Origin of the sequence: Stenotrophomonas maltophilia group sp. Smal12 (genome assembly GCF_037079935.1) — a bacterium.
Classification (GTDB): Bacteria; Pseudomonadota; Gammaproteobacteria; order Xanthomonadales; family Xanthomonadaceae; genus Stenotrophomonas; species Stenotrophomonas sepilia.
Genome location: NZ_JBAWUK010000012.1, coordinates 1 through 56196, shown reverse-complemented (window position 1 = coordinate 56196; position 56196 = coordinate 1). Strand labels below are relative to the sequence as shown.

Genomic DNA, 56196 nt, shown 5'->3' with positions numbered 1-56196 from the left:
AGAAGCACGGCGCGCTGGAGCAAGCGCACTACCGGCCCGCAGCGCGCGCGCCGCCGCCGGCCGCGTGACGAGGTGCCGGCCACGCAGCCGGCAGCCAAGCCAGAGTCCGATCCGATGCGGCCACGACCCCGCAGGGCTGCGCTCGGCCCTGTGCCGGGATTCGGTGAGAAATGGCTACGCACTGAGCCGCTGCGTGGCCCCGCGATGTCGAAAACCCACGCATGAACCCCCGATCTGTGCCCGATCTGTGCCCAAAGCGGCGCTTGCGTGGCCGCGTCCTACCCGCCAGACTCGCCAAAAAGGGCGGTTGAACTTCCTATACCCAGGGCGCGTGCGCGAGTGGCGCGCCGACGCCGGCCCCGACGATCCCGCACGGCTGCGCGCCTGGTCCGGCCCCGGCAGCGACGATGCGCCCTTCGATCCGCAGCTGGCCGGGGAGGCGCCACCCGCGCTGGGCTATCGGCCGCTGACCGGTGGGCTGCCGGCGGCCGGGCCGGGCGCGGCCGACATGATGCGCTGGCAGGCACTGGGCCGGGGCCGCATCGGTGTCGTCACCGTGGCCGACAGCTGGCAGCTGCCGCTGGCGGGCCGGGCCGATCTGCACGGCGAGTTGTGGAGTGCCTGGGCCGCCGCACTGGCCCGTCCGCCCGGCGCGGCCGTGGCTGGCTTCCGCGGCGAGGCGCGGGTCGGCGAGCGCGTGGCGCTGTGCGACCTGGCGCCCGGCGCGCGCGTGGTGGCGCCCGATGGCCGCGCGATCCTCCCCGTGCCCGATCCGGCCGCCGACGGCTGCGCCGGCCTGTGGCCGCGCGCGCCCGGCTGGCACCGCGTCGACGGCGGCGACGTGCTGTGGGTGCGTGGCGTCGACGATGCGCCCGGCATGCAGGCGGCCGCGCTGCAGGCCGGGACCCGACGGCTCGCGGGCGCCGGCGCCGGCGCGCAGACGCCGCCGCCCCGTGCGGTGCCTGCCGTCGTCTGGTTCTTCGCCTGCCTGCTGGTCACCGCGCTGCTGTGGGCGCTGCACCGCATGCGGCGCGGGCGCGGCGGCGTCGCTCCCATCGCCTGAGTGCGCCACCCGCGCTGCGGACACGGCCTGTTCACAGATCCGTGACGGGACTTCGGCGACCCTAGGCGTCCTGCCGCACGTCGGCCTGCCCGGGGTGTGTGGCGTTGCGAGTCCGTGTCCTGTTGTTACTGAGCGTGCTGCTGGCGGCCTGCAGCGATGCGCCCGACGCCCCGCCGCCGCCGCGCCCGGTGATCGTCCAGCTGGTCGAAAGCGCGTCCGCCGACCGCACGCTGCGCCTGCCCGGGCGTGTGGAGGCCGCCGAAGGCACCGAACTCGCGTTCCAGGCTGATGGCCGCATCACCCGGTATCGGGTGAGCGACGGCGAACGGGTCGAACGCGGCCAGGTCCTGGCCGAACTCGACGACACCGACTACCGCCTGCAACTGGGCGAGGCCGAGGTCGCCCTGCGGACCGCCGAGGCCGATGTCGCCCGCCGCCGCGGCCTGCGCGACGAAGGCATCCTCGCGCCGGCCGCGGTGGAACAGGCCGAGGCGCAGCTGGCGAGTACGCGCGCGAACCGCGATGCCGCGGCGCGCCAGGTGGGATTCACCCGGCTGCGCGCGCCGTACGCGGGCGTGGTGGTGCGCCGCCTCGCCGCGGCCGGCGTGGTGGTGCCGGCCGGCGAACCGGTGCTGCGGATGCAGGATGCGGACTTGATCGAGGTCGTCGTCGACGTGCCCGAGCGCGACGCCGCGCGCCTGGCGTTCGGTCCCGCACTCGTCGCCCGCGGTCGCGTGCTCGCGTTGCCCGAACTGCCGCCGATGGTCCTGGCCTACCGTGAACATGCGACCGCGCCGGATGCGCAGTCACGCAGCTATCGGCTGGCGTTGCGCGGTACGCCGCCGCCGGGTGCCAACGTGCTGCCCGGCATGGCGGTGCAGGTGGCGATCGAAGACCCGGCGCCCGCCACGCTCGCGGCCGGCCAGCACCGTGTGCCGGCGAGCGCGGTGCTGAGCGCGGCCGACGGGCAGGCGGTGGTGTGGACGGTGGGCGAGGACGGCGCCGCGCAGCCGGTGCCGGTGCGGGTGCACGCGATCGAGGGCACGCAGGCGCGCATCGAAGGCGAACTTGCGCCATCGGCGCAGGTGGTCGTCGCCGGTGCACGCCTGCTGCAGGCCGGGCAGATCGTCGAACCGCGCATCCGGCGCTGACCCGGCATGGAGATCGCGCGTTACGCCATCCGCCACCCGGTCAATGTCTGGCTGCTGATCCTCGCCTGCCTGGTCGGCGGCGTGTTCGCCTATTTCAATCTCGAGCGGCTGGAAGACCCCGAGTTCACGATCAAGGAAGCGGTCGTGACCACGATCTACCCCGGCGCCAGCGCCGAACAGGTGGAGCGCGAAGTCAGCGACGTGCTCGAAAGCGCGGTCCAGCAGCTCACCCAGCTCAAGCAGGTGCGCACGACGTCGCGGCCCGGCTATTCCGAGCTGCGGGTGGAGATCCTCGAGCGCTATTCCAGCGAGGAGATTCCGCAGATCTGGGACGAGCTGCGGCGCAAGATCAACGACACCGCGGCCAGTCTGCCGCCCGGTGCGCAGGCGCCGGTGGTCAACGACGATTTCGGCGATGTCTTCGGCCTGTACTACGCGATGACCGGCGACGGCCTCACCCGCACCGAGCTGCACGAGGCCGCCAAGACCCTGCGCCGCGGCCTGCTGCCGGTGGAGGGCGTGGGCAAGGTCGAGATCGCCGGCGCGATCGAGGAACGGTTCGTCGTCGAGATTCCGCAGGCGCGCCTCGCCGCGCTGCGCATCGCGCCCGAGGAGATCGCCGGCGCACTGGCCGATGCGGAAACCGAACTGCACGCCGGTGGGCTGCGCAGCGAGGACCTGTACCTGCGCGTCGCGCCCGGCGGCGCCTTCGATACGCTGCAGGCCCTGCGCACGTTGCCGGTGGGGCGCGGCGATGCGCGGGTGACCCTCGGCGACATCGCGCAGATCCGCCGCGAGTTCGCCGAGCGGCCGGCCCAGATCATCCGCCACGACGGGCGCGAGGCGCTGACCATCGGCGTCGCCGGCCTGCCGTCGGTGAACATCGTCGACGTGGGCGAGGCCGTCGACGCGGCCCTGGCGCGGCTCGAGCCGACCCTGCCGCTCGGCGTCGAACTGCATCCGATCTACCAGCAGGCCGATGTCGTCGACGCGGCGGTGACCAGCTTCGCGATCAACGTGGCGATGTCACTGGGCATCGTGATCGGCGTGCTGTGTCTGGTGATGGGCTGGCGCGCCGGCGTGATCATCGGCAGCGTGCTGCTGCTGACTGTCGGCGGCACGCTGCTGGCGATGTATCTGCTGGGCCTGCAGCTCGAACGCGTGTCGCTGGCGGCGCTGGTGATCGCGATGGGCATGCTGGTCGACAACGCTGTGGTGATCTGCGACGGCATGCAGGTGCGGCTGCGCCAGGGGCACTCGGCGATGCGCGCGGCGCGCGAGTCGGTCCGGCTGACGCAATGGTCGCTGCTCGGCGCGACCATCATCGGCATCCTCGCGTTCGCCGGCATCGGCCTGTCGCAGGACACCACCGGTGAATTCCTGTTCTCGCTGTTCTCGGTGATCCTGATCTCGCTGCTGCTCAGCTGGGTGCTGGCGATCACCGTGGTGCCGCTGCTGGGCTACTGGTGGCTGGCGTCGAAGGACGCGCGCGAGCGCGACGACGAAGACGGACGCGACGGCGACGGCGATGCGGGCGACAGCCCCTACCGGGGCAGGTTCTACGACCGCTTTCGCGGCGTGCTCGATGCGCGACTCGGTCGTGCCGGCCTGACCGTGACCCTGGCGACACTGCTGACCATCGGCTGCGTCGTCGGATTCGGCTTCCTGCCGCAGTCGTTCTTTCCGCCCGCGTCCACGCCGATGGCCTTCGTCGACATCAACACCCGCCAGGGCAGCGACATCCGCGCCACCGACGCCGCGGTGCGCGAGGTCGAGGACTATCTGGCCCAGGAGTTCCCCGAGGTGCTCAGCCGGGTCGCGTTCGTGGGGCAGGGCGCGTCGCGCTTCATGCTGACCTACGCGCCGGCGATGCCCGACAGCGCGTTCGCGCAGGTCATCCTGCTGGTCGACGACGCCGACGTGCTCGAGGACATGCTCACGCGCCTCAATCGCGAAGCCGCAGAGCGCTTCCCCGAGCTGCGCGTGCACGCGGCGCGGCTGATGTTCGGCGGCGCGTCCGAGGCGCGCGTCGAGGCGCGCTTCAGCGGTCCCTCGGGCGAGACGCTGCGCGAGATCGCGGCGCGTGCCGAGGCCATTTTCCGCGACACGCCGATGCTCGAGAACGTGCACCACGACTGGGGCGAACGCGAGCTCGTGCTGCGGCCGCGGCTGGATCTGCAGCGCATGGCCGAGGCCGGACTCGGTCGACAGGACATCGCCCAGGCGCTGACCATGGCCACCGAAGGCGTGCCGCTGGCGGTGCTGCGCGAGGGCGATGCGCAGCGCCAGGTGCTGCTGCGCGCGCCGGACGACGAGCGCCCTGCGCCGGAGGGGTTGCTCGATCGCCTCGCCTGGAGCGCGGGCGCGACGGCCTACGTCCCGATCGCCCAGGTGGCCGATCGCGTCGACGTGGTGCAGGAGGACGCCGCGATCCAGCGCCGCGATCGCGTGCGCACCATCGCCGTGCAGGCCGAGCCGGTGGTCGGCGTGGAGGCGAGCGACGCCCACGCCGACATCCGCGAGGCGATCGAAGCCATGCCGTTGCCGCCCGGCTACACCCTGACCTGGGGCGGCGAATTCGAGAGTTCCGGCGATGCGCAGACGGCCCTGATGCGCACGCTGCTGCTGCCGTATCTGGGCATGATCCTGGTGACCGTGCTGCTGTTTTCCCGCGTGCGCCAGCCGGTGGTGATCTGGCTGGTGGTGCCGATGTCGATCTGCGGCGTGACCATCGGGCTGGCGATCTCCGGCCAGCCGTTCGGCTTCGTGGCGCTGCTCGGTCTGCTCAGCCTGACCGGCCTGCTGCTCAAGAACGCGATCGTGCTGGTGGAGGAGATCGACCGCCGGATGGCCGAAGGCGGCAATGGCCGCGCCGCGATCGTCGAAGCGACGACGAGCCGCCTGGTGCCGGTGACGATGGCGGCCGGCACCACGGTGCTGGGCATGGTGCCGCTGCTGTTCGACGATCTGTTCGCATCGCTGGCCGTGACGATCATGGGCGGTCTGGCGTTCGCGACCGTGCTCACCCTGGTCGTCGTGCCGTGCCTGTACCTGCTGGTCTTCAAGGTGCCGCGCGACGACGACCGCAGAACCGCGGAGGCACGCGCATGAAGATCTCCAGGCTCGGTGTCCTCGCGGCCGCGCTCGCGCTCGCCGCCTGCAGCACGCCGCCGGTGCGCGAGCGGCCGCCGCTGCCGGCGGCCTACTACGCGCCCGCGGGTGATGCTGCGCGGCCGGCCGATCCGGCGGCGCTCGCATACTGGTGGCGCCAGTTCGACGATCCGCTGCTGGCGGAACTGGTCGAGACCGCGCTGGTCCGCAGTCTCGACCAGCAGGCGGCGCTGGCCCAGCTGCGCATCGCACGCGCGCAACTGCGGCAATCCCGCGCGGCGCTGCTGCCGCGGCTCGATCTCGGCGGTCAGGCCAGCCGCCAGATCATCAATACCGATGCGCTGGCCGACACGCCGCTGGGCGAGGAATTCGATGTCGGCGGCGACGTCAATTTCGACACCTGGCAGCTGGCGCTGCAGGCCGAGTGGGAAGTGGATCTGTTCGGCGCGAACCGGCTGCGCCGCGATGGGGCCGGGCGCCAGGTGCAATCGGCCGAGGCACAGCTGGTGGCGGTGCGCCTGGGCGTCGCATCCAATCTCGCGCAGGGCTACGTGCAGGCGCGCGCGCTGCTCGCCCAGCGTGCACTGCTCGACGAAGGCGTGCGCATCGCGCGTGAGGCCGAGCGTGTCGCCGACGGGCGCTTCCGGCTGGGCGAGGTCACCCGACTGGATGTGGAAGCCGCCGGCGCGCAGCGCGCGGCGCTCGAAGCGCAGCGCGGCGACATCGACGCCGGTCTCGCCGAAACCGCGTTCGCGCTGGATACGCTGATCGACCGGCCGCACGGAACGGTGCTGCAGCGCCTGGGCGACGGCACGCGCGTGCCGATGGCCGATGCCGGGATTCCGCGCGGACAGCCGATGGATCTGTTGCGCCGACGACCCGACGTCATCGCCGCGGTCGCCGGGCTGGAGGCCGCCGAACTGGCGGCGCTGGCCAGCCGCCGCGACCTGTTCCCCAAGCTGGGGGTCAGCGCGGCGCTCGGGCGCAGCGGGGTCGCGATCGGCGATCTGTCCGGTGCTTCGGACCTGCGCTCGCTCGCCGCGCAGCTCGGGTTTCCGTGGCTGGACTTCGGCGCCAGCCGCGCGGCGATCGATCTCGCCGACGCGCAGGCCGACGCCGGCTTCGTCGAGCTGCGCCAGGCGCTGGCCACCGCATTGCAGGAGGTCGAGACCGCGACCGCCCAGCTCGCCGCGCGCGGGGCGCAGCGCGCCGCCCGTGGGGAAGCGCTGTCACGCGCCGAACGCACCCGGGCGATGGCCCGACGCACCTACGAGGTGGGCCTGGCCAATCTCGCCGACCTGCTCGATGCCGAGCGCGCATGGCTCGATGCACGCCAGCAGGCGCTCGACACCGAGCGCGCCGTCGCATTGGCACAGATCGCGCTCTACACCGCGCTGGGCGGTGGCTGGCGTGCGCCGGACGCCGCCGCGCCGCAGGAGGCCGCGGTACGCGACACCATCGAGTCCGTGCCCGATCGCATCCGCGCACCCGCGTCGCCCGCTGGCGATTGAGTCGCCGAGAGGCGGGCGCCCGGATGCGTGCCGCCATCCTCGCCCACTTCGAGAAGCACGGCGCGCTGGAGCAAGCGCACTACCGGCCCGCAGCGCGCGCGCCGCCGCCGGCCGCGTGACGAGGTGCCGGCCACGCAGCCGGCAGCCAAGCCAGAGTCCGATCCGATGCGGCCACGACCCCGCAGGGCTGCGCTCGGCCCTGTGCCGGGATTCGGTGAGAAATGGCTACGCACTGAGCCGCTGCGTGGCCCCGCGATGTCGAAAACCCACGCATGAACCCCCGATCTGTGCCCGATCTGTGCCCAAAGCGGCGCTTGCGTGGCCGCGTCCTACCCGCCAGACTCGCCAAAAAGGGCGGTTGAACTTCCTATACCCCCTGAAGCGCAATGGCGAAAACATGAACCTGCAGATCAGCAATGCCCTCACCCTCCTGCATCATCATCTTGGCGACAACCTGCTGGCGGTGCATCTGTTCGGTTCCGCCGTCAGCGGCGGCCTCAAGCCGGCAAGCGACATCGATCTGCTGGTCACCGTCCGCACGCCCCTGAGCGATAGCACGCGCAAGGTCCTGATGACCGACCTGCTGAGGCTGTCGGCCTGGCCGGCCACCGCGCACCTGCGCCCGCTGGAGGTGACGCTGCTGGTGCACGACGCCGTGCGGCCCTGGCGTTATCGGCCGATGCGCGAACTGCAGTTCGGCGAATGGCTGCGCGACGAGCTGCAGGCGGGTCGCTTCGAGCCGGCCATGGCCGATCATGACCTGGCCATACTGCTCAGCAAGGCACGCCAGCACGCTATCAGCCTGCTAGGCCCGCCGGCTGCCGAACTGTTCGAGCCGGTGCCTGAAGCGGACATGATTCGCGCCCTGCACGACACCGCGGCGCAATGGAACGGACCGGACGACTGGCTGGGCGATGAGTGCAACGTGGTCCTGGCCCTGGCACGCATCTGGCTGACGCTGAGCAGCGGCGAGATCGCTGCCAAGGACGTGGCGGCCGACTGGCTGCTCGAGCGCTTGCCCCCTGAGCACCGGCCGCTGCTGGAAACTGCGCGAGACGTCTATCTGGGCCAGGCCAGGGATGACCTGGCTCAGCGGCCCCAGGCACTGGCCGCTTTCATCGGTTATGCCCGGCACCAGATCGAGCGGCTACGCAGCGAGTCGGTCAACCGATAGACTGCCGTTTCGACCAGCGATGGACATGCCCATGACGCCCGACCAGATCGCCAGCTTCTGCCTCAGCCTGCCGGGCGCCCGCGAAGACCTCAAGTGGGGCAGCAACCGGGTGTTCTCGGTAGCCGGCAACAAGATGTTCGCCATCCTCGATTTTCTGGGCGAGGATCTGGCCTTCAAGGTCGATCACGACCTCTTTCTCGGCTACGTCGACCGCCCCGGCATTCGCCCCGCGCCCTATCTGGCGCGAGCGCACTGGGTCAGCATGAGCGCCCGCCAGCTACCGCTTGGCGACCAAGAGCTGCGCCAGTTGCTGACCCGTTCCCATCAGTTGGTGGTACGCCGACTGCCCAAGCGCCTGCAGCCCGGTCTGCTACTGGACGAATAGCACATCACCACCTGCGCCCACTGCGGCGGCGCGGTACGGATCGTCGCCAGCATCGAGGAACCCAAAACCATCCGCGCCATCCTCGCCCACTTCGAGAAGCACGGCGCGCTGGAGCAAGCGCACTACCGGCCCGCAGCGCGCGCGCCGCCGCCGGCCGCGTGACGAGGTGCCGGCCACGCAGCCGGCAGCCAAGCCAGAGTCCGATCCGATGCGGCCACGACCCCGCAGGGCTGCGCTCGGCCCTGTGCCGGGATTCGGTGAGAAATGGCTACGCACTGAGCCGCTGCGTGGCCCCGCGATGTCGAAAACCCACGCATGAACCCCCGATCTGTGCCCGATCTGTGCCCAAAGCGGCGCTTGCGTGGCCGCGTCCTACCCGCCAGACTCGCCAAAAAGGGCGGTTGAACTTCCTATACCCCGCATCCGGCCTCGACCACGCATCGCCAGCTTTCCCCGGCGGAACTGGCGCAGGCCGGCGTGAGCGAGGATACGGTGCGCCTGTGCATCGGCATCGAACATGTCGACGACCTGATCGCGGATCTGGAGCAGGCGCTGGCACGGGCCTGAGCGGCGAAGCCGGCGGGTCGGGCGGCTGGCCGGGGCTGGCAACGGCCGCTTGCCGCAGTCACGGCGGAAGAGGTCTGGTCGCCGGCATGCGCGATGCGACGGACATCGCGCTGCGTCCGGCGCCGCTCGCGAGCGGCATTCAGATAAAGCGCTCCCGCAGCATCGCGACGCCCGCGCTCGCCGGCAGGCGCAGCTGCTCGCTGGCGTACGCGCTCACCGCACTGTCGACAGGATTGACCTCGATGACCTGCGCACGCCGTTGCCGCGCGCGCAGCGGCAGCGACGCGGCCGGATGCACCAGGCCGGACGTGCCGACCACCACCAGGACATCGCAACCGTCGATCGCGGCGCATGCGCGCGCCCACGCGTCCTCCGGCAGCGCCTCGCCGAACCAGACCACGCCAGGCCGGAACGGGCCGCCGCACAGGGGGCAGGCGGGTGGCGTCTCCCGGGCCCCATGCCGACCCCGCCGTGCTTGAGCGATTGGTGGCGGAATGGGCGCCGCGGGGCGTGCGCTCCATCGACTTGCCTAAAGCCGAACTCCCGGTGTGGCAGGCATATTTCGCCAACGGCGAACGCGCCTACTTCGGGCCGGACGACGGCACCTTGCTGCTGCGACGTGGCCCCGACAACGACGTGCTGATGTGGCTGCACGAATGGCATGTGGCGCTGCTGGCCCACGACACGGGCAAGCAGGTACTCGGCATTATCGGCTGGATCTCGCTGGGGCTGCTCTTGAGCGGTTTGTACCTGTGGTGGCCCAAGCCTGGGCGCTGGCGATCGCACTTGAAGGTACACGCACAGCCCCCGGCGCGAAGGTGGGCGACCTGGCACCGCAGTAGCGGCGCTTTGTTGCTGCCGCTTCTGCTGATGGCCACTGTGACCGGTGTAGGGATGGTCTATGGCAAGGGTTTCCATGCCGTGCTGACGGCGGCGTTCGGTGGTGCCGCGCCGCCCACGCCGGTGCTGGCGGGCACAGTGGAGAAAGTGGCATGGGATCCTGTGCTGAATCAGGCGCTCCACGCACTTCCAAGCGCCCGTCTGAGCCGCGCGTCCAATGATTCCTCTGGCGTGATTCGCAAGCCACTTTGCGTGATCGGCTAGCAAACGAAGGTGGGATGCCAGTGCGGGATTCGGTGAGGGATGTCCGCTCTTGGCCGTAGCGGGACACCCGCGCGGTGTCAGGCTTCGACCCAGCCTAGCCAGCCTCCCTTCTCGCGGTAGAACAGGTAGGGCGGAGCGGTGTTGATCGATACATTAGCAACCCTCATGTACGCAAGGTTATGCCAAGTTGTAGTGAATCTTCGCGTAAAACTGAGGCGCGCCTCTTGGCAACGAGGCGATCAACTCTGCCATAGCATCAGATAGCAAACGCGCGGCGCGGCGCGTCTCCGGTGGAGGGCTGTCATCGAGCTTATCTTCGATGAGCCCTCGATGGAAATACTCGGGAGCATTGCTGAGAAACGATTCGCGTGCTGCGTTCTTGGTGTTGCCAGCGCCGACCATCAGAGTGACGCCTTCGCCCGTTGCGTAATAGTCGCAGTACGCCAAAAAGATTGATTCAGGTTTCCTTTCTGCTTCTTCAGTCGAGTCATGAATCGGCATCGAGATGACTCGGATTGACTCGGGGTCAATGCTGGAGCGGTTAGCCAGAACCTTCAGTAACAGGTCTGAGCGGCCATCTGCCAATGCTGCCGCTGGGCTTGCCCCAAGCTCCTGATCATAATCTAAGAGAAAGCGACCGAGTTTGCGCAGAAATGGCTCAGTGTCTTCCGGGACGCTAAAGATGCGCTGGCTGATCATGTAGTGCTTCGGGAAAGCATCCATGAATGCTTCAGCGACAATGCCTTCAGCTTTTCGAAGCGCGCTTTCAAATTCTGAGTCTGAGCTGTCCATGATCTAATTCCGCTGTATTGGGGTGTGCAGGTTCGCGACTTCTAAAGTGGCTCGCACGGGACTATTCCTCTGGCCAGGATAGTCGTGTAGATCGCCTCAACGGGCCGTAACGAAGGTCTTCAGACCATGCAGGGCATTCACTTGGTGGTGCCAGTCCGATGCCAAGTCCGGACGAGTGTCGGAATATGGCCATCGTCGAGACGTCTTCTATGGTTGGGAAGTGGCGAGCGATGACCACCGCGCTACGCCTAATGTCAACGGACAATCTCTTATCCCTTGCCAACTCAATCAGGAAACCTCCAGCCCATAGCAGGGCCCTTGTTCGTTCGTCTGGCATGGTCATTGCGGACCCTCTTAGATGCTTGCGTTCGAGAAGCATCTTTCAGAGCCGTCGCACAAGGTGCGATCATGCTTCCGCTGCGTATTCGCTGCAACGCGCGGGTTGGCTAAGTTGTGGTTTACTGAGTTGGAATAATGATGGGTGTACGCACAGGATCCTCTGAAATCCGGTGCTGCGCCAGACCCCATCTAGGGAAGATAGAACTTTATTTCCCTGTGGGTTCGCCCCCGACAGCTGTGCCACGATAGAACTTTAGGAGTTGCACCCATTCGGCGGTGACCGCGAATCAATTAGTTACATTCGTTTCAGGATGAGACTTTGTTCTACATCCATAGATGCTGCATGCGAAAGGGGCCTGCGAGGCCCCTTTCGTTTGTGCCGGACGCAGTGCGAAGTGGGACAGCTGCCGGGCGTTCTGTCCGTCGTCGGCAGCAGGCAATCATTCTTTAATGCGCGAAGCCGCCTGTATTCAGCGGCGGTTTCAGCCGCGGTGCCATTCTCTGGATCGTCAGTTGGTTCCCACGACGAACTGTCCTATCGATGCCGGTAGTGACCGAGGGTCGCAGTCGTAGAATCGATCTGGCCGAGGTTAGGGTTGAGCGATTGAACCCGCCTCGTTCGCGTTGCAGCACATCGTCTGCCGAGTGATTCCAAGCGGCAGACGGGTGCGCCAGACGTGCGCTGAAAGGTCTGTTCCCGGGGAGGGGGCGTATCGGAAGAGCACACTTTTTTGACTTCAGTGACCTGCACCAGGAAACAAGAATGAACGTCCGCGAACTCCTGCAATCCAAGAAAGAAGCTGTCATAACCATCGATGCCGAAGACACGATCGGTGCCGCCGCCCACAAGATGAGCGCGAACAGGATCGCTGCGCTGGTGGTGATGAAGGACGATGCCCCGGTCGGCATCATTTCCGAGAAGGACATCGTGCGCACCCTGGCCGACGACGGCCCGCAGGCCGGCCGCCGGGTGATTTCCAGCCTGCCGTCCACCGGTCTGGAGGGCATTGCGCCGGAAGCCACGCTGAAACAGGCCATGTCGTTGATGACGTACTCGCGGCGCCGTCACCTGATGGTCACCGAAGGCACCCGCCTGGTCGGCATCCTCAGCCTGGGCGATATCGTGAAGAACCTGCTGGGCGAGCTGGAACTGGAAAAGGCCGTGCTGCAGGACATCTACATGGCCGCCCACTGAGGGCCGCAGCGCTGGAAGCAGAGAAGCCGGGCATTGCCCGGCTTCTTCATTCACCGCGCCGGTGATATCAGAAAGTGACCTTCACCGAATCGGCGCTGTAGTTCGCCGGCCCGTGATAGACCACTTCGATGTTGTTGCCATCGGGGTCGAGCACGAAGGCGCCGTAGTAGCCCGGGTGGTAGGGGCGTTCGCCTGGCGCGCCATTGTCGGTACCGCCGGCGGCGATCGCGGCAGTGTGGAAGGCATCAACAGTTGCGCTGTCGCGCGCCTGGAAGGCGAGATGGTGGCGGCCGGTCAACTGGCCGGCGGCGGCACGGCTGCTGGCGCTGGAAATGAACAGCTCGTCGGCCCAGAAGAAGTCTGGCCCTTCGCCGCCCAGTGGGATGCCGATCGTATCGAACACTGCCTGGTAGAAGCGGCGGCTGGCGGCCAGGTCACGCACCACCAGCTGGATGTGGTCGATCAGGCGGCCACGGTGCAGTTCCATCGTTTCCATACGAACCTCACAGAAAAAGGGGACGGAGGGGATTAAGTCGCTTCCAGCACAATAGTGCCAGAAACGGCTTAATCCCCTCCGTCCCCTTTTCGGGGTCAGACGTTGGCGATGATCTCGACCCAGTAGCCGTCCGGGTCCTTGATGAAGGCCAGGTTCTTCATGCGGCCGTCGGTCAGGCGCTTCTGGAAGGTTACCCCGAGGTCTTCGAAGCGCTGGCAGGCCGCCTCGATGTCCGGCACCGACACGCAGATGTGGCCGAAGCCGCGCGGGTCGCTGTTGCCGTCGTGGTAGACCGCGCCGTCCTGGCTCTCGGTGCCGTGGTTGTCGGTCAGTTCCAGCACGCCCGGCAGGCCGGCCATCCACAGGCGGCGCTGGCTGTCATCTTCCGGAACCGCCACGCCAGCTGGGACGTAGGCCAGGAAGTACAGGCTGAACTGGGCTTCGGGAAAGTCGCGCTTGTCGATCAGCTGGTAGCCGAGCACGCGGGTGTAGAAGTCCAGCGAGGCGGTGATGTCCTTCACCCGCAGCATGGTGTGGTTGAACACGAAGCCGGTGGTTTCGGCCGGGGCCTGGGCGGCGACGCCGGGGACATCGCGCAGGGCGGGAATGGTCATGGGGGAGGTCCTTCAGACAGGGCCGTTGCCGGCCGGATGGGGGCATTCTACCGGCCAGCACCTGACGGTACCGCGACGTACAATGGCCGGATCGCACCGTTCCGTCCTGACAACGATTGCCCGCCATGTCGCAGCGTGAATGGGTGGCCGCCGCCATCCGCAAGATTGAAGCCGATTTCAACCGCTCCGCCGATACCCACCTGATCCCGCTGGCGCTGCCCGGGTTCGAGGGCATCGATGTGTACCTGAAGGATGAGTCGAGCCATCCCACCGGCAGCCTCAAGCACCGGCTGGCGCGCTCGCTGTTCCTGTATGCGCTGGCCAATGGCTGGCTGCGCGAAGGGCGACCGGTGATCGAGGCGTCCAGCGGCTCGACGGCGGTGTCCGAAGCCTATTTCGCGCGCCTGCTCGGCCTGCCGTTCATTGCAGTGATCCCGGCCACCACCTCGCCTGAAAAGATCGCCGCGATCGAGTTCCAAGGCGGCCGCTGCCATCTTGTCGAACGCGCCTGCGACCTCAACTGTGATTCGGAAAAGCTGGACCGTGAAACCGGTGGCCACTTCATGGACCAGTTCACCTACGCTGAGCGCGCGACCGACTGGCGTGCCAACAACAACATCGCCGAGTCCATCTTCAAGCAGATGGCCGAAGAGCCCAGCCCGGTTCCGGAATGGATCGTGTGCAGCCCCGGCACCGGCGGTACCGCCGCCACCCTGGGCCGCTATGTCAGCTACCGCCGCCACGACACCCGCATCCTGTGCGCGGACCCGGAAGTGTCGGTGTTCTTCGACGGCTACCGGGCCGCCGTGGCCGGTGAACAGGACTGGCGCGACCTGACCTGCAGTGGTGGTTCGCGCGTGGAAGGCATCGGCCGGCCACGGGTGGAACCGAGCTTCATCCCGACCAGCGTCGATGCGATGGTCAAGGTACCCGACGCACTGAGCCTGGCCGCGATGCGCCATGTCAGCCGCCAGCTCGGCCGCCGTGTCGGTGGCTCGACCGGCACCAACTTCATCGGCGTGCTGCAGGCCGCGCAATGGATGCGCGAGGCGGGCCACCAGGGCAGCATCGTCAGCATCCTGTGCGACAGCGGCGAGCGCTATGCGCAGAGCTATTACGACCCGGCGTGGTACGCGCGCCAGGGCATCGATGTCGATGGCGCCGATGCACAGCTGGCCGCTGCGGTGGCCGGGCAGGGCTTGCCCGAGCTGCCATGGTGCAGCCTGGAAGCGCTGTAGCACGGACGAAGCTCGCGCCGGGCCATGCTGGCGTCCGCGACGGTGTCTCAGTACCCCGCTGCGGTGAAGGCGTCTAGCACCGCGTCGCGAAGCGCATCAGGCAACGCCTCGATGTCCATCGCACGGTCATCCAGGTGCAGGGTGGGATCCAGGATGCTGGCGCGGCCCTGGGCCAATGCCTGCAACCACAGCAGCACGCAGATCACGAACTCGCGCTCATGGCCCAGCTGCAGCTGGCTGGCGCCGCGCTCGACCACTTCGAACGGGTACCACTCCTGGCTTTCATTGAACGTGCCGCCCTGCTGCAGCACCGCCTGCAACTGCTGCAGGTGGCGCGGGGCGTCGTCGCCGGCATCGCACAGCGCGGCGATCCAGGCCAGTTCGGCCGCGCTGGCAGACAGTGCCAGCGACCGCGCCGGTGAGGCGGATGCAACTGCAGCCAGACCTTCCATGTTGGGCCTCGTTCGGTACGTGCCGCTGCGGACTCCCCCGCACCCAGAGCTTGGGGGGCATGCGTAAGGCCGATGTGAATGCCGTGCCCCCTTGTCAGCGATGCCTGGCAGCGCCATATCTACCGGGCTGCCCGCCTGCCGGGCCCGTACCCTGGAGACCTGCCGTGACCGTTGCCAACCCCCTGCTCGATTTTTCCGGCCTGCCGCGCTTCGAGGCGATCCGCCCCGAGCACGTGGCGCCGGCGCTGGATGTGCTGCTGGCCGAGGCCGCAGCCGCCGTCAGCGCAGCCGAGCAGGTGCAGCCGGTCACCTGGCAGACCTTCGTGACCCCGCTGGACGATGCCACCGAGCGCCTGTGGCGCGCCTGGGGCCTGGTCGGCCACCTGCAGGGCGTGGTCAATACCCCGGAGCTGCGCGAGGCCTACAACAGCAACCTGCCGCGGGTGACCCGCTTCGCCAGTGCGCTGGGGCAGAACCTGGCGCTTTACCGCCAGTACCAGGCGCTGGCCGCCAGCCCGGAGGCGGCGCATTTCGATGAAGCCCAGCGCAAGGTGCTGGACAACACCCTGCGCGACTTCCGCCTGGGCGGCGCCGAGCTGGCGCCCGAGGCGCAGCAGCGTTTTGCTGCGATCAAGGAAGAACTGTCGGCGCTGTCGGCGAAGTTCTCGCAGAACGTGCTCGACGCTACCGATGCCTGGTCGCTGTTCATCGAAGACGAAGCGCGGCTGAAGGGCCTGCCGGAAGACGTGAAGGCCGCCGCGCATGCCGCAGCACAGAAGGACGGCAAGGCCGGCTGGAAACTGACCCTGCAGATGCCGTGCTACCTGCCGGTGCAGACCTGGGGCGAGGACCGCGACCTGCGCGAGATCCTGTACCGCGCCAGCGCCCAGCGTGCGTCCGAATTCGGCGATGACGCACTGGACAACAGCGGCAACATCGACCGCATCCTTGCCCTGCGCGCCGAACTGGCTGCGTTGCTCGGCTTCGATTCGTACGGCCATTACTCGGTGGCGACCAAGATGGCGCAGGACCCGGCCGAAGTGCTCGGTTTCCTGCGTGACCTGGCCGCGCGTGCCAAGCCGTTCGCTGCCAGGGACCGCGCCGAGCTGGAGCAGTTCGCGCGCGAACAGCTCGGCATCGACAGCCTGCAGGCCTGGGACCTGGCCTTCGCCGCCGACCGCCTGAAGCAGGCGCGTTACAGCTATTCCGAGCAGGAGGTGAAGCAGTATTTCACCGAGCCGAAGGTACTGGGTGGCCTGTTCTCAGTGATCGAGCAGCTGTACGGCCTGCGCGTGCAGGAGGACAGCGCGCCGGTGTGGCACGAGGATGTGCGCTTCTTCCGGTTGGTCGATGCGCAGGGCGCGCTGGTTGGCCAGTTCTACCTGGACCTGTACGCCCGCGAGGGCAAGCGCGGCGGGGCGTGGATGGATGATTGCCGCAACCGTCGCGTGCGCACCGACGGCAGCGTGCAGACGCCGCTGGTCTACCTGGTGTGCAACTTCGGCCGCGGTGCCAACGGCAAGCCGGCCACCTTCAGCCACAACGAAGTGACCACGCTGTTCCATGAGATGGGCCACGGCCTGCACCAGCTGCTGACCCGCATCAGCGAACTGGGCGTGGCTGGCATCAACGGCGTGGAATGGGATGCGGTGGAGCTGCCCAGCCAGTTCATGGAGAACTTCTGCTGGGAATGGGACCACCTGCAGGCGATGACCGCGCATGTGGACAGTGGCGAGCCGCTGCCGCGCGCGCTGTACGAGCGCATGCTGGCCGCGCGCAACTTCCACAGCGGCATGGCCACCGTCCGCCAGCTGGAGTTCGGCCTGTTCGACATGCTGCTGCACAGCCAGTTCGAACCAGCGCAGGACAGCGTGCTGGCGCTGCTCGACCGCGTGCGCGCGGAAGTGGCGGTGAACCACCCGCCGGCCTGGAACCGCTTCCCGCACCAGTTCAGCCACATCTTTGCGGGCGGTTACGCCGCGGGTTACTACAGCTACAAGTGGGCCGAGGTACTCAGCGCCGACGCCTATGCCGCCTTCGAGGAAGCGCCGCAGGCACTGGCTGAAACCGGCGCACGCTTCCGTGATGAGATCCTGTCGCGCGGTGGCAGCCGCCCGGCGGCGGACAACTTCAAGGCCTTCCGCGGCCGTGCGCCGCAGATCGATGCGCTGCTGCGCCACTCGGGCATGGCGTAATCCATGGTGGTGGGTGCCAACCTTGGTTGGCACTTCACCGCCATCCACGCATGGCGTGGATCTACCGGAATGCCGGCCAGCGGCCGGCACTACCGGTGGTGGGTCATTCGGCGTAGATCATCTTCCGGGTCATGCCGCCGTCGACGATGAAATCCTGGCCGGTGCTGAAACCGGACAGTGATGACAGCAGGTACACGGCCAACGCACCGATGTCCTCCGGCTGGCCGACGCGGCCGACCGGGTGTTGCGCATGGTCGGTGGCCGAATACTCCGGTGCGTGTCGGCGTGAGGGTGCCTGCCACTCGCAGGTGCCGATCCAGCCGGGACTGATGCTGTTCACCCGCACCGCCGGGCCGCTGCTGATCGCCAGCGCATGGGTGAACGCGACCAGTCCGCCCTTGGCTGCGGCATAGGCTTCGCTGTGTGCTTCGGATTGCCAGGCGCGGGTCGAGGCGATGTTGATGATCGCACCGGCGGCGCTGGCGGTCAGCGCCGGCAACGCATGCTTGCTGCACAGGAACGCGCCGTGCAGCGAAGACAGCCGGCGCTGCCACTCGTCCCAGTCCATGTCCTGCAGCAGAGTGCCGTGCGGGCTGGCAATCCCCGCGTTGTTGACCAGGCCGTCGATGCAGCCGAAACGCTGCAGGGCCACGGCGATGAGGGCGCGCACGCTGGCTTCGTCGGTGATGTCCAGGCGCTGGAACACGGCATCCTCACCACGCTGCCATTCCGCCAGGCACGCCTCGCCGGCCTCCACGTCGAGGTCGCCGATCAGCACGCGGCCACCGGCGCCGAGCACGGCCTGCGCGATGCCACGGCCGATGCCGTTGGCGCCGCCGGTGACCAGCACCACCTTGCCCGACAGCGGCGCGGCCGGCCAAGCGGCAATCGGCGGCACCGTGCTCACGACAGGTCTTCGCCACGCAGGCGGCGATGCCAGCCGTCCACGCCGATGCGGTCCAGGGTCTGGATGTTGCGCTCGACGATCACGTCCGGATCCGGATAGACGTCCACCGCGCGCGCCACGCTGTCTTCGCGCAGCAGGTGCAGGGTGGGGAAGGGCGCGCGATTGGTGTAGTTGCTGGCGTCGTCCGCGGCCACGCCGTCGAACTGGTAGTCGGGGTGGAAGCTGGCCACCTGCAGGATGCCCTGCAGGTCCAGCGCCTCGATCGCCGCGTCGGCGTTGTCGAGGAAGTCGTTGTAGTCGAGGAAATCGGTCAGCACCTGCGGATGCACGATCAGCGTGGTATCGATCTGCTCGGCCGGCGTATCGCGCAGCAGGACCAGTTCCTCGGCCAGCTGCTCAACCAGGGCTTCCGTCGTGGTCGCATCGCTGAGCACGATGCGGACCTGGTCCTTCACGTAGACCGCCTTGGCGAACGGGCACAGGTTCAGGCCGATGACGATGCGTTCCAGCCACAGGCGGGTGGCGGCGATCGGGTCCTCGGTGGGTAGTTGGGCGTCGGTCATGGCGGGCACGTCGGCTGGCGGGGCGGACATTGTAGGCGCGTCGCTTGCAACGCACCGTCTTACCGCAGGTGCCGGCGCCGGGCCATGCCCGGCGGCCAGATCAATCGCGGAAATTGTTGAACTGCAGCGGCAGCTCGAACTTGCCGGCCTTGAGCACGGCGATGGCGTCCTGCAGGTCATCACGCTTCTTGCCCTGCACGCGCAGCTTGTCGCCATTGATCTGGCTTTCAACCTTCAGCTTGGCCTCCTTCAGCGCAGCAGCGATCTTCTTGGCGATCTTCTGCTCGATGCCCTGCTTGACGGTGATCTTCTGCCGGGCCTGGGCCAGGTTGGTCTCGATGTCGCCGAATTCGAGGCTGAGCACATCGATGCCGCGCGCGGCCAGGCGTGCACGCAGGATGTCGTTCATCTGCTTGAGCTGGAACTCGGTCGGCGCGAACTGGTTGATCACATCGCCATCGCGTTCGAACTTGGCATCCACGCCCTTGAAATCGAAGCGGGTGGCCAGTTCGCGGTTGGCCTGGTCGATGGCGTTGGTCAGTTCGTGGGTGTCGACTTCAGACACGACGTCGAAGGAAGGCATGGGCGATGCTCCGCAGGATTCAGTGGCGGCCATTCTATCGCGAGGGCCCCACGCCCGCCCTTTGTAGAACCGAGCCCACGCTCGGCTGCTTTGTGAAGAGCGGCCGAGCGTGGGTCCGGCTCTACAGAAAGCGACGACCGGGCGATAATGGGCCATGAACGTGCAACGCTCCCCCTCGCGCGCAGTGGCCTGGATGGTCGCTGCGGTCGCCTGCTTCTCGCTGATGGATGCTGGCATGAAGCAGCTGTCGGCCAGCTACCCCACCCTGGAAGTGACCTTCCTGCGCGGCGCGGCCTCGTTGCCATTCGTGCTGGTCTGGGTGCTGGCCAGCGCCGGGCCGCGTTCGCTGGTGCCGCGCCGCTGGGGGCTGCACCTGCTGCGTGGTGCGCTGGGCATGGCGATGATCGGCTGCTTCGTGTTCGCCCTGCGCGACCTGCCGCTGTCCACTGCCTACACGATCTATTTCGTTGCCCCGCTGCTGATCGCCGCATTGTCGGTGCCGCTGCTGGGCGAGCGGGTCGGGCCACGGCGCTGGGTCGCCATCGGGATTGGCCTGGTCGGTGTGCTGGTGGTGCTGCGGCCGGGCGTCGATGGCTTCATCTCGGTGCCGGGGCTGATGGTGCTGGCCGCGGCCACTGCCTATGCCGTAGCCGCGATCACGGTCAGCCTGTTGACCCGCACAGATACTTCGCAGTCGATGGTGGTCTGGTTCCTGGTGATCATGGCCATCGGTGCCGGGCTGCTGGCCCTTCCCGGCTGGGTGCCACTGCAGCTGGCACATGCGCCGCTGATCGGTGGCATGGGCCTGGCCGGGGCGCTGGGCCAGATCGCCCTGACCAGGGCCTTCCAGCTGGGCGAGGCCTCGATGATCGCGCCGTTGGAGTACAGCGGGCTGGTCTGGGTGATCGGTTGGGACCTGGCCTTCTGGGGCCAGCTGCCCGATGGCTATACCTGGGTGGGCGCGGCAATCATCGTGGCTTCGGGGCTTTACCTGCTGCACCGCGAGCGGGTGAACAGGCAGGAGCCGCCGAAGCCGCTGGATCATCCCTGAACCGGTTTGGCCGGGAAGCGGGGTCAGAGCCCCTGCGGGGATCCGACCCCGGAACCCGCGCCGGAGCAGGTACGTTAGAACCAAAAGGAATAACATTCTGGCCCATGGCGCGGGCGCGCGACCGCCTGCGCTGGTAGGCTGCACGCCCCCTTCCGTCACCCAGCCGGTGAGCCACGCCCGTGATCGAGTTCCAGCGCCTGCACAAATCCTATGCCGTTGCCGGCCGCGAGATCAGCGCGCTGCAACCGTTGGACCTGACCATCGAGGCCGGTGAGGTTTTCGGCATCATCGGCCATTCCGGCGCCGGCAAGTCGACCCTGATCCGCATGATCAACCGCCTGGAAGAACCCAGCGGTGGCCGGCTGCTGATTGGTGGTGAGGATGTCACCGCGCTGGACGCCGACGGCCTGCGCGCGCTGCGCCGGCGCATCGGCATGATCTTCCAGCATTTCAATCTGCTGTCGTCGCGCACGGTGGCGGGCAATGTCGCCTTTCCGCTGGAACTGGCCGGCACGCCGAAGGCGGAAATCGACGCGCGTGTGGCCGAGCTGCTGCAGACCGTGGGCCTGGAAGCGCATGCGCAGAAGTATCCGGCGCAGCTGTCCGGTGGCCAGAAGCAGCGCGTCGGCATCGCCCGCGCGCTGGCGACCCGTCCGCAGATCCTGCTGTGCGACGAGGCCACCAGTGCGCTCGACCCGCAGACCACTGCTTCGGTGCTGTCACTGCTGTCGAAGATCAATCGCGAGCTCGGCCTGACCGTCGTGCTGATCACCCACGAGATGGACGTGATCCGCCGTGTCTGCGACCGCGTCGCGGTGCTCGATGCCGGCCAGATGGTCGAAACCGGTCCGGTCACCCGGGTGTTCCTGCACCCGCAGCATCCGACCACGCGCCGGTTCGTCAGCGAGTCGGAGCATGTGGACGAGGGCGCGCTGCACCGTGATTTCGATGCCGTTGGCGGCCGTATCGTGCGCCTGACCTTCCTCGGTGGCGACACCTACGAACCCCTGCTCGGCAGCGTCGCGCGGCAGACCGGGGTCGACTACAACATCCTGTCCGGCCGTATCGACCGGATCAAGGACACCCCGTATGGCCAGCTGGTGGTCGCCCTGGTGGGCGGCGACCAGTCCGCCGCGCAGGCTGCCTTCGTGGCCGCCGGCGTGCACGTCGAGGAGCTGCGTCGATGATCATTGCTGCTGCTGGCGGCTTCTTCCGTCACCTGGATGCGGGCAAGTGGGCCGACATCGGCCAGGCCACCCTCGACACGCTGCTGATGCTGCTCGGTTCGCTGCCGCTGACGCTGGCCATCGGCCTGCCGCTGGGCGTGCTGCTGTACCTGTTCGGCGCGCCACAGATGAAGCGGAGGCCGTTCGCCTATGGCGCGCTGGCACTGGTGGTGAACCTGCTGCGCTCGGTGCCTTTCATCATCCTGATGATCGTGCTGATTCCGGTCACGTTGTTCCTGATGGGAACCTCGCTGGGCGTGCGCGGCGCGATCGTGCCGCTGGTGATCGGCGCAGCGCCGTTCTATGCGCGCCTGGTCGAGACCGCGCTGCGCGAAGTGGATCGAGGCGTCATCGAGGCGACCCAGGCGATGGGCGCCACCACCTGGCAGCTGGTGACCCGCGTGCTGCTGCCGGAAGCGCGCCCCGGCCTGATCGCCGGTGCCACCGTCACCACCGTGGCCCTGATCGGCTTCACTGCGATGGGCGGTGCGATCGGTTCCGGCGGCCTCGGCGACCTGGCGTTCCGCGATGGCTACCAGCGTTCGCACACCGACGTGGCCCTGGTCACCGTGGTCCTGCTGCTGGTCCTGGTGCAGCTGCTGCAGATGCTCGGCGACCGCCTGGTCGCGCATTACAGCCGCAAGTAACCGCTACGCCTGCCGGTAGCCGGCCAGCGGCCGGCTCTACCCCATTGCCTGGAAACGGTAGTGCCGGCCGCTGGCCGGCAATTCCACGTGCGGTCAACGCGCGTTCGGTACTTCGTAGCCCAGCTTGCCGACCTGCTCCGGGTGCTGCGGCACGCGCTTGAGCTTGTCGGTGTTCACCCCGTACTCGTCACGCAGGCGCTCGGCCAGCTCCTTGTACAGGGCTTTGTCCATGTCCGGCGTGCGCGAGAAGATCCACGCCATCTCACGGCCCGGATAACCGATCAGCGCCCACGAGTAATCCGGGGCGACGTCCAGCACCCGGGAGTGGGTCGGCACCACGCGGTAGAACCAGGTGCGCCAGCCGTGGTTGCCGCTGTCCGGGTCGACGCTGGCGCGTGCGCGGATCTCCTGCAGGGGTTCGCCGAAGCCGTCGCGGTAGCGGTAGGTGATGCCGACCTTGTGCTCGTCGCGCAACTCGTACTCGTTGACGCTGGCGACGTGCCCGCGTTCGATGAAGTTCGGCACGCGGCCGATCACGTACCAGGTGCCCATGAAGCGCTTGAGGTCGATCGGGGCATCCGGATCGGCGCGCGGGGCGCTGGCACGGGGTGATGGCGGCTCACCGACCGCCATGGCGGGGCCCGCCAGGGACAGGGCCAGCAACACGGCGCAGAGCGGGCGGATCGAAGTCATGCGGGAGCGGGCTCAGGAGGGCTTTGCCTGAGCATGGTCGACTGAGCGTGCGCGATCCGTCAATGGTGTCGCAATCTGTGAGAAGGGGCTTGCCCAAGCTGTGTTGCATTGTCTACCGGAGAAGGCTCATGAACACACGTTCCGTCCGTCACCCTGCAACTGAACGCATCATCGAACGCGCCGACCCGCGTCTGCTGCGTGGCGTGCGGCAACTGGCGCTGGCCGGACTGGCGCTGGTACTGGTCTGGCCAGCGGCACGTGGCAGCAGCGCGTGGTTGGGCTGGCTGCCGATGTGGCTGATCGGCATGCCGCTCGCGGCCTGGTGGGCGCTGTTGCGCTTCCCGCTGCCGCGCCTGTCGCGGCTGCCGAAGGTGCGGCGTACCGGTGGACAGGCGCGTCGCCGGCGCGGCCCGGCGGCCACGGCCTGACCTTCGACACGGGGGAGGCCGCGGCATTCCGTGCTAGCGTTCCACGGCTTATGACTGCCTGGAGCTGCAATGTCACGACTCGCTTCCGCCTGCCTGTTGGCCGGCATGATGACCGCTGCCTCGGTGGGGACCGCCGTGGCCGCTGAAGATACCGACCGCTACGCCTGGCTGGAGGACGTTACCGGCGACAAGCCGCTGTCCTGGGTCAAGGAACAGAATGCCAAGTCCGAGGCGCGCCTGGCGCAGACCCCGGCCTTCAAGCAGATGGAGACCCGCATCCGCGAGGTGCTCGATTCCGATGCCAAGATTCCGGGCGTGCAGAAGATCGGCGACTACTACTACAACTTCTGGAAGGACCAGCAGCACGAGCGCGGCCTGTGGCGGCGCACCACCCTGGCCGAGTACCGCAAGGCGTCGCCGCAGTGGGAGACCGTGCTCGACCTGGATGCGCTGAACAAGGCCGAGGGTGAGAACTGGGTCTGGCACGGCGCCGATTGCCTGCGCCCGGATTACAGCCGTTGCCTGATCGCGCTGTCGCGCGGCGGCGCCGACGCCGACGTCACCCGCGAGTTCGACCTGGCCAACAAGACCTGGATCAAGGACGGCTTCTTCCGTCCGGAGTCGAAGGGGGGCCTCAACTGGGTCGACCGCGACACCGTGTTCGTCTACACCGACTTCGGTGCCGGCACGATGACCACGTCCGGCTATCCGCGCGTGGCCAAGCTGTGGAAGCGCGGCACGCCGATGGCCTCGGCCACCGTGGTGTACGAAGGCAAGCCGGAAGACATGTACATCGCGGCGATGCACGATGACACCCCGGGCTTCGAGCGCAACCTGGTCAGCCGTACGCTGGCGTTCTACAACAACGAACTCTACCTGCGTGGCGACGACGGCACGCTGACCAAGATCGACGCGCCGAATTCGGCCGAGAAGGGCCTGCACAAGCAGTGGCTGACCCTGGAGCTGCGCGACCCGTGGACCGTGGGCGGCAAGACCTATGCGTCCGGTTCGCTGCTGGCGATCCAGCTGGACGACTTCCTTGCCGGCAAGCGCGACTTCGAGGTGCTGTTCACCCCGACCGCGACCACCTCGCTGGCCAGCGCCACCTGGACCAAAAGCCACCTGGTGCTGAACGTGCTGGACGACGTCAAGAACCGCCTGTCGGTGCTGACCCCGGGCGCCAATGGCTGGCAGACCAGCCGCTTCGTCGGCGCCCCGGCCTTCGGCACGCTGGGCGTGGCTGCAGTGGACAGCAATGACAGCGACGCGGTGTGGCTGACCGCCACCGATTACCTGACCCCGACCACGCTGGCCCTGGCCGAGATCGGCCAGGCCCCGGAAACGCTGAAGACCATGCCGGCCTTCTTCGACGCCAAGGGCAAGGTGATCGAGCAGCACTTCGCCACCAGCAAGGACGGCACCCGCGTGCCGTACTTCGTGGTGCACGACAGGGCGATGAAGCTCGATGGCTCCAATCCGACGTTGCTGTACGGCTACGGTGGCTTCGAGATCTCGCTGACCCCGAGCTATTCCGGTGGCATGGGCCGCGCCTGGCTGGAGAAGGGCGGCGTGTACGTGGTGGCCAACATCCGTGGCGGCGGCGAGTACGGCCCGCGCTGGCACCAGGCGGCGCTGAAGCAGAACCGCCATAAGGCCTACGAAGACATGGCCGCGGTGGCGCGGGACCTGGTCAAGCGCAAGATCACCAGCGCCAAGCACCTGGGCGTGCAGGGCGGCAGCAACGGTGGCCTGCTGACCGGCAACATGCTGACCCAGTACCCGGAGCTGTTCGGTGCGGTGGTGGTGCAGGTGCCGTTGCTGGACATGAAGCGCTACAGCCACCTGTTGGCGGGTGCCTCATGGATGGCCGAGTATGGCAACCCGGATACCAGTGACTGGGAGTTCATCAAGACCTTCTCGCCGTACCACCTGTTCAACGCGAAGAAGAACTACCCGCCGGTGCTGTTCACGACCTCGACCCGCGACGACCGCGTGCACCCGGGGCATGCCCGCAAGATGGCGGCGAAGATGATCGACGCCGGCAAGGACGTGACCTACTACGAGAACATTGAAGGAGGGCACGGCGGCGCCGCCAACAACGCGCAGGCCGCGCACATGTCGGCGCTGGCGTACAGCTTCCTGTGGGAGCGGTTGGGCGGCAAGTAAGCAGAACGGAAAACGCCGCCCCAGGGCGGCGTTTTTCTTTGCCCGGTGGTGCCGGCCGCTGGCCGGCAAACCTGCAATGCGTGGATGATGCCGTCGCCGGCCAGCGGCCGGCACTACCGTCAACGTGATCCCTGCCAACGCTTCAATCCGCGCGCAATCCGCGCCACCGCCTCCTGCAATCGCGGTACCTCCTGGGTATAGGCCAGGCGCACGTGCTGGTTGGCACGATGGAAGCCGAAATCCAGGCCCGGGGTGAACGCCACGTGCTCGGTTTCCAGGAAATGCGCGCAGAATGCCTGCGCGTCGTCGGTGAATGCACTGACGTCGGCGTACAGGTAGAACGCGCCCTGTGGCTCGACTTCGATACGGAAGCCCAGCTCACGCAGTGCCGGCAGCAGGAAGTCGCGACGCTGGCGGAACGCGTCGCGGCGCTGCTCGAAGATCGCCATGGATTCCTCGCTGAAGCAGGCGAGCGCGGCGTGCTGGGCGATGCTCGAGGCGCTGATGTACAGGTTCTGCGCCAGCTTCTCCAGATCCGGTACTGCGGACGGCGGCGCCACCAGCCAGCCCAGCCGCCACCCGGTCATGCCGAAGTACTTGGAAAAACTGTTCAGTACGAATGCGTTGTCGTCCACCTGCAGCACGCTGGGCGCGTCCAGGCCGTAGGTCAGGCCGTGATAGATCTCGTCCACCACCAGGTGGCCGCCCCGCGCGTGCAGGGTCTGCGACAGTGCAGCCAGTTCGTCGGCGGAGAGCACGGTGCCGGTCGGGTTGGCCGGCGAGGCAACCAGCGCGCCGACGCTGTCGGCATTCCAATGCTGTTCCACCAGCGACGGCGTGAGCTGGTACGCAGTGTCCGGGCCGACCGGCACCAGCTGTGCGCCGCCTTCGACGAGGCGCAGGAAGTGGCGGTTGCAGGGGTAGCCGGGGTCGGCCAGCAGCCAGTGGCGGCCGGGGTCGACCAGCAGGCTGCTGGCCAGCAGCAGCGCACCGGACCCACCCGGGGTGACCAGAATGCGTTCAGGATCGATGTCCAGACCGTAGTGGCTGCGATAGAAACCGCTGATCACCTGGCGCAGGGCCGGCAGGCCACGTGCGGCGGTGTAGCGGGTATGGCCGGCGGCCAGTGCGGCCTGGCCGGCACGCACGACCGGTTCGGCGGTAGTGAAGTCCGGTTCGCCGATTTCCAGGTGGATCACATCGTGGCCGGCCTGTTCCAGCGCCTGCGCGCGGGCCAGCAGGGACATCACATGGAACGGGGCGATTTCATGGCTGCGCCGGCTGTAGCCCGGCGTGTGGGGCAGGGTACTCATGGATCCATGGTACGCCGGTCGGCATGGCCCATGACGATCCGCAGGGTTGCCGCTTGGCTGCGATTGGGGTCAGATCCCTTTTCGGGAAAAGGGATCTGACCCCGCCGAAGACCATTGCATTGATGCGCCAGGAACCCTACTTCATGAAGTCCACCCTCTGCCTGTTGCTCGCCAGCCTGATGACCACGACTGCTACCGCCGCCACTCCGCCCGTTCCGCCGGACGCCGCCAGGCATCCGCACGTGGTCAAGGCGCCGTTCGGCGCGACCCGCAACGATGACTATTACTGGCTGCGCGATGACAAGCGCGCGGACAAGGACATGCTGGCCTACCTGCAGGCCGAGAATGCCTACGCCGACCAGCTGCTGGCACCGCTGAAGCCACTGGAAGACACCCTGTACAAGGAGATTGTCGGCCGCATCAAGCAGGACGATTCCAGCGTGCCGGCGCGCGAGCGCGGCTACTGGTACTACAGCCGTTTCGAGACCGGCCAGGACTACCCCATCCACGCGCGCCGCAAGGGCAGCATGGAGGCCGCCGAGGAAATCCTGCTGGACGTCAATACGATGGCTGCCGGCAAGGGCTACTTCAGCGTCGGCTCGATGGAGGTCAGCCAGGACAACCAGTTGCTGGCCTGGGCCGATGATGATGTCGGCCGCCGCCAGTACACGATCCGCTTCAAGGATCTGGCCACCGGCAAGGTGCTGCCCGATGTGATCACCGGCAGCTCCGGCGACCTGGTCTGGGCCGACGACAACCGCACCGTGCTGTATGTCGAGAACGATCCGGAAACGCTGCTCACCGTGCGCGTGAAGAAGCACGTGCTGGGCACTCCAGCCAGCGCCGACACCGTCGTCTACGAAGAGAAGGACGACAGCTTCTACATGGGCATCGGCCGCACCCGCGACGATCGCTTCATCACCATCGGCGTGCACAGCACTGTGTCCTCGGAAGAGCGCTACGCACCGGCCAGCGATCCGACCACCTTCACCGTGCTGGCCCCGCGCCAGCGTGACGTCGAGTACGACGCCGACCACTACGACGGCCGCTGGGTGATCCGCACCAACGACGGTGCGAAGAACTTCAAGCTGGTCACCGCACCGACCGATGCCACCTCGCGTGCGCAGTGGAAGGACTGGATCGCGCATGACGATGCGGTGTTCATCGAAGGCTTCGAGCTGTTCGACAGCTACACCGCCATCGCCGAACGTTCCGAGGGCCTGGAGCGCATCCGCCTGCTGTTCAAGGATGGCCGCAGCGACTACGTGAAGGCTGATGAGCCGGCGTACTCGATGGGCCTGGGCGACAACACCGAGGCCGATACGCCGTGGCTGCGCTACGTCTACACCTCGATGACAACCCCGACCACCGTGTTCGAGCTGAACACCGCCACCGGTGAGCGTCGCCAGCTGAAGGTGCAGCCGGTGATCGGCTATGACGCCTCGAAGTACGAAACCGACCGCGTCTGGATCACCGCGCGCGATGGGGTGAAGGTGCCGGTGTCGCTGGTCTACCGCAGGGGCTACCAGAAGGATGGCAAGGGCGCGCTGTTCCAGTACGCCTATGGCAGCTATGGCATGTCGATGGATCCGTACTTCAACCAGACCGCGGTGAGCCTGCTCGACCGCGGCGTGGTGTATGCCATCGCCCACATCCGCGGCGGCCAGGAAATGGGCCGCGACTGGTACGAGAACGGCAAGCTGCTGCACAAGCAGAACACCTTCAACGACTTCATCGACGTCACCCGCGGCCTGGTCGCACAGGGCTGGGCGGCGAAGGATCGCGTCGCCGCGTCCGGCGGCAGCGCCGGTGGCCTGCTGATGGGCGCGGTGGCCAACCAGGCCCCGCAGGATTACCGGGTGATGGTGGCGCAGGTCCCGTTCGTCGACGTGGTCACCACCATGCTCGACCCGACCATTCCGCTGACGACCAACGAATACGATGAGTGGGGCAACCCGGAGCAGAAGCCGTATTACGACTACATGCTGTCCTACTCGCCCTACGACAACGTGAAGCAGCAGGCGTACCCGGCGCTGTTCGTGGGCACCGGCCTGTGGGATTCGCAGGTGCAGTACTGGGAGCCGGCCAAGTGGGTGGCCAAGCTGCGTGATCACAACACCGGCCCCTACCCGATCCTGTTCCGCACCAACATGGAAGCCGGCCACGGCGGCAAGTCGGGGCGCTTCCAGCGCTACCGCGAGCTGTCCGAGTCGTACGCGTTCGTGCTGCAGCAGCTGGGCATCGCCCAGCCGTAACGGCGAAGGGGTGCCGGGCGTTGCCGGGCACCCCGAACCGTTATCCTTGCGGCCATGAGCCTGCCCGAGCCCTCCGCATCCCGCAATACCGCCACGCCACCGCGCGTGGTGCGTTTCCGCTGGGCGTGGTGGCTGCTGGCCTACGTCAGCCTGGGCACCGGCATCGTCGGCATCTTCGTGCCGGGCCTCCCGACCACCGTATTCATCCTGATCTCGGCGTGGGCTGCATCACGTGGGTCCGAACGCCTGCACACCTGGCTGCTGCAGCACCCGCGCTTCGGCCCGGCCATCGCCAACTGGCAGGCACATGGTGCGGTCAGCCGCTACGGCAAGTGGATGGCCACGATCACCATGGCGGTGTGCGCCTGCATCATGCTGTGGTGCGTGCCGGTCGCCTGGGTGAAGTGGTTCTCGATCGGCAGCATGACCGTGGTGGCGATCTGGCTGTGGACGCGGCCGTTGCCACCGCCCGCGGATTGAGCGCCTGCGGTAGTGCCGGCCGCTGGCCGGCAACCCGATCCCCTGCACGAACCGCTCAGCCGCCAATGGCTATACTCGGGGCATGAAGATCCCCCATCGAAACGCCATCCTGATTCCGCTGGCAGCGGCCTCGCTGCTGCTCCTCGCCGCCTGCGGCAACAAGGGCCCGCTGGTACTGCCGCAGAAGCCGGTGCCGGTGGAAGAAACCGTCGAACCGGCCGCCGAGCCCGCCACCGAGGCGACCCCGGCCGAGGGCCAGGGCGCCGTTGCTCCGGCCACGACCGTCGACCCGGCTGCAACGACCCCCCAGCCGGCACCCGCGCCAGCGAAGAAGGCGGACAGCGGGAATGAGTAAGGCCGGTTCCAGGGCCTTGCGCTTCAGCAAGATGCATGGCGCGGGCAATGATTTCGTAGTGATCGACCTGCGTGACGGTACTGCGCCGCCCACGCCTGAACTGGCCGCGCGCCTGGCCGACCGCCACACCGGCGTCGGCTGCGATCAGATCCTGACCATCGAGGCGCCGCGTGCGGAAGGCTCGGTGGCCTCGTACCGCATCTGGAACGCCGACGGTTCCAATTCCGAGCAGTGCGGCAATGGCGCGCGCTGCATCGCGGCCTGGCTGGTGCGCGAGGGCAGTGCGCAGGGCGATGCGTTCGTCATCGACAGCCCGCTGGCCAGCCATGAAGTGAAGGTGCTCGGTGATGGGCAATTCGCGGTAACCATGGGCGTGCCCGCGTTCGAGCCGGCCAACGTGCCGCTGATGGGCTTCGCCCATCCGCGCGAGGAATACCTGCTGCCGCTGCAGGGGGAGAGCGTCCGCTTTGCTGCGGTGTCGATGGGCAACCCGCATGCGGTGATCGAAGTGGGCCTGATCGATGCCGCTCCGGTTGAACGCGTGGGTTCGCTACTGCAGCAGCACGCGTCGTTCCCGCGCTCGGTGAACGTGGGCTTCGCCCAGGTGATGGGCCCGGCGCACGCCCGCCTGCGCGTGTTCGAGCGCGGTGTCGGCGAGACCCTGGCCTGCGGCAGTGGTGCCTGCGCCGCCGCCGTGACCCTGATGCAGCGCGGCCGCCTGCAGCGCGATGCGCGCATCAGCCTGCCCGGAGGTGACCTGCGCATCCAGTGGCCGGGCGATGGCCAGCCGGTGGTGATGGCGGGCCCGACCGCATTCGTCTTCGAAGGGGAGTGGATGGCATGACCGAAACCGTCGACAAGCTCGGGGCCCATGAAGTCGCTGCCTGGTTGCGGCGACATCCCGGCTTCCTCAAGCAGTTCCCGGACCTGGCCCTGACCCTGGTGGTGCCGCGCGATGACGGCCCGACCGCATCGCTGGCCAGCTACCAGCTGGAAGTGCTGCGCGAGAAGAACCGCGAGCTGGCACGACGGTTGGCCGACCTGGGCGCCACCGCCCAGGTCAATGAACGCCTGGCAGTGCGCACGCACCAGCTGACCCTGGCACTGATGAAGCAGGACAACGCGGCCGATACCCTGCGCGCGATGGCCGCATCGCTGCAGGAAGACTTCGCCGGCGACCTGGTGCGGCTGGTGGTGCATGCGCCGGTGGCCGGGCTGGAACAGGCCGACTGGCTGCAGGTGATTGCTGCCGATGATCCGCAACTGGGCCCGTTCCGCGATTGCCTGAACGACGGCGAGCCGATCTGCGGCCGCCTGCAGCCGGAAAAGAATGCCGTCCTGTACGGCGTACGCAGCGAGGAAGTGCAGACCACCGCGCTGCTGCCGTTGCCGGGCGTCGGCCTGATCGCGGTCGGCAGCCACGACCCGAACCGCTTCTACCCGGGCATGGGCACGCTGTTCCTGCGCATGATGGGCGACGCCCTGGCCACTGGCCTGAAGCGCTTCCACGACTGAGCAGGACCGGACGACGATGAGCGCGGTACAGGCCTTCCTGCAGCATCTGCAGGTGGAGCGGCGGATGTCGGCGCATACGCTTGACGCCTACCGCCGCGACCTGGACGCGCTAGCGGTCTGGGCCCAACCGCGTGGCGTAGCGGTGGAGGCGCTCGATGCCGATGCGTTGCGCCAGTTCGTCGCCGACGAGCATCGCCGCGGCCTGTCGGCCAAGAGCCTGCAACGCCGCCTGTCGGCCTGCCGCAGCTTCTATGCCTGGCTGCTCAAGCACGGGCGCATCGAGGTCAGTCCGGCAGCGACGCTGAAGGCACCGCGCGCGCCGCGCCGGTTGCCGCAGGTCCTTGACGCCGATGAGGCGGTGCAGCTGGTCGAACTGGAGCCGGACGGTGAGCTCGGCCGCCGTGACCGCGCGCTGCTGGAACTGTTCTATTCCTCCGGCCTGCGCCTGAGCGAAGTCTGCGCGCTGACCTGGCGCGACCTGGATTTCGACAGCGGGCTGGTCAACGTGCTGGGCAAGGGCAACCGCCAGCGCCGGGTGCCGTTCGGGCGGCCGTCACGCGAAGCGCTGCAGGCGTGGCGCGCGGAAAGTGGCGGTGGTCCGGCATCGCCGGTGTTCCCCGGTCGCAACGGGCCAATCAGCCAGCGTGCGGTGCAGATCCGCATCCGCCAGCTGGCGCAGCGCCAGGGCCTGTTCAAGCAGGTGCACCCGCACATGCTGCGGCACAGTTTCGCCAGCCACATCCTGGAATCGTCCGGCGACCTGCGTGGTGTGCAGGAGCTGCTGGGCCATGCCGACATCGCCACCACGCAGATCTATACCCACCTCGATTTCCAGCACCTGGCCAAGGTCTACGACGCCGCGCATCCGCGCGCCAAGCGGCGACGCAGCAACGAGGGCAGCGGAGAAAGCTGAACGTTGCCCCTGCGTCAGCCGGTCGCGGGTGGCTTGAAGGGCGCAGCGCAGTCCCCACCTCTGGTTCTGTCACCCCGGAGGCATCATGGACCCCAGTCAGAACCCCAACGTTTTCCACGCCACCACCATCGTCTGCGTCCGTCGCGGCGAGCACGTGGCCATTGCCGGCGACGGCCAGGTCACGCTGGGCCACACCGTGATGAAGGGCAACGCGCGCAAGGTGCGCCGCCTTGGCCGCGACGGCCAGGTGCTGGCCGGTTTCGCCGGTGCCGCCGCCGATGCCTTCACCCTGTTCGAGCTGTTCGAGGCCAAGCTGGAAAAGCACGGCCAGCTGCAGCGCGCCGCGGTCGAGCTGGCCAAGGATTGGCGCACCGAGCGCCGCCTGGGCAAGCTCGAAGCTCTGCTGGCAGTGGCTGACAAGGAAACCTCGCTGATCATCAGCGGCACCGGCGATGTGATCGAACCGGAGGACGGCATCATCGCCATCGGCTCCGGTGGTTCCTATGCACTGTCGGCCGCGCGCGCGTTGATGGCGCACACCGAACTGGATGCACGCACCATCGCCAGCGAGGCGATCGGCATCGCCGGCGACATCTGCATCTACACCAACCGCAACGTGGTGGTCGAGGAGTTGTGACCGCTCTTCTGTAGTGCCGAGCCATGCTCGGCAGGGCTGCCCGTCAGCCGAGCATGGCTCGGCTCTACATGCATCTGAATCCGTGAGCACATCCATGTCGAAGATCGAAGTTTCCTCCGCCACCATGACCCCGCGCGAGATCGTGCAGGAACTGGACCGGCATATCGTGGGCCAGCACGACGCCAAGCGCGCGGTGGCCATTGCCCTGCGCAACCGCTGGCGCCGCATGCAGCTGGCGCCGGAGCTTCGCAATGAAGTGATGCCGAAGAACATCCTGATGATCGGTCCGACCGGCGTCGGCAAGACCGAGATCGCGCGCCGCCTGGCTACGCTGGCCAACGCGCCGTTCGTGAAGGTCGAAGCCACGCGCTTCACCGAAGTGGGCTACGTCGGCAAGGACGTCGAGCAGATCATCCGCGACCTTGCTGATACTGCGGTCAAGCTGTACCGCGAACAGGCCAAGGTGCGCGTGCGTACCCAGGCCGAGGAACGCGCCGAAGACCGTATCCTCGATGCGCTGCTGCCGCGCCGCAGCGGTGGCATCGGTTTCGATCCGGAAGCCGCCCGCAACGAGCCGTCGGCGCAGGACAACGAGACCCGCATCAAGTTCCGCAAGATGCTGCGCAACGGCGAGCTGGACGCGCGCGAGATCGAGCTCGACCTGGCCGCCAATGTCAGCATGGACATCATGACCCCGCCGGGCATGGAGGAAATGGGCCAGCAGCTGAAGTCGATGTTCGCCAATCTCGGCGGCGGCGCGAAGGCGCACAAGCGCACGCTGACCATCAAGGCTGCGCGCCCGCTGCTGATCGAGGAAGAAGCCGGCAAGCTGGTCAACGAAGACGATATCCGCACCGCGGCGATCGAGGCCTGCGAGCAGCACGGCATCGTCTTCATCGACGAGATCGACAAGGTTGCCAAGCGCGGCGACAACGTGGGCGGTGGCGATGTCTCCCGCGAAGGCGTGCAGCGCGACCTGCTGCCGCTGGTGGAAGGCTCGAACGTGTCCACCAAGTACGGCACGATCAAGACGGACCACATCCTGTTCATCGCGTCGGGCGCGTTCCACCTGGCCAAGCCCAGCGACCTGATTCCGGAGCTGCAGGGCCGTTTCCCGATCCGCGTGGAACTGGGTGCGCTGAGCAAGGGTGATTTCGTGCGTATCCTGACCGAGCCGAAGGCTGCGCTGACCAAGCAGTACGAAGCGTTGCTGGCCACCGAGGGCGTCAAGGTCAGTTTCACCGCCGATGCCATCGAGCGCCTGGCCGAGATCGCGTTCCAGGTGAACGAGCGCCAGGAAAACATCGGCGCGCGCCGCCTGCATACGGTGCTGGAGCGCCTGCTGGATTCGCTCAGCTACGAGGCACCGGACCGCGATGGCGAAACCCTGGCCATCGACAGCGCCTACGTCGATGCACACCTGGGTGAGCTGGTGCAGGACCCGGACCTGAGCCGCTACATCCTGTAACGCCCGATCCGGCCGGATCCCTCGCCACGGCGAGGGCCCTGACTCCATCCGCTGCAACAGAAAAGGCCGCCGCAGGGCGGCCTTTTGCGTTGGCGCTCAGCACGATTGCCGGGCGCGGTAGTCCTGCAGTACCTGGTCGATCACCGCGCTGGTGCGGGCAGCACTGATGCCGGTCGAGGGCGAACGGCCGCTGCCGCGCAGCTCGTCCACCAGATGCGCGATCAACGGTTGCTGGATCGACGACGGGTTGGGGATGTCGAACGTCTGCACACCGGCTTCGGTCTCCAGCACCACCGGTACATCCTCGAAGGTGGCAAAACGCAGCTGGCCGCGGTCGCCGGTGATCTCGATCTCATCCTGGCGGCGGAACGCGCAGAAGCTCCATTGCGCGATGCCATGCACGCCTGGCCCGATGCGGAAGCACATCGAGACGCTGTCCTCGGCGGCGTAAGCGCCGGCCAATGAACTGGCCAGGCCGCGCACATCGCTCAGCGGCCCCAGTAGATGATCGAGCAGGTCCAGGGTGTGCGAGCCCAGATCGACGAACAGCCCGCCGCCGGAGATCGCGGGATTGGTCCGCCAGAAGTCCGGCGATGCGGCATTCACCGAATGCGGCCGATGCAGGGTGGCGCGAACGCTGCGCGGTGTACCGATCGCGCCGCTGTCCAGCAGCTGCTTCACCTGCGCGAATCGGGGCAGGGCGCGGCGGTAGTAGGCGACGAACACGGGCACGCCACGGCGTGCACTGGCTTCCAGGATGCGCTCGCATTCGGCGAGGTCCAGGGCCATGGGTTTCTCGATATAGACCGGCTTGCCCGCCGCAATCGCCTTCAATGCGTACTGCATGTGCGTGGAGGGCGGTGTTGCAACGTACACAGCGTTCACGTCCGGATCGCCGATCAGCGCGTCGGCATCCGTGTACCAGCGTGGCACCGCGTGGCGCCGCGCATAGTCTTCGGCCAATGCGGCATTGCGGCGCATGACCGCCGCCACCCGTGAGCCGGGTGTGCTGGCCAGGGCGGGGCCGCTCTTCTTCTCGGTGACGCTGCCGCAGCCGATGAAGCCCCACACCACGTTGTCCAGGATCATGGGTCTGTCCTCACAGTGGGGCTGCGGTGGCGGCAGCGACCCCGCTCATGCCTCGGGCAGCGGCTCGGGCACGGTGCCGGGAACGAACACGCCGTCCTTCACGTAGGCGGCCAGGGTCATGTCCAGTGCGAGCATGCCATCGCGCTTGAGGTCCATCAGTTCCGGTTCGACCATCGCACCGTGCAGTACGCCGAGCACGGTGGCGTGCAGCATGCGTGCGGCGATCTTCGGGTCTGCACCCTCGCGCAGCTGGCCCAGGTCCTTTGCCCGGCGCAGGGCACGTTCCATCCGGTCCAGTCCATCGCGGAAACCGGCCTGCTGCAGTTCGGTCAGCACCCGGGTATCAGCCGACGCATCGCTGCGCAGCATGATCTCCATGGTCTTGCGCAGGCGCTCGTCCTCGGACAGTTCGATGAACGAGTGGATCATCACCGCGCGCAGGTCGTGCACCGGCGTGTCGCGCTGGTCGGTCGAGGTGCGCTCCAGCTCCTGCATGAAAGGCAGATGCACGCGCTCGACGATCGCGGCCAGCACCTCGCTCTTGTTCTTGAAGTGCCAGTAGACCGCACCGCGGGTATAGCCGGCGCGGGCACCGATCATCTCCAGCGTGGTACGGGCCACGCCGTGTCCATGGAAGCAGGCTTCGGCGGCGTCAAGGATGCCTTCCCGGGTTGCCTGGGTGTCCTCTTTGGTCTTGCGGGCCATGGATGGGTACGAGTGCGGGTGAAACGTGGCTGAATTGTACCGGTTTACAAACAAACAATCATGTATGTATATTTCGCTCCCATCATTCCCATCGTGTGCGTGGCAGGCCGGTCCGGCTTCCACTCCCCGCTGGTGAGCGTTGCCTGCTGGCGCTTTCAGCCTGTATCAGCGCGATTTGAGATTCCTTCCCCTAAGAGCCTTTCCGTCATGTTGCTGAGCCGAATCCGACCCTTTGCACTGTCGCTGGCGATCGCCGCGACCGTGGCTGCCTGCGGCGGCCAACCCCAGGCCCCCGAGCAGGGCCCGGGTGACGTCACTGTGGTCACGCTGAAGTCCGAGACCGTGGGCCTGACCCGCGAACTGCCGGGCCGTACCAACGCCTTCCTGGTCGCCGAAGTGCGGCCGCAGGTCAGTGGCATCGTCGCCAAGCGCCTGTTCTCCGAAGGTGGCATGGTCAAGGCCGGCGAGGCGCTGTACCAGATCGAGGACGCCAGCTACCGCGCCCAGGCCAACAGTGCCCGTGCCCAGCTGGCCCGCGCCGAGGCCACCGCCAACGCCGCCCGGCTGAGCGCCAAGCGCATCACCGAGCTGGCCAAGGTCGATGCGGTCAGCCAGCAGGACCTGGAAAATGCCGTGGCCGCGCAGAAGCAGGCCGAGGCGGATGTCGGTGCCGCGAAGGCATCGCTGGACGCAGCCAACGTCACCCTGGGCTACGCCCGCATCACCGCGCCGATCAGCGGCCGCATCGGCAAGTCCAGCGTCACCCAGGGTGCGCTGGTCAGCGCCGGCCAGGCCAATGCACTGGCTACGGTGCAGCAGCTGGATCCGATCTATGTCGACCTGACCCAGTCCTCGGCCGAGCTGCTGCAGCTGCGCCGCGAACTGGCCGCCGGCCGCCTGCAGGACAACCAGACCCTGCCGGTCAGCATCCTGATGGAAGACGGCAGCACCTTCGAGCACAAGGGCACGCTGGAGTTCTCCGAAGTCAGCGTCGATCCGACCACCGGCAGCTTCGGCCTGCGCGTGAAGGTGGACAACCCGGACGGCCTGCTGATGCCGGGCATGTACGTGCGTGCGGTGATCGGCGGCGGCGTGCGCAGTGATGCCGTGCTGGTGCCGATACAGGGCATCGCCCGCGATCCGAAGGGCGATACCACGGCGATGGTGGTCGGCAAGGACAACAAGGTCGAAGTACGCCCGGTCAAGGTCAGCCGCACGGTTGGCGACAAGTGGCTGGTCGAGGACGGCCTGAAGGCCGGTGACAAGGTCATCGTGGAAGGCCTGCAGAAGATCGGCCCCGGCATGCCGGTCAAGGCCACCGAAAAGGGCGACGTACCGGCCAAGCCGGCGGCCGCCGCCCAGCCTGCCGCCCCGGCCGGCGACGCGAAGTAAGCGGAGAACCCCATGGCACGCTTTTTCATCGATCGACCCATCTTCGCGTGGGTGATCGCCATCATCATCATGCTCGCCGGCGGCCTGGCCCTGTTCAAGCTGCCGGTCTCGATGTACCCCAACGTCGCGCCGCCAGCGGTGGAAATCAGCGCCACCTACCCGGGTGCATCGGCCAAGGTGGTCGAAGACTCGGTGACGCAGATCATCGAGCAGAACATGAAGGGCCTTGATGGCCTGATCTACTTCTCCTCCAACAGCTCGTCCAACGGCCAGGCCACCATCACCCTGACCTTCGAGAGCGGCACCAACCCGGACATCGCCCAGGTGCAGGTGCAGAACAAGCTGCAGCTGGCCATGCCGCTGCTGCCGCAGGAAGTGCAGCGGCAGGGCATCAACGTGGCCAAGTCCAGCTCGGGCTTCCTGAACGTCATCGCGTTCGTATCCGAGAACGGCAGCATGGACGCCAACGACATCGCCGACTACGTCGGTTCCAATGTCGTCGACCGCCTCAGCCGCGTGCCGGGCGTGGGCAACATCCAGGTATTCGGTGGCAAGTACGCCATGCGCATCTGGCTGGACCCGAACAAGCTGCATACCTATGGCCTGTCCGTCGCGGAAGTGACTGCGGCGATCAAGGCGCAGAATGCCCAGGTGGCGATCGGCCAGCTCGGCGGTGCGCCGTCGGTGAAGGGCCAGCAGCTCAACGCCACCATCAACGCGCAGTCGCGCCTGCAGACCCCGGAACAGTTCCGCAACATCATCGTGCGCGGCGCGCAGGACGGTGCCGAGCTGCGCCTGGGTGATGTCGCCCGCGTCGAACTGGGTGCCGAGTCCTACGACTTCGTCACCCGCTACAACGGCCAGCCGGCCAGCGGCCTGGCGGTCACCCTGGCCACCGGCGCCAATGCGCTGGATACCGCTGCCGGCGTGGATGCTGCGCTGGACGACATGAAGAGCTTCTTTCCTGCCGGATTGAAGGCCGAGATCCCGTACGACACCACCCCCTTCGTGCGCGTGTCGATCAAGGGCGTGGTGCAGACCCTGCTCGAAGCGATCGTGCTGGTGTTCGTGGTGATGTACCTGTTCCTGCAGAACTTCCGCGCCACCCTGATCCCGACCATCGCCGTGCCGGTGGTGCTGCTGGGTACCTTCGGCGTGCTGGCGATGCTGGGCTTTTCGGTGAACATGCTGACCATGTTCGCGATGGTGCTGGCGATCGGCCTGCTGGTGGACGACGCCATCGTGGTGGTGGAGAACGTCGAGCGCATCATGTCCGAGGAAGGACTGTCGCCGCTTGAAGCGACCCGCAAGTCGATGGGCCAGATCACCGGTGCGCTGGTGGGTATCGGCCTGGTGCTGTCGGCGGTGTTCGTGCCGATGGCCTTCATGAGCGGATCCACCGGCGTGATCTACCGGCAGTTCTCGGCCACGATTGTCTCTGCAATGGCGTTGTCGGTACTGGTGGCGATCGTGCTGACGCCGGCACTGTGCGCGACCATGCTCAAGCCGTTGAAGAAGGGCGAGCATCATGTTGCCCACCGCGGCCTGGCCGGTCGCTTCTTCAACGGTTTCAACCGCGGCTTCGACCGCACCAGCGAAAGTTACCAGCGTGGTGTGCGCGGCATCATCCATCGTCCGTGGCGCTTCATGGGCATCGTGGCGGCACTGTTCGTGCTGATGGGCGTGCTGTTCGTGCGCCTGCCCAGCTCGTTCCTGCCCAACGAAGACCAGGGCGTGCTGATGGCGCTGGTGCAGGCCCCGGTCGGCGCCACCCAGGAGCGCACGCTGGAATCGATCGCGGCATTGGAGAACCACTTCCTGCAGAACGAGAAGGATGCGGTGGATTCGGTGTTCTCCGTGCAGGGCTTCAGCTTCGCCGGCATGGGCCAGAACGCCGGCATGGCATTCGTCAAGCTGAAGGACTGGAGCGAGCGTGACGCCAACAATGGCGTGATGCCGATCACCGGTCGTGCGATGGCAGCCCTGGGCCAGATCAAGGATGCCTTCATCTTCGCCTTCCCGCCGCCGGCCATTCCGGAACTGGGTACCGCCTCGGGCTATACCTTCTTCCTGAAGGACAACAGCGGCCAGGGCCACGAGGCACTGGTGGCCGCACGCAACCAGCTGCTCGGCCTGGCCGCCGGCAGCAAGAAGCTGGCCAACGTGCGCCCGAACGGCCAGGAGGACACGCCGCAGTTCCGCATCGACATCGACGCGGCCAAGGCGACCTCGCTGGGGCTGTCGATCGACCAGATCAACGGCACGCTGGCCGCTGCGTGGGGCAGCTCGTACATCGACGACTTCGTCGATCGTGGCCGCGTCAAGCGCGTGTTCGTGCAGGCCGACCAGCCGTTCCGCATGGTCCCGGAGGACTTTGACCTCTGGTCCGTGAAGAACGACAAGGGCGAGATGGTGCCGTTCAGCGCGTTCGCCACCAAGCACTGGGATTACGGTTCGCCGCGCCTGGAGCGCTACAACGGTGTGTCGGCGATGGAGATCCAGGGCGAACCGGCCCCGGGTGTTGCCTCCGGCGATGCCATGGCCGAGATCGAGCAACTGGCCAAGCAGCTGCCTGCGGGCTTCGGCATCGAGTGGACGGCGATGTCCTACCAGGAACGCCAGGCGGGCTCGCAGACGCCGTTGCTGTACACGCTGTCGCTGATGATCGTGTTCCTGTGCCTGGCCGCGATGTACGAAAGCTGGAGCGTGCCGACGGCGGTGCTGCTGGCGGCCCCGCTGGGTATCCTCGGCGCAGTGCTGGCCAATACCTTCAAGGGCCTGGAGCGCGACATCTATTTCCAGGTGGCGATGCTGACCACGGTGGGCCTGACCAGCAAGAACGCGATCCTGATCGTCGAGTTCGCCAAGGAAAACCTGGAGAAGGGCGCCAGCCTGGTCGACGCGATCATGCACGCCGTGCGCGACCGCCTGCGCCCGATCGTGATGACCTCGCTGGCCTTCGGCATGGGCGTGGTACCGCTGGCGATCTCCACCGGTGCCGGCTCCGGCGCCAAGCAGGCGATCGGCACCGGCGTGCTCGGCGGCATGATCGTCGGCACCGTGCTCGGCGTGTTCTTCGTACCGCTGTTCTTCGTAGTGGTGCAGCGCGTGTTCAAGCGCAAATCCACGACGTGATCGAAACGGCAGTGCCGGCCGCTGGCCGGCACTGCCTCCTGCCATCCGGCAGTACCGATGGAAGTCATTCCCATGAAAAGTGCATCCCTGTTCCTTTCCATTGCCGCCGCGCTCGCGCTGGCCGGCTGCTCCACTCTGGTGCCGAAGAACACCGCCGTCGCTCCGGCAATTCCGGCGCAGTGGCCGGCCGAGGCTGTACAGGGCCAGGTGGCTGATGTCGCCGCCGTCGGCTGGCGCGATTTCTTCACCGATGCGCGCCTGCAGCAAGTGATCGAGCAGTCGCTGCAGAACAACCGCGACCTGCGCGTGGCCGTGCTCAACGTTGAACGCGCGCGCGGCCAGTACCGCGTACAGCGTGCCGACCGCGTGCCCGGCGTGGCCGTCACCGGCCAGATGCAGCGCGAGGGCACCGACGCTGGCGTCACCGAGCAGTTCACCGCCGGTGTCGGCGTGGCCGAGTTCGAGCTGGACCTGTTCGGCCGCGTGCGCAACCTCAGCGAAGCGGCACTGCAGCAGTACTTTGCCGTAGCTGCCAATCGTCGCAACGCGCAGCTGAGCCTGGTGGCCGAGACAGCGACGGCGTGGCTGACCTACGGTGCCGATGCCCAGCGTCTGAAGATCGCCGATGCCACGCTGAAGACCTACGAGGATTCGTTGCGCTTGGCCGAGGCCCGCCACGAGCGTGGTGGCAGTTCGGCACTGGAACTGACCCAGACCCGCACGCTGGTCGAGACCGCGCGCACTGATGCCGCGCGCCTGCGTGGCCAGCTGGCCCAGGACCGCAACGCGCTGGCGCTGCTGGCCGGTGGCCAGTTGGATCCGGCGCTGCTGCCGGACGGCATCGAACCGCAGTTGCTGGCACTGGCGCCTCCGCCGGCCGGCCTGCCCAGCGATGTGCTGCTGCAGCGCCCGGACATCATGGCCGCCGAACACCAACTGCTGGCCGCCAATGCCAACATCGGCGCGGCACGTGCCGCGTTCTTCCCGAGCATCTCGCTGACCGGCAGCATTGGCAGTGGCTCCAGCGAATTGTCCAGCCTGTTCGACAGCGGCACTCGCGTATGGAGTTTCCTGCCGAAGATCACCCTGCCGATCTTCCAGGGCGGCAAGCTGCGCGCCAACCTGGCCGTCGCCAACGCTGATCGTGATATCGCACTGGCGCAGTACGAGAAGTCGATCCAGGTGGGCTTCCGCGAAACCGCCGATGCGCTGGCGTTGAATGTCAGCCTGGATGAACAGGTCAGTTCACAGCAGCGCCTGGTGGAAGCGGCCGAACAGGCCAACCGCCTGTCGCAGGCACGCTACGACGCCGGCCTGGACAGCTTCGTGACCCTGCTGGACGCACGACGTACTGCCTACAACGCGCAGCAGACCCAGTTGCAGGCGCAGTTGGCCCAGCAGGCCAACCGCATCACTCTGTACAAGGTACTGGGCGGCGGCTGGCACGAGCGCGGCTGAGGGAAGGCCGGCCGGCGGCCGGCTCTACCTGGATGATCGATGGCAGTGCCGGCCGCTGGCCGGCATTGTCATTCCGGGGCCTGCTACACCGCTTCATCGTCGCGCCGCGCCGCATGGCAGGCGCGGACGCGCGCCAGCGCATCACCTGCTTCGCGGGCCATCTGCTCGTACTCGGCACGGATCTCTTCCAGGCGCGCTTCGTCCAGTTCTTCCAGATCCAGCAGTTCGTTGTTGGCTTCGGCCGTCGCCCGGATCAGCTCGTCCAGCTTGATCTGCATCGCGGCGGTGTCCGCGTTCTGCGTGTGCTGGATCAGGAACACCATCAGGAAGGTGATGATGGTGGTGCCGGTATTGATCACCAGCTGCCAGGTGTCGTTGAAACCGAACACCGGACCACTGATGCCCCAGATCACCACGATCCCTACCGCAGCCAGGAAGGTCCACGGTGAGCCAGTGGCTGTCGCGGCCTTCTTGGCGATCGTATTGAACAGGTTGCGCGCTTTCATCGTCGTCGTGTTCCCACTCAGGTGACGAGGATGATCGGCAGTGACCCGTGCAGGCGCCGTGCAGCGCCGGTCAGGCGCGCATGCGCTGCAGTCGTGGCGCCTGCAGGCTGCGCACCGGGCTGCTCTGGTAGACGTGCTGCCAGCAACGGTCGACGAACTCACGGGCCTGGGCTTCGCTCAGCCGCGGCATGATCTGCAAGGCATACTGGGTCTGGAACATCTCGTCACGTTCGGCCTCGCTGGCGCGCGGCTGGGTGATCAGCGAATCACAGGCGAACTTGATCCACGGCACGTACGAGCCGAACGAGTTGTGCGGCAGTGCGCCTTCGGCATGCTGGCGGCGCCAGTGGTCAAGCTCGGCGTCTACGTTGATGACCGGAGGAATGGTGGGGACTTCAGCGTGCATGACAATCCAGTTCGGTTGAGTGGAAAGGGAGTGGGGGTTCATCGGAGTGTGGCGTATGTGGCGGTGCATGCCGCGTCAGCGGGATGTGGAGCCGGCGTGGCGATTGCCGATCAATTGCGCATGCTCGACCGCACCGAGGTCCTCGGCCATGTCGGCCATCGCATTGCACAGGCGCTCCTGATCGAGCGGATGGTCGCGCACCAGTTCCAGCTGCAGGCCCTGGTAGGCGGTCCAGAACCTGGCGCCACGCTGGTGCAGCGCGTACTGCTGCTGCAGGCGCTCGCGGATGGCATCGAGGATCGGGTCGGGCGGGGGACGTACGGCATGCGCGCACATGGCTGGCTCCGCCGGGGAAAGGGACCCCGGTAACCCCACCCTAGGCGCCTCGGCCGGATGGGGTGTTACCGCAGTGTATGCACGCAGCGCAGCTGACTGTGCACGGGTTCACGGCATCGGCCGCAAACGCTGCAGGCACTAGAGCGTGCCCGCGCTGAAGCGTTCATTAAACGGGTTCAATGACACGTTGCACGGTGCTTATTCACCGATGTCTTCGTTCCAGATCTCCGGATGCTGCGCAATGAAGCCACCCAGCAGGTCAACGCATTCCTGGTTGTCGAGGTCGATCACGTTGACGCCGTTCTCGCGCAGCCAGTCGATGCCGCCCTGGAACGTGCGCGATTCGCCCACCACCACGGTGCCGATGTTGAACTGGCGCACCAGGCCCGAGCAGTACCAGCACGGCGCCAGGGTGGTGACCATGATGGTGTCCTGGTAGCGGCGCTGGCGGCCGGCCTTGCGGAAGGCGTCGGTTTCGCCGTGCACCGACGGGTCGCCTTCCTGCACGCGGCGGTTGTGGCCGCAGCCGAGCAGGCGGCCGTCGTTGTGGTACAGCGCCGCGCCGATCGGCACGCCGCCCTCGGCCAGGCCCTGGCGGGCTTCGGCGATGGCGGTCTGCAGCAGGGCCTGGTAGTCGGGCGTGGTGATCATGCGGGGGCTCCGGTCAGTCGTGGCCCGCCATCATACGGGCAGGGGGTGCCGCTCGCCCCCGGCGGTGCGATAATCGGGGCCATGAGCGAATCCCCCTACAAAGCCGGTACCACCCATTTCGGGTTCCGCGACGTCGCCGCCAAGGACAAGCAGAAGCTGGTCGGCCAGGTGTTCACCTCGGTCGCGCGCAACTACGACCTGATGAACGACCTGATGAGCCTGGGCGTGCACCGGGCGTGGAAGCGCTACTACGTCGCGACCGCGCAGGTGAAGCCGGGCGACCGCGTGCTCGATCTGGCCGGCGGCACCGGCGACATCGCCGCCCTGCTGAAGGAACGCGTCGGCGCCGAGGGCTCGGTGGTGCTGGGCGACATCAACGCCGGCATGCTGTCGGTCGGCCGGGACCGCCTGACCAACCGCGGCCTGGTGCTTGGCCTGGACTACGTGCAGTGCAACGCCGAAGCCCTGCCGTTCCCGGACAACAGCTTCGACCTGGTCACCATTGCCTTCGGCCTGCGCAACGTGACCGACAAGGACGCCGGCCTGCGCGAGATGTACCGCGTGCTGAAGGTGGGCGGCCAGGCCCGCGTGCTGGAGTTCTCCGAGGTCACTGCGGACTGGTTCAAGCCGATCTACGACTTCCACTCGTTCAAGATCCTGCCCAGGTTGGGCAAGTTGTTCGCCAACGATTCGGACAGCTACCAGTATCTGGCCGAGAGCATCCGCAAGCATCCGCCGCAGGACGAACTGAAGGCGATGATGGGGCAGGCCGGCTTCGAGCGCTGCCACTACAAGAACCTGACCGGCGGCATCGTGTCGATCCATTCCGGCTACAAGCTGTAAGCCCGGTGTTCCGGTAGTGCCGGCGCTGTGCCTGCCATTACCCCGCACCGCGTAACGCCTGCCGGGCCGGAGGGAGGTACCATTGGGGTTTGATCCCCGTAACGGTCCCGATTCATGCGTAATCCGCTGATGCTCCTTCCGCTGGCCGTGGCCCTGGCCGCCGGCTGCTCCCAGGAGGCGGCCGCGCCCGCCGCCGCCCCGACTGCCGCAAAGGCCCCTGCCGCCCCCGTGAACGCCGAGAACCGCAGCCACGACGAGAGCTCGTACGCCGAGCCGGACAAGGTCGTCATCAAGGACATCGCGCTGGATCTGAAGCTGGACTTCGACCAGAAGCAGATCGGCGGTACCGCCACCTACACCCTGGAATGGAAACAGAAGGACGCCAGGCAGCTGGTGCTCGACACCCGCGAGCTGACCGTGTCCAAGGTCGAGGCCGTTGCCGCCGACGGCGCGCGCAGCCCGCTGAAGTTCGAACTGGCCCCGGCCGACAAGGTGTTCGGCAGCAAGCTGACCATCGAGGCTGCGGAACAGCCGGCCAAGGTGGAAGTGACCTACCACACCGCACCGACCGCCTCGGGCCTGCAGTGGCTGGCGCCTTCGATGACCGAGGGCAAGAAGCTGCCCTTCATGTTCAGCCAGTCGCAGGCCATCCATGCCCGTTCCTGGGTGCCGCTGCAGGACACCCCGAGCGTGCGCTTCACCTACAGCGCGCACGTGGTCTCGCGCCCGGACGTGATGGTGCTGATGAGCGCCGACAACGATCCGAAGGCCGCGCGTGATGGTGACTACACCTTCAAGATGCCGCAGCCGATTCCGTCCTATCTGCTGGCCATCGCCGCCGGCGACCTGGTGTTCGAGCCGATCTCCGGCCGCTCCGGCGTCTGGGCCGAGCCGACCATGGTCAACAAGGCCGCCAAGGAATTCGAGGACACCGAGAAGATGATCGGTGCCGCCGAGAAGCTGTACGGCGAATACCGCTGGGGCCGCTACGACATGCTGGTGCTGCCGCCGTCGTTCCCGTTCGGTGGCATGGAGAACCCGCGCCTGACCTTCGCCACCCCGACCGTGATCGTCGGCGACAAGTCGCTGGTCTCGCTGGTCGCCCACGAACTGGCGCACAGCTGGTCGGGCAACCTGGTGACCAACGCCAGCTGGAAGGACATCTGGCTCAATGAAGGCTTCACCACCTACGTCCAGGGCCGCATCACCGAAGCCCTGTACGGCAAGGAAATGGCCGAGATGGAGAAGCAGATCGACCAGACCGACCTGCTGGCCGAAGTGAAGGACATGAGCCCGGCCGACCAGGCACTGGCGCTGCCGCCGCTGAACGAGCGTGATCCCGACGAAGCCCTCAGCCAGGTGGCCTACGTCAAGGGTGCGTGGTTCCTGGAATTCCTGGAGCAGCGCTTCGGCCGCGAGACCTTCGATCCGTTCCTGCGCGGCTGGTTCGATGACCATGCTTTCCAGAGCGCGAACACCGACCAGTTCGTCGACTACATGAAGAAGAACCTGCTGCCGAAGAATCCGTCGGCAGTGACCGAGGCCGAACTGAAGGCATGGCTGGACGAGCCGGGCATTCCGGCGTTCGCGGCCAAGGCGCAGTCGCGCAACTTCAGCAGCGTCGATACCGCGCGCATCGCCTTCGCCAGCGCCGGCACTGTGCCGAGCAGCCAGGTCATCGCCGACTGGAGCACGCAGGAATGGGTGCGCTTCATCGATGGCCTGGGCGCGACCCAGCCGCTGGACAAGCTGGCCACGCTGGACAAGGCCTTCCACTTCACCGGCACCCCGAATGGCGAGATCGCCATGCGCTGGTACCCGCTGGCAATCCGCAGCGGCTACGAGCAGGCCAATGAAGGCGCGGCGGCATTCATCGAGCGCGTCGGCCGTCGCAAGCTGATCATGCCGATCTACGCCGAACTGGTGAAGACCCCGAAGGGGCTGGAGCTGGCCAAGCAGGCCTTCGAAAAGGCCAAGCCGGGCTACCACCCGATCACCACCGCCTCGGTCCAGGACATGCTGGCCAAGGCTGAAGCCAAGTAAGCGGTAGTGCCGGTCGCTGACCGGCAACCGGTCACTGCTTCACCACCAACGGCGGGGAAACCCGCCGTTGGTGTATCCGCTTTTCGCTGCCGATAGAATCGGGATGCACTCGCAAAGGACCTCCGCCATGAAACGACTGATCCTGCTCACCGCCTGCACCCTGGCGCTGGCCGCCTGCAGCAACCCCGAGGAAGAACGCAAGGCGCAGGAAGCCGCCGCGGCCGCCGTGCAGGCGCAGAAGGAGGCCAAGGCCGAAGACCTGGCCAAGCAGTACGACATGGCCGTGGCCGCGCAGGACTGGGAGCGCGCGCGCCTGCACGGCGCCTCGCTGCTTGACCAGTACAAGGACACCGCCGCCGCCGAGCGCATCGCTGCAGGCTTCGACGAGGTCAAGGCCAAGGGCGATGCCGCGCGCGACCTGCGCCGCATGCAGGCGCTGTGGCAGTACAACCAGATCCCGGTGGGCAACAAGGGCAACCAGGTGTCGGCGCAGATCTACAGCAAGGAACGGGTGGACGTGGATGGCAGCGGCGCGAAGACGGTGCAGCTGGTGTTCCGCGATCATCCGGAGTGGAAGCGGCATGCCTACCTGGTGCTGCAGGCCGGCGATTTCCGTTGCCCGCAGTGCACGGTGAAAGTGACCGTGGACGACGGCAAGCCGGTGTCGATGGCGGCGTGGCGCCCGAAGACCGATGAAGCCATCGCCCTGTTCATCACCGACCAGAAGGCGCTGTGGAAGCTGGCGCGCAAGGGCAGGTCGATCAGCATCGAGTTCCCGGTCAAGGCCGGCGGCACCCGCACGGCGGTGTTCGAAACGGGTGGTGTAGACGCCAGCCGCATGCCGCAGTGGTGGCAGTGACGGGGGCGGCGGGCAGCGCAGTGCACGCGTTGTCCGCGATCCGGCACTGGGTGTTCGACATGGATGGCACGCTGACCGTCGCCGTGCATGATTTCGCCGCGATCCGCCGTACGCTGCAGATCGCCGCGGAGGAAGACATCCTCGACCATATCGCGGCGTTGCCGGATGCATCGGCGCAGGCCAAGCGTGAGTGGTTGCTGGATCACGAGCGCGCGCTGGCCGAGGACGCGCTGCCGGCGCCGGGTGCGGTGAAGCTGCTGCGCGCGCTGGCGGCGGCTGGCTGCCGGCTGGGCATCCTGACCCGCAATGATCATGCGCTGGCGAAGCTGACGTTGGACGCGATCGGGGTCGGGGCGTTGTTCGACGATGCCGACATCATTGGTCGCGATGAAGCGGTGCCCAAGCCCTCGCGGGAGGGCCTGCAGCAGCATCTGCGGCGATGGGGCATCGGGCCTGCGCAGGCGGTGATGGTGGGTGACCACGCCTACGACCTGGAGTGCGGCCGCGCCGCGGGCGCCCATACCGTACTGGTCAACCTGCCGGAAAACCCATGGCCGGGCCGCGCCGACTGGCATTTCGCCGATTGCCGCGCGCTGTTGGCTGCCTGGCAGGCCGCATGACCGGCGCGCGCAAGCCGAGCATGGGCTCGGCTCTACAGAGAGCAGGCAACGTGTCGGTCGGAAGTTCCGGTAGTGCCGGCCGCTGGCCGGCAGTGTCGACCAAGGTCGACACCTACCAACAGCATTGCCAGTAGTGCATCGGGTGGAAAGCCCCCTTGTTGTTCAAGGGGGCGCGCTGAAGGCGCGGGGATAAGGTGGAATGCGCGAGCAATTTGGTTACGCGCCAAGCGCGTAGCCAAATTGCTGCTTGAACTGCTCGTTGAACTCATCGAAGGTGAAACGCTGGTTCTGCGTGCCCGGATGCTCGACCTTCAGCGCGCCCATCAGGTTGCCCATGCGGCCGATGGTCAGCCAGTCGTAGCCTTTCTGGATGCCGTAGATCAGGCCGGCGCGGAAGGCGTCGCCACAGCCGGTCGGGTCGACCACGCGGCGCTCGTGCGCCGGCGGGATGTCATAGCTCTTTTCCGGGGTGTGGATGACCGCGCCTTTCGGGCCACGGGTGGTGATGTAGGCCTTGACCCGGCTGACGATCTCCTTTTCGTCCCAGCCGGTGCGCTCCTGCAGCAGGTTCGACTCGTAGTCGTTGACCACCACGTAGTCGGCCTGCTCGATGAAGGCGCGCAGTTCCGGGCCGTTGAACAGCGGCATGGCCTGGCCCGGGTCGAAGATGAACGGGATGCCGTCTTCGTGGAATTCCTGCGCGTTCTGGATCATGCCTTCGCGGCCATCCGGGCCGACCAGGCCCAGGGTCACGCCCGGCACCCCACGCACGTGGTTCTCGTAGGAACGCATCATCGCGCCCGGGTGGAAGGCGGTGATCTGGTTGTTGTCGTGGTCGGTGGTGATGAACGCCTGCGGGGTGAACAGCTCATCGATCACGCGCACGCGCGACAGGTCGATGCCCAGGCCTTCGAAGTATTCGCGGTACGGGCCGAAGTCCGAACCCACGGTGCCCATCGGGATCGGCTGGCCGCCCAGCAGGTGCAGGTTGTAGGCGATGTTGCCTGCGCAGCCGCCGAACTCGCGGCGCATGCGCGGCACCAGGAAGGACACGTTCAGGATGTGCACCTTGTCCGGCAGGATGTGATTCTTGAACTGGTCCGGGAACACCATGATGGTGTCGAAGGCAAGAGAACCACAGATCAGAGCGGACATCGATGTAAGCCTATGCGGTGAATTTTGGGGTGGGCCGGCCCGGTTCATCGGGCAAGCAAACGGCGCCCTTGGGCGCCCGACGGCGCAAAGGTTACCCGCTGGTGCCGCTCAGGGCCAGAACCGGGTGAGACCCGATCAGGCCGAAAGCCTGTGAAGACGCGGGTTCAGCTAGTTTTTTCCTTGCTCGGCGGCAGGCGGGTTGCTAGGCTTGTCGGCCTCGATTTCTGCCCATTTTTTCGCCATCCCGCGGCGGGCACGACACCCCTCAGGACTCCTTCCTCAGATGTTCAAGAAACTCCGTGGCATGTTCTCCAACGACCTGTCCATCGACCTGGGCACGGCCAACACCCTCATCTACGTGCGCGGGCAGGGGATCGTGCTGAACGAGCCGTCGGTCGTGGCCGTGCGCCAGGACCGTGCCATCGGTGGCACCCGCTCGGTGGCAGCCGTCGGCGCCGAAGCCAAGCAGATGCTGGGCCGTACCCCGGGCCACATCACCACCATCCGCCCGATGAAGGATGGCGTCATCGCCGACTTCACCTATACCGAGGCGATGCTCAAGCACTTCATCAAGAAGGTGCACAAGTCGCGCGTGCTTCGCCCGAGCCCGCGCGTGCTGGTCTGCGTGCCGGCCGGCTCGACCCAGGTCGAGCGCCGCGCGATCAAGGAATCGGCCGAGGAAGCCGGTGCCCGTGACGTGTTCCTGATCGAAGAACCGATGGCCGCCGCGATCGGCGCCGGCATGCCGGTCACCGAAGCCCGTGGCTCGATGGTCATCGACATCGGCGGTGGCACCACCGAAGTGGCGGTCATCTCGCTCAACGGCATCGTCTATTCGGCCTCGGTCCGCATCGGCGGCGACCGCTTCGACGAGTCCATCACCAACTACGTGCGCCGCAACCACGGCATGCTGATCGGTGAAGCCACCGCCGAGCGCATCAAGGTCGAGCTGGGCTGCGCCTACCCGCAGGCGGAAGTGATCGAGATGGAGATCTCCGGCCGCAACCTCGCCGAGGGCGTGCCGAAGATGATCAAGATCAGCTCCAACGAGGTGCTCGAGGCCCTGCACGAGCCGCTGTCGGGCATCGTCAGCGCGGTCAAGCTGGCGCTGGAGCAGACCCCGCCGGAACTGTGCGCCGACGTCGCCGAGCGCGGCATCGTGCTGACCGGTGGTGGCGCCCTGCTGCGCGACCTGGACCGCCTGATCTCCGAGGAGACCGGCCTGCACGTGCAGGTGGCCGACGATCCGCTGACCTGCGTGGCGCGCGGTGGCGGCCGTGCGCTGGAGCTGGTGGACATGCACGGCAACGAGTTCTTTGCGCCGGAATAAGCCGTCCCGGCCGTTCCTGCCCGCCGCGCCCTTCCGGGGTGCGGCCCGCCGTGATGGCGGGCCGGCACCGGCGGGGCGCCCGCGTGTTTCCCTTCCGCCTTCTGCCAGTTGAATCGTTGCCGTGCCGCCCTACGCCGGTCCTCCCGTCGCCTCCCGATCCGGTGATGCCGCCAGCCCCCTGCGGTTGCTGGCCTATCTCGCGTTGGCCATCACCCTGATCGTGCTTGATGACCAGGCCGGCTGGCTGGCACGCCTGCGCGAGCAGGCCAACAGCCTGGTACAGCCGGTATGGGCACTGGCTGGCCTGCCCGGCAAGCTCGGCAACCAGGTCAAGGACTCCGCCGCCAGCCATACCCAGCTGGTCGCCGAAAACCGTGAACTGCGCAACCAGCTGCTGCTGGCCAACGCGCGCCTGACTCGCCTGCAGACCGCCGCGCTGGACAACGCCCAGCTGCGCGAACTGCTGAACGTGGCCGAGCGCAGTGGCCTGGACGTGCAGCTGGCGCCGATCCTGGACATCGACCTGGACCCGGTGAAGCAGCGCCTGGTGCTCGACGCAGGCAGCCGCGAGGGCGTGCACGTCGGCCAGGCGGTGATCGACGCCGGCGGCCTGATGGGGCAGGTGATCAGCGTCACCGGTGGCACCTCCACCGTGCTGCTGCTGACCGATCCCGACCACGCGGTGCCGGTCACCGTGGCCCGCAACGGCGTGCGCCTGATCGTCTATGGCCGCGGCGACACGCTGGAACTGCGCGACATCCCGCTCAGCGCTGGCGTGGAAGTGGGCGATGAGATCGTCACCTCCGGCCTCGGCGGGCGCTTCCCGGCCGGTTTCCCGGTCGGCACCATCACCGGCCTGCGCCCGGACGACACCCACGCCTTCCTGGTCGGCGAACTGAAGCCGGCGGCCCAGCTCGACCGCGGCCGCGACGTGCTGCTGCTGCGCCCGGGCGCGGCGATCCGCTTGCCTGCGGCCAGCGAACCGCAGCCGACTGCACCTTCGGCGCAACCGGCCCGCGCATCTTCCCTTACCCCCCCGCCTTCGGCGCGCCCCCCTCAACAAGAGGGGAGCTCTCCACCCGCCGGGTCCCCGGTAGTGCCGGCCGTTGGCCGGCAACCGCAACCCGCCCAGTCCATCCAACCCGCCGCGCAGGAGCCCGCACGATGAGCCGCCTGCGCGACAACCCGTGGGTGCTGCCGGCCAGCCTGGTGGTGGCGCTGCTGCTGGGCCTGCTGCCGCTGCCGGCGCTGCTGCAGCCGCTGCGCCCATACTGGCTGGCGCTGGTGCTGGCGTACTGGGTGATCGAAGCTCCCGAACGCGTCGGCCTGGGCATCGCCTTCGCCAGCGGCGTGGTGGCCGACCTGCTGTACGGCGGCGTGCTGGGCGAACAGGCACTGCGGCTGGTGATGCTGGCCTTCATCCTGCAGCGCTTCCGTGCCCGCATCCGCTTCTTCCCGATGTCCCAGCAGATGCTGGCCATCGGCGGCCTGCTGTTCAACGATCGCATCGTCAGCGCGCTGGTCCACATCGTGGTGGATGAGCCAACGCTGCCCTGGTCGTACTGGTGGGCGCCTCTGCTGGGCATGGGCCTGTGGCCGCTGGTGTTCGTGCTGCTGGACGCGGTGCGCTTCGGCAAGCGCGGGCGCTGAGCCATGATCCCGCGCCGCCAGGTCAAGAACCCGCACGCCGAAGCCGAACAGTTCCGCCGCCGCGCGGCGCTGGGTTTCCTGGGCGTGCTGGTCTGCCTGCTGGGCCTGGGCGGCTGGTACTTCAAGCTGCAGGTGCTGGACCACGACGTCTACGCCACGCGCTCGGAGGCCAACCGCATCAAGCCGCGACCGGTGGTGCCGGGGCGCGGCATGATCTACGACCGCAACGGTCGCCTGCTGGCCGAAAACGTGCCGGCCTTCCGCCTGGACGTGACCCCGGACAAGGTCAAGGACATGGATGCCACCCTGGAAGGGCTGGCGAAGATCATCAACATCAGCCCGGAAGAGCTGGAAGCATTCAACAGGTCGCGCAAGGCGCGCCGCAAGTTCCTGCCGGTCACGCTGAAGCTGCGCATGAGCGATGAGGAGATGGCGCGCTTCGCCGTCGACCGCTGGCGCTTCCCCGGTGTCGAGCTCGAACCCTACCTGACCCGGCGCTACCCGTACGGCGATCTGTTCGCGCACATCATCGGCTACGTCGGCCGCGTTGATGACAAGGATCTGGAGATCCTCGGCGAAGGCAATGCCGCGCTGACCCACATCGGCAAATCCGGCCTGGAGCGCTATTACGAGCAGCAGCTGCGCGGCAAGGTCGGCTACGAGCAGGTCGAGACCAACGTGCAGGGCCGCGCGATCCGCACCATCGGCCGCGTCGCCGCGCAGTCCGGCGCCGACCTGCGGCTGTCGATCGACGCCGACCTGCAGCGCGCGATGGTGGCCGCGTTCGGCGACCAGGAAGGTTCGGCGGTGGCGATGGATCCGCGCACTGGCGAAGTGCTGGCGATGGTCAGCCTGCCGTCCTACGATCCCAACCTGTTCGTCAACGGCATTTCCCATGCCGACTTCAAGGCCTTGAACGAAAACCCGTCGCGGCCACAGTTCAATCGCCTGGTGCTCGGTGGCGTCGCTCCCGGTTCCACGCTGAAGCCGCTGATCGGCCTGGCGGGACTGGACTCCGGCGTGCGCCGCCCGGAAGACAAGGTGCTGTCCACCGGCATGTTCTACCTGCCGGGCACCTCGCGCGGCTGGGGTGACGCCCACCGTGGCGGCCACGGCTGGACGGATCTGCGCAAGTCCATCGCCGAATCGGTCAACACCTATTACTACAAGCTGGCGCTGGACCTGGGCATCGAGCGCTTCGACCATTACATGGAGTACTACGGCTTCGGCCAGCCGACCGGCATCGACCTCACCGGCGAGATCGGCGGCATCCTGCCTTCGCCGGCCTACAAACGGAAGACCCGCAAGGAAGCCTGGTATCCCGGCGATACGGTCAACATCAGCATCGGCCAGGGTGACTGGAAGGTCACCCCGCTGCAGCTGGCGCGCGGCGTCAGCGGCCTGGCCGACGGCCAGCTGCGCACCCCGCACCTGGTGATCCAGCAGCGCGACGGCTTCGACAGCGACTGGACGGCAATGCCGGCCGGCGAAAGCAAGCCGATCAGCCCCAACCCCAACAACGTGCAGGCCGTGCGTGAGGGCATGATGGCGACCATGCGGCCCGGCGGCAGCGGCTGGCGCGTCGCGGTCGGTGCGCCGTACGTGATGGCCGGCAAGACCGGTACCGCACAGGTCATCAGCCGCAAGGGCACTGCTGCAGTGAACCCGAAGAGCCTGCCGATGCACCTGCGCCACCGCGCGCTGTTCGTTGGCTTCGCGCCGGTCGAGAGCCCGGTCATCGCGATTGCGGTGGCAGTGGAAGGTGGTGGCTATGGTGGTTCGGCCGCGGCGCCGATCGCGCGCAAGGTGTTCGACGCTTACCTGTTGGGCAAGATGCCCGAAGGCATGCAGCCGCTGGACAGCGAGCGCGGCACCACCGCCATCGGCGCCACCGCGTTCGACAACGAAGACGCGGGCGCACGTCAGGCCGGTGACCTCGCCGCTGCACAGGTGGGAGAGCATCCGGTGCTGATCGGTGCACCCGCACCGGAGCCGGCGCCTGCGCCGCAGCCGGGTGCGCCGACCGCCGCGCTGCCCGCCACGCCCCGCCCGACCCCTGCGGAGCCTGCACGATGAGAGTGTTCCTGCGCTGGGCCGGCGACATGCTGCGCCGCTTTTTCAGCACGCTGGACTGGGTGCTGTGCCTGGCCCTGGGCGCGCTGATGGTGATTGGCCTGGCGACCCTGAAGAGCGCTGGTGGCGACAGCCTGGTGATGGCGCAGGGCGCGCGTTTCGCGGTGGGCATGGCCGCACTGTGGGGCATCTCGCGGGTGCCGATCCTGCGCATCCGCTCGGCCACGCCGATGATCTACGCGATCTCGATGATCCCGTTGCTGGCGGTGTTCGTGCTGGGCACCGGTAAATATGGCCGGCAGTGGCTGGACCTGAAGTTCTTCTACCTGCAGCCGGCCGAACTGCTGAAGGTGAGCCTGCCGATGATGGTGGCGTGGTACCTGCACAAGATGCCGCTGCCGCCGCGCTTCAATACCGTGCTCGTGGCCTTGATCATCATCGGCGTACCCACCGGCCTGGTGATGCTGCAGCCGGACTTCGGTACCGGCGTGCTGATCGCCGCCAGCGGCGTGTTCGTGCTGCTGCTGGCGGGCCTGCCGTGGTGGTGGGTTGGGCTGGGCGTGGGCGGCGTGGCAGCGGTTGCGCCGGTGGCCTGGTTCTGGTTGCTGCGGCCGTACCAGAAGGACCGCATCATGATGTTCCTGGACCCGGAGATGGACGCGCTGGGCGCCGGCTGGAACATCATCCAGTCGAAGATCGCGATCGGTTCCGGCGGCTTCGATGGCAAGGGCTGGGGCGAAGGCTCGCAGTCGCACCTGAACTTCATTCCCGAGCAGACCACCGACTTCGCGTTCTCGGTGTTGAGCGAGGAATTCGGCTGGATCGGCGTGGCTACCGTGCTGGCTTTGTACCTGGTGGTGATCGGGCGCTGCCTGTGGATCGCCAGCCAGTCACGCGATTCCTATTCGCGCCTGCTGGCGGGTGCCACCGGCCTGGCGTTCTTCGTCTACGTGCTGGTGAATGGCGGGATGATTTCCGGCCTGCTGCCGGTGGTAGGCGTGCCGATGCCGCTGATCAGCTACGGTGGTACTTCGGCGGTGTCGCTGCTGGCCGGTTTCGGCCTGGTAATGGCGGTGCGCAGCCACAACCCGGTGCACGGGGGTTACGGGTAACATCGGCTGCGCGCTTCTGTAGAGTCGAGGGCGGCGCGGCCGGGGGCGCGGGGGGCGGGCCGGCCGGGGGCGGCCCCACCCCCGGGCGCCCCCCAACCAGCAGCCCCCCCCCCCGCGGGCGTGGGTGGGGGCCGGTAGTTGGAACGAGGCGGGGGGGGGGGGGGTGGGGCGGGGCGCGCCCTGCAGAGGCGGGTGGGGGGGGGGGTGTTTTAATTGTTCTGGGCCGCCGCGGCGGGGTGGACCTCC

General features: G+C 67.3%; 54 protein-coding genes and 1 pseudogene (1 of these 55 only partly in view). 37 read left to right on the top strand and 18 right to left on the bottom strand.

Annotation, left to right across the window (positions count from 1 at the left end; all coding sequences use genetic code 11):
- The 8 genes and pseudogenes from WDC87_RS07620 to WDC87_RS07585 all read left to right on the top strand — a co-directional run.
- On the top strand, positions 1-68 hold the end of the coding sequence (locus tag WDC87_RS07620; RefSeq protein ID WP_323145479.1) for a transposase. 1426 nt of this gene lie to the left of the window's left edge; 68 of the gene's 1494 nt are visible here — the last part of the coding sequence; the start codon falls outside the window, past its left edge; it ends in the stop codon at positions 66-68.
- A 239-nt stretch (positions 69-307) separates the two neighbouring features.
- On the top strand, positions 308-1063 hold the full coding sequence (locus WDC87_RS07615) for a hypothetical protein (RefSeq protein ID WP_146260259.1): 756 nt from the start codon (positions 308-310) through the stop codon (positions 1061-1063).
- 104 nt (positions 1064-1167) lie between these two features.
- Positions 1168-2214: an efflux RND transporter periplasmic adaptor subunit gene (locus tag WDC87_RS07610; RefSeq protein WP_171974408.1), complete on the top strand. Its 1047-nt coding sequence runs from the start codon at positions 1168-1170 to the stop codon at positions 2212-2214.
- A gap of 6 nt (positions 2215-2220) precedes the next feature.
- Complete coding sequence (locus WDC87_RS07605; RefSeq protein WP_075077143.1) at positions 2221-5325, top strand: efflux RND transporter permease subunit; 3105 nt, start codon at positions 2221-2223, stop codon at positions 5323-5325.
- Positions 5322-6836, top strand: a complete 1515-nt coding sequence (locus tag WDC87_RS07600; protein WP_075077144.1) for an efflux transporter outer membrane subunit — start codon at positions 5322-5324, stop codon at positions 6834-6836. Before WDC87_RS07605 ends, WDC87_RS07600 begins: the two co-directional genes overlap by 4 nt.
- A 397-nt stretch (positions 6837-7233) precedes the next feature.
- Positions 7234-8010 (top strand): AadA family aminoglycoside 3''-O-nucleotidyltransferase, encoded by a 777-nt coding sequence (locus WDC87_RS07595; RefSeq protein ID WP_075075807.1) that lies wholly within the window; start codon positions 7234-7236, stop codon positions 8008-8010.
- A gap of 31 nt (positions 8011-8041) precedes the next feature.
- Positions 8042-8395: an MmcQ/YjbR family DNA-binding protein gene (locus WDC87_RS07590; protein ID WP_003246929.1), complete on the top strand. Its 354-nt coding sequence runs from the start codon at positions 8042-8044 to the stop codon at positions 8393-8395.
- A 420-nt stretch (positions 8396-8815) separates the two neighbouring features.
- Positions 8816-8962 (top strand): annotated as a pseudogene (locus WDC87_RS07585) (PLP-dependent transferase); the annotation flags it as partial.
- Between the two features lie 139 nt (positions 8963-9101).
- Here the strand turns inward: WDC87_RS07585 and WDC87_RS07580 are convergent.
- Positions 9102-9446 (bottom strand): Sir2 family NAD-dependent protein deacetylase, encoded by a 345-nt coding sequence (locus tag WDC87_RS07580; protein WP_258392666.1) that lies wholly within the window; start codon positions 9444-9446, stop codon positions 9102-9104.
- On the opposite strand from WDC87_RS07580, the gene WDC87_RS07575 reads away from it, so the two are divergent.
- Positions 9401-10066 carry a PepSY domain-containing protein gene (locus WDC87_RS07575; RefSeq protein ID WP_171974407.1) on the top strand — a complete coding sequence of 222 codons (666 nt, stop codon included), beginning with the start codon at positions 9401-9403 and terminating at the stop codon, positions 10064-10066. The genes WDC87_RS07580 and WDC87_RS07575 overlap by 46 nt on opposite strands.
- A 177-nt stretch (positions 10067-10243) precedes the next feature.
- Here WDC87_RS07575 and WDC87_RS07570 read toward each other — a convergent pair whose 3' ends face one another.
- Both WDC87_RS07570 and WDC87_RS07565 read right to left on the bottom strand, forming a co-directional pair.
- The gene (locus WDC87_RS07570; protein ID WP_111172658.1) at positions 10244-10858 is read right to left on the bottom strand and encodes a hypothetical protein; all 615 of its coding nucleotides are present in this window, start codon (positions 10856-10858) and stop codon (positions 10244-10246) included.
- A gap of 61 nt (positions 10859-10919) precedes the next feature.
- Positions 10920-11195 carry a BPSL0761 family protein gene (locus WDC87_RS07565; RefSeq protein ID WP_289852717.1) on the bottom strand — a complete coding sequence of 92 codons (276 nt, stop codon included), beginning with the start codon at positions 11193-11195 and terminating at the stop codon, positions 10920-10922.
- A gap of 765 nt (positions 11196-11960) precedes the next feature.
- Here WDC87_RS07565 and WDC87_RS07560 point away from each other — a divergent pair.
- Entirely contained in the window at positions 11961-12392 is a 432-nt protein-coding gene (locus tag WDC87_RS07560; protein WP_005411115.1) for a CBS domain-containing protein, read from the top strand.
- Positions 12393-12459: 67 nt separating this feature from the next.
- Here WDC87_RS07560 and WDC87_RS07555 read toward each other — a convergent pair whose 3' ends face one another.
- Both WDC87_RS07555 and gloA read right to left on the bottom strand, forming a co-directional pair.
- Positions 12460-12888, bottom strand: coding sequence for a VOC family protein (locus WDC87_RS07555; protein ID WP_019660719.1), 429 nt, complete (start codon positions 12886-12888; stop codon positions 12460-12462).
- Between the two features lie 95 nt (positions 12889-12983).
- Positions 12984-13502 (bottom strand): lactoylglutathione lyase, encoded by a 519-nt coding sequence (gene gloA / locus WDC87_RS07550; protein WP_252745260.1) that lies wholly within the window; start codon positions 13500-13502, stop codon positions 12984-12986.
- Positions 13503-13627: 125 nt separating this feature from the next.
- Here gloA and WDC87_RS07545 point away from each other — a divergent pair, with 125 nt between their 5' ends.
- Positions 13628-14740, top strand: coding sequence for a PLP-dependent cysteine synthase family protein (locus tag WDC87_RS07545; RefSeq protein WP_252745259.1), 1113 nt, complete (start codon positions 13628-13630; stop codon positions 14738-14740).
- A 47-nt stretch (positions 14741-14787) separates the two neighbouring features.
- Here the strand turns inward: WDC87_RS07545 and WDC87_RS07540 are convergent, their stop codons facing one another.
- On the bottom strand, positions 14788-15192 hold the full coding sequence (locus WDC87_RS07540; RefSeq protein ID WP_005419475.1) for a hypothetical protein: 405 nt from the start codon (positions 15190-15192) through the stop codon (positions 14788-14790).
- 164 nt (positions 15193-15356) lie between these two features.
- Between WDC87_RS07540 and WDC87_RS07535 the strand changes: the two genes are divergently transcribed.
- A complete protein-coding gene (locus WDC87_RS07535; RefSeq protein ID WP_072167211.1) occupies positions 15357-17387 on the top strand; it encodes a M3 family metallopeptidase in 2031 nt (676 codons plus the stop codon).
- Positions 17388-17490: 103 nt separating this feature from the next.
- Here WDC87_RS07535 and WDC87_RS07530 read toward each other — a convergent pair whose 3' ends face one another.
- From WDC87_RS07530 to WDC87_RS07520, 3 genes are all read right to left on the bottom strand, one after another.
- The gene (locus WDC87_RS07530) at positions 17491-18294 is read right to left on the bottom strand and encodes an SDR family oxidoreductase (protein WP_072167210.1); all 804 of its coding nucleotides are present in this window, start codon (positions 18292-18294) and stop codon (positions 17491-17493) included.
- Entirely contained in the window at positions 18291-18857 is a 567-nt protein-coding gene (locus WDC87_RS07525; RefSeq protein ID WP_061479870.1) for a DUF1415 domain-containing protein, read from the bottom strand. Before WDC87_RS07525 ends, WDC87_RS07530 begins: the two co-directional genes overlap by 4 nt.
- Before the next feature lie 100 nt (positions 18858-18957).
- On the bottom strand, positions 18958-19440 hold the full coding sequence (locus WDC87_RS07520; protein WP_005419468.1) for a YajQ family cyclic di-GMP-binding protein: 483 nt from the start codon (positions 19438-19440) through the stop codon (positions 18958-18960).
- A gap of 154 nt (positions 19441-19594) precedes the next feature.
- On the opposite strand from WDC87_RS07520, the gene WDC87_RS07515 reads away from it, so the two are divergent.
- From WDC87_RS07515 to WDC87_RS07505, 3 genes are all read left to right on the top strand, one after another.
- Positions 19595-20491 carry a DMT family transporter gene (locus tag WDC87_RS07515; RefSeq protein ID WP_019660712.1) on the top strand — a complete coding sequence of 299 codons (897 nt, stop codon included), beginning with the start codon at positions 19595-19597 and terminating at the stop codon, positions 20489-20491.
- A 179-nt stretch (positions 20492-20670) separates the two neighbouring features.
- Positions 20671-21678 (top strand): methionine ABC transporter ATP-binding protein, encoded by a 1008-nt coding sequence (locus WDC87_RS07510; RefSeq protein ID WP_072167209.1) that lies wholly within the window; start codon positions 20671-20673, stop codon positions 21676-21678.
- Complete coding sequence (locus tag WDC87_RS07505; protein ID WP_065196496.1) at positions 21675-22364, top strand: methionine ABC transporter permease; 690 nt, start codon at positions 21675-21677, stop codon at positions 22362-22364. The genes WDC87_RS07510 and WDC87_RS07505 overlap by 4 nt, the downstream gene beginning before the upstream one ends.
- 93 nt (positions 22365-22457) lie before the next feature.
- On the opposite strand, the gene WDC87_RS07500 is transcribed toward WDC87_RS07505, so the two are convergent.
- Positions 22458-23057, bottom strand: coding sequence for a lipocalin family protein (locus tag WDC87_RS07500; protein WP_049438993.1), 600 nt, complete (start codon positions 23055-23057; stop codon positions 22458-22460).
- A 128-nt stretch (positions 23058-23185) separates the two neighbouring features.
- Between WDC87_RS07500 and WDC87_RS07495 the strand changes: the two genes are divergently transcribed.
- Positions 23186-23485, top strand: a complete 300-nt coding sequence (locus tag WDC87_RS07495; RefSeq protein WP_072167208.1) for a hypothetical protein — start codon at positions 23186-23188, stop codon at positions 23483-23485.
- Positions 23486-23554: 69 nt separating this feature from the next.
- Positions 23555-25651, top strand: a complete 2097-nt coding sequence (locus tag WDC87_RS07490; RefSeq protein ID WP_072167207.1) for a prolyl oligopeptidase family serine peptidase — start codon at positions 23555-23557, stop codon at positions 25649-25651.
- 119 nt (positions 25652-25770) lie between these two features.
- Here the strand turns inward: WDC87_RS07490 and WDC87_RS07485 are convergent, their stop codons facing one another.
- On the bottom strand, positions 25771-26964 hold the full coding sequence (locus WDC87_RS07485) for a pyridoxal phosphate-dependent aminotransferase (protein WP_252745258.1): 1194 nt from the start codon (positions 26962-26964) through the stop codon (positions 25771-25773).
- 143 nt (positions 26965-27107) lie between these two features.
- On the opposite strand from WDC87_RS07485, the gene WDC87_RS07480 reads away from it, so the two are divergent.
- The 8 genes from WDC87_RS07480 to hslU all read left to right on the top strand — a co-directional run bounded on the left by WDC87_RS07480 (position 27108) and on the right by hslU (position 34587).
- Positions 27108-29219, top strand: coding sequence for a S9 family peptidase (locus WDC87_RS07480; RefSeq protein WP_188240598.1), 2112 nt, complete (start codon positions 27108-27110; stop codon positions 29217-29219).
- Positions 29220-29273: 54 nt separating this feature from the next.
- On the top strand, positions 29274-29699 hold the full coding sequence (locus WDC87_RS07475; RefSeq protein WP_072167205.1) for a YbaN family protein: 426 nt from the start codon (positions 29274-29276) through the stop codon (positions 29697-29699).
- Positions 29700-29781: 82 nt separating this feature from the next.
- On the top strand, positions 29782-30054 hold the full coding sequence (locus WDC87_RS07470) for a lipoprotein (protein WP_188240599.1): 273 nt from the start codon (positions 29782-29784) through the stop codon (positions 30052-30054).
- On the top strand, positions 30047-30898 hold the full coding sequence (gene dapF / locus WDC87_RS07465; protein ID WP_188240600.1) for a diaminopimelate epimerase: 852 nt from the start codon (positions 30047-30049) through the stop codon (positions 30896-30898). Before WDC87_RS07470 ends, dapF begins: the two co-directional genes overlap by 8 nt.
- Positions 30895-31569, top strand: coding sequence for a DUF484 family protein (locus WDC87_RS07460; protein ID WP_005419445.1), 675 nt, complete (start codon positions 30895-30897; stop codon positions 31567-31569). Before dapF ends, WDC87_RS07460 begins: the two co-directional genes overlap by 4 nt.
- A gap of 16 nt (positions 31570-31585) precedes the next feature.
- Positions 31586-32482 (top strand): tyrosine recombinase XerC, encoded by an 897-nt coding sequence (gene xerC / locus WDC87_RS07455; RefSeq protein WP_188240601.1) that lies wholly within the window; start codon positions 31586-31588, stop codon positions 32480-32482.
- Positions 32483-32567: 85 nt separating this feature from the next.
- Entirely contained in the window at positions 32568-33119 is a 552-nt protein-coding gene (gene hslV, locus WDC87_RS07450; protein ID WP_005411093.1) for an ATP-dependent protease subunit HslV, read from the top strand.
- 94 nt (positions 33120-33213) lie between these two features.
- A complete protein-coding gene (hslU, locus tag WDC87_RS07445; protein ID WP_072167201.1) occupies positions 33214-34587 on the top strand; it encodes an ATP-dependent protease ATPase subunit HslU in 1374 nt (457 codons plus the stop codon).
- Positions 34588-34683: 96 nt separating this feature from the next.
- On the opposite strand, the gene WDC87_RS07440 is transcribed toward hslU, so the two are convergent.
- Positions 34684-35676, bottom strand: a complete 993-nt coding sequence (locus WDC87_RS07440) for a Gfo/Idh/MocA family oxidoreductase (RefSeq protein ID WP_252745257.1) — start codon at positions 35674-35676, stop codon at positions 34684-34686.
- Positions 35677-35721: 45 nt separating this feature from the next.
- Complete coding sequence (smeT, locus tag WDC87_RS07435; protein ID WP_252745256.1) at positions 35722-36381, bottom strand: efflux transporter SmeDEF transcriptional repressor SmeT; 660 nt, start codon at positions 36379-36381, stop codon at positions 35722-35724.
- A gap of 207 nt (positions 36382-36588) precedes the next feature.
- On the opposite strand from smeT, the gene smeD reads away from it, so the two are divergent.
- From smeD to smeF, 3 genes are read left to right on the top strand one after another with little or no spacing between them, the layout of a single operon-like run.
- Complete coding sequence (gene smeD / locus WDC87_RS07430; RefSeq protein WP_252745255.1) at positions 36589-37773, top strand: multidrug efflux RND transporter periplasmic adaptor subunit SmeD; 1185 nt, start codon at positions 36589-36591, stop codon at positions 37771-37773.
- A 12-nt stretch (positions 37774-37785) separates the two neighbouring features.
- The gene (gene smeE, locus WDC87_RS07425; protein WP_072167197.1) at positions 37786-40908 is read left to right on the top strand and encodes a multidrug efflux RND transporter permease subunit SmeE; all 3123 of its coding nucleotides are present in this window, start codon (positions 37786-37788) and stop codon (positions 40906-40908) included.
- A 57-nt stretch (positions 40909-40965) separates the two neighbouring features.
- A complete protein-coding gene (smeF, locus tag WDC87_RS07420) occupies positions 40966-42366 on the top strand; it encodes a multidrug efflux RND transporter outer membrane subunit SmeF (protein WP_252745254.1) in 1401 nt (466 codons plus the stop codon).
- 83 nt (positions 42367-42449) lie between these two features.
- On the opposite strand, the gene WDC87_RS07415 is transcribed toward smeF, so the two are convergent.
- The 4 genes from WDC87_RS07415 to WDC87_RS07400 form a co-directional block, all read right to left on the bottom strand.
- Positions 42450-42872 carry a low affinity iron permease family protein gene (locus WDC87_RS07415; protein ID WP_069139167.1) on the bottom strand — a complete coding sequence of 141 codons (423 nt, stop codon included), beginning with the start codon at positions 42870-42872 and terminating at the stop codon, positions 42450-42452.
- 70 nt (positions 42873-42942) lie between these two features.
- Complete coding sequence (locus WDC87_RS07410) at positions 42943-43278, bottom strand: hypothetical protein (RefSeq protein WP_005411085.1); 336 nt, start codon at positions 43276-43278, stop codon at positions 42943-42945.
- Between the two features lie 75 nt (positions 43279-43353).
- Positions 43354-43614: a hypothetical protein gene (locus WDC87_RS07405; protein ID WP_053497535.1), complete on the bottom strand. Its 261-nt coding sequence runs from the start codon at positions 43612-43614 to the stop codon at positions 43354-43356.
- A 198-nt stretch (positions 43615-43812) separates the two neighbouring features.
- A complete protein-coding gene (locus WDC87_RS07400) occupies positions 43813-44265 on the bottom strand; it encodes a nucleoside deaminase (RefSeq protein WP_049399252.1) in 453 nt (150 codons plus the stop codon).
- Positions 44266-44346: 81 nt separating this feature from the next.
- Between WDC87_RS07400 and ubiE the strand changes: the two genes are divergently transcribed.
- From ubiE to WDC87_RS07380, 4 genes are all read left to right on the top strand, one after another.
- Positions 44347-45108: a bifunctional demethylmenaquinone methyltransferase/2-methoxy-6-polyprenyl-1,4-benzoquinol methylase UbiE gene (gene ubiE / locus WDC87_RS07395; RefSeq protein ID WP_005419407.1), complete on the top strand. Its 762-nt coding sequence runs from the start codon at positions 44347-44349 to the stop codon at positions 45106-45108.
- Between the two features lie 114 nt (positions 45109-45222).
- Entirely contained in the window at positions 45223-47151 is a 1929-nt protein-coding gene (locus WDC87_RS07390) for a M1 family metallopeptidase (RefSeq protein WP_111007808.1), read from the top strand.
- A 127-nt stretch (positions 47152-47278) separates the two neighbouring features.
- Complete coding sequence (locus tag WDC87_RS07385) at positions 47279-48010, top strand: hypothetical protein (protein WP_088496534.1); 732 nt, start codon at positions 47279-47281, stop codon at positions 48008-48010.
- Positions 47998-48630, top strand: coding sequence for an HAD family hydrolase (locus tag WDC87_RS07380; protein WP_252745253.1), 633 nt, complete (start codon positions 47998-48000; stop codon positions 48628-48630). Before WDC87_RS07385 ends, WDC87_RS07380 begins: the two co-directional genes overlap by 13 nt.
- A gap of 216 nt (positions 48631-48846) precedes the next feature.
- Here WDC87_RS07380 and WDC87_RS07375 read toward each other — a convergent pair whose 3' ends face one another.
- Positions 48847-49785, bottom strand: coding sequence for a carbohydrate kinase family protein (locus tag WDC87_RS07375; protein ID WP_005419403.1), 939 nt, complete (start codon positions 49783-49785; stop codon positions 48847-48849).
- 283 nt (positions 49786-50068) lie between these two features.
- Between WDC87_RS07375 and WDC87_RS07370 the strand changes: the two genes are divergently transcribed.
- The 5 genes from WDC87_RS07370 (at position 50069) to rodA (ending at position 55950) form a co-directional block, all read left to right on the top strand.
- Positions 50069-51115 (top strand): rod shape-determining protein, encoded by a 1047-nt coding sequence (locus WDC87_RS07370; RefSeq protein ID WP_005419402.1) that lies wholly within the window; start codon positions 50069-50071, stop codon positions 51113-51115.
- 121 nt (positions 51116-51236) lie between these two features.
- A complete protein-coding gene (gene mreC, locus WDC87_RS07365) occupies positions 51237-52283 on the top strand; it encodes a rod shape-determining protein MreC (RefSeq protein ID WP_111007806.1) in 1047 nt (348 codons plus the stop codon).
- Positions 52280-52765: a rod shape-determining protein MreD gene (gene mreD, locus WDC87_RS07360; RefSeq protein WP_005419400.1), complete on the top strand. Its 486-nt coding sequence runs from the start codon at positions 52280-52282 to the stop codon at positions 52763-52765. Before mreC ends, mreD begins: the two co-directional genes overlap by 4 nt.
- Positions 52766-52768: 3 nt before the next feature.
- Entirely contained in the window at positions 52769-54841 is a 2073-nt protein-coding gene (gene mrdA, locus WDC87_RS07355) for a penicillin-binding protein 2 (protein ID WP_111007805.1), read from the top strand.
- Positions 54838-55950, top strand: a complete 1113-nt coding sequence (gene rodA / locus WDC87_RS07350; RefSeq protein ID WP_005419392.1) for a rod shape-determining protein RodA — start codon at positions 54838-54840, stop codon at positions 55948-55950. The genes mrdA and rodA overlap by 4 nt, the downstream gene beginning before the upstream one ends.
- The last annotated feature ends 246 nt before the right edge of the window (positions 55951-56196 follow it).

Bases quoted from the DNA above. Each gene is read 5' to 3' on its own strand.
- mrdA (WP_111007805.1), top strand. From the start codon at position 52,769: ATGATCCCGCGCCGCCAGGTCAAGAACCCGCACGCCGAAGCCGAACAG.
- WDC87_RS07385 (WP_088496534.1), top strand. From the start codon at position 47,279: ATGAAACGACTGATCCTGCTCACCGCCTGCACCCTGGCGCTGGCCGCC.
- WDC87_RS07485 (WP_252745258.1), bottom strand. From the start codon at position 26,964: ATGAGTACCCTGCCCCACACGCCGGGCTACAGCCGGCGCAGCCATGAA.
- smeF (WP_252745254.1), top strand. From the start codon at position 40,966: ATGGAAGTCATTCCCATGAAAAGTGCATCCCTGTTCCTTTCCATTGCC.
- WDC87_RS07410 (WP_005411085.1), bottom strand. From the start codon at position 43,278: ATGCACGCTGAAGTCCCCACCATTCCTCCGGTCATCAACGTAGACGCC.
- WDC87_RS07590 (WP_003246929.1), top strand. From the start codon at position 8,042: ATGACGCCCGACCAGATCGCCAGCTTCTGCCTCAGCCTGCCGGGCGCC.
- WDC87_RS07600 (WP_075077144.1), top strand. From the start codon at position 5,322: ATGAAGATCTCCAGGCTCGGTGTCCTCGCGGCCGCGCTCGCGCTCGCC.
- ubiE (WP_005419407.1), top strand. From the start codon at position 44,347: ATGAGCGAATCCCCCTACAAAGCCGGTACCACCCATTTCGGGTTCCGC.
- hslU (WP_072167201.1), top strand. From the start codon at position 33,214: ATGTCGAAGATCGAAGTTTCCTCCGCCACCATGACCCCGCGCGAGATC.
- hslV (WP_005411093.1), top strand. From the start codon at position 32,568: ATGGACCCCAGTCAGAACCCCAACGTTTTCCACGCCACCACCATCGTC.
- WDC87_RS07415 (WP_069139167.1), bottom strand. From the start codon at position 42,872: ATGAAAGCGCGCAACCTGTTCAATACGATCGCCAAGAAGGCCGCGACA.
- WDC87_RS07375 (WP_005419403.1), bottom strand. From the start codon at position 49,785: ATGTCCGCTCTGATCTGTGGTTCTCTTGCCTTCGACACCATCATGGTG.
- WDC87_RS07520 (WP_005419468.1), bottom strand. From the start codon at position 19,440: ATGCCTTCCTTCGACGTCGTGTCTGAAGTCGACACCCACGAACTGACC.
- WDC87_RS07390 (WP_111007808.1), top strand. From the start codon at position 45,223: ATGCGTAATCCGCTGATGCTCCTTCCGCTGGCCGTGGCCCTGGCCGCC.
- WDC87_RS07555 (WP_019660719.1), bottom strand. From the start codon at position 12,888: ATGGAAACGATGGAACTGCACCGTGGCCGCCTGATCGACCACATCCAG.
- WDC87_RS07515 (WP_019660712.1), top strand. From the start codon at position 19,595: ATGAACGTGCAACGCTCCCCCTCGCGCGCAGTGGCCTGGATGGTCGCT.
- WDC87_RS07475 (WP_072167205.1), top strand. From the start codon at position 29,274: ATGAGCCTGCCCGAGCCCTCCGCATCCCGCAATACCGCCACGCCACCG.
- WDC87_RS07405 (WP_053497535.1), bottom strand. From the start codon at position 43,614: ATGTGCGCGCATGCCGTACGTCCCCCGCCCGACCCGATCCTCGATGCC.
- smeD (WP_252745255.1), top strand. From the start codon at position 36,589: ATGTTGCTGAGCCGAATCCGACCCTTTGCACTGTCGCTGGCGATCGCC.
- WDC87_RS07400 (WP_049399252.1), bottom strand. From the start codon at position 44,265: ATGATCACCACGCCCGACTACCAGGCCCTGCTGCAGACCGCCATCGCC.
- xerC (WP_188240601.1), top strand. From the start codon at position 31,586: ATGAGCGCGGTACAGGCCTTCCTGCAGCATCTGCAGGTGGAGCGGCGG.
- WDC87_RS07495 (WP_072167208.1), top strand. From the start codon at position 23,186: ATGAACACACGTTCCGTCCGTCACCCTGCAACTGAACGCATCATCGAA.
- mreD (WP_005419400.1), top strand. From the start codon at position 52,280: ATGAGCCGCCTGCGCGACAACCCGTGGGTGCTGCCGGCCAGCCTGGTG.
- WDC87_RS07500 (WP_049438993.1), bottom strand. From the start codon at position 23,057: ATGACTTCGATCCGCCCGCTCTGCGCCGTGTTGCTGGCCCTGTCCCTG.
- WDC87_RS07440 (WP_252745257.1), bottom strand. From the start codon at position 35,676: ATGATCCTGGACAACGTGGTGTGGGGCTTCATCGGCTGCGGCAGCGTC.
- WDC87_RS07595 (WP_075075807.1), top strand. From the start codon at position 7,234: ATGAACCTGCAGATCAGCAATGCCCTCACCCTCCTGCATCATCATCTT.
- WDC87_RS07525 (WP_061479870.1), bottom strand. From the start codon at position 18,857: ATGACCGACGCCCAACTACCCACCGAGGACCCGATCGCCGCCACCCGC.
- smeT (WP_252745256.1), bottom strand. From the start codon at position 36,381: ATGGCCCGCAAGACCAAAGAGGACACCCAGGCAACCCGGGAAGGCATC.
- WDC87_RS07460 (WP_005419445.1), top strand. From the start codon at position 30,895: ATGACCGAAACCGTCGACAAGCTCGGGGCCCATGAAGTCGCTGCCTGG.
- WDC87_RS07605 (WP_075077143.1), top strand. From the start codon at position 2,221: ATGGAGATCGCGCGTTACGCCATCCGCCACCCGGTCAATGTCTGGCTG.
- WDC87_RS07570 (WP_111172658.1), bottom strand. From the start codon at position 10,858: ATGGACAGCTCAGACTCAGAATTTGAAAGCGCGCTTCGAAAAGCTGAA.
- WDC87_RS07560 (WP_005411115.1), top strand. From the start codon at position 11,961: ATGAACGTCCGCGAACTCCTGCAATCCAAGAAAGAAGCTGTCATAACC.
- WDC87_RS07540 (WP_005419475.1), bottom strand. From the start codon at position 15,192: ATGGAAGGTCTGGCTGCAGTTGCATCCGCCTCACCGGCGCGGTCGCTG.
- gloA (WP_252745260.1), bottom strand. From the start codon at position 13,502: ATGACCATTCCCGCCCTGCGCGATGTCCCCGGCGTCGCCGCCCAGGCC.
- WDC87_RS07480 (WP_188240598.1), top strand. From the start codon at position 27,108: ATGAAGTCCACCCTCTGCCTGTTGCTCGCCAGCCTGATGACCACGACT.
- WDC87_RS07490 (WP_072167207.1), top strand. From the start codon at position 23,555: ATGTCACGACTCGCTTCCGCCTGCCTGTTGGCCGGCATGATGACCGCT.
- WDC87_RS07545 (WP_252745259.1), top strand. From the start codon at position 13,628: ATGTCGCAGCGTGAATGGGTGGCCGCCGCCATCCGCAAGATTGAAGCC.
- WDC87_RS07565 (WP_289852717.1), bottom strand. From the start codon at position 11,195: ATGCCAGACGAACGAACAAGGGCCCTGCTATGGGCTGGAGGTTTCCTG.
- rodA (WP_005419392.1), top strand. From the start codon at position 54,838: ATGAGAGTGTTCCTGCGCTGGGCCGGCGACATGCTGCGCCGCTTTTTC.
- smeE (WP_072167197.1), top strand. From the start codon at position 37,786: ATGGCACGCTTTTTCATCGATCGACCCATCTTCGCGTGGGTGATCGCC.
- dapF (WP_188240600.1), top strand. From the start codon at position 30,047: ATGAGTAAGGCCGGTTCCAGGGCCTTGCGCTTCAGCAAGATGCATGGC.
- WDC87_RS07505 (WP_065196496.1), top strand. From the start codon at position 21,675: ATGATCATTGCTGCTGCTGGCGGCTTCTTCCGTCACCTGGATGCGGGC.
- WDC87_RS07470 (WP_188240599.1), top strand. From the start codon at position 29,782: ATGAAGATCCCCCATCGAAACGCCATCCTGATTCCGCTGGCAGCGGCC.
- WDC87_RS07370 (WP_005419402.1), top strand. From the start codon at position 50,069: ATGTTCAAGAAACTCCGTGGCATGTTCTCCAACGACCTGTCCATCGAC.